This is a genomic window from Paenibacillus sp. FSL H7-0714, assembly GCF_038003765.1.
GTDB lineage: Bacteria > Bacillota > Bacilli > Paenibacillales > Paenibacillaceae > Paenibacillus_AQ.
The window spans coordinates 4,324,725-4,382,395 of record NZ_JBBOPT010000001.1 but is presented as its reverse complement, the minus strand read 5'-3'; the positions used below and the strand labels follow the sequence as shown (position 1 = coordinate 4,382,395).

General features: G+C 42.6%; 43 protein-coding genes (2 of these 43 cut by a window edge). 28 read left to right on the top strand and 15 right to left on the bottom strand.

The genetic code is table 11. The features are described from left to right. The 9 genes from NST34_RS19535 to NST34_RS19495 form a co-directional block, all read left to right on the top strand. Positions 1–1,020 carry the end of a transglutaminase domain-containing protein gene (locus NST34_RS19535; protein ID WP_341128606.1) on the top strand. The gene continues 1,596 nt to the left of window position 1, outside the view, so 1,020 of the gene's 2,616 nt are visible here — the last part of the coding sequence; its start codon lies beyond the left edge, outside the window; the stop codon is at positions 1,018–1,020. A 4-nt stretch (positions 1,021–1,024) separates the two neighbouring features. After that, entirely contained in the window at positions 1,025–2,062 is a 1,038-nt protein-coding gene (locus NST34_RS19530) for a glycoside hydrolase family 18 protein (RefSeq protein WP_076286252.1), read from the top strand. Between the two features lie 179 nt (positions 2,063–2,241). Then, the gene (locus tag NST34_RS19525) at positions 2,242–3,228 is read left to right on the top strand and encodes a glycoside hydrolase family 130 protein (RefSeq protein ID WP_340970775.1); all 987 of its coding nucleotides are present in this window, start codon (positions 2,242–2,244) and stop codon (positions 3,226–3,228) included. A 50-nt stretch (positions 3,229–3,278) separates the two neighbouring features. Next, positions 3,279–4,598, top strand: a complete 1,320-nt coding sequence (locus NST34_RS19520) for a glycoside hydrolase family 125 protein (protein WP_076286250.1) — start codon at positions 3,279–3,281, stop codon at positions 4,596–4,598. Between the two features lie 19 nt (positions 4,599–4,617). Beyond that, entirely contained in the window at positions 4,618–7,356 is a 2,739-nt protein-coding gene (locus NST34_RS19515; RefSeq protein ID WP_340970773.1) for an alpha-mannosidase, read from the top strand. A gap of 24 nt (positions 7,357–7,380) precedes the next feature. Further along, positions 7,381–9,825: a glycoside hydrolase family 38 N-terminal domain-containing protein gene (locus tag NST34_RS19510; RefSeq protein ID WP_341128605.1), complete on the top strand. Its 2,445-nt coding sequence runs from the start codon at positions 7,381–7,383 to the stop codon at positions 9,823–9,825. 27 nt (positions 9,826–9,852) lie between these two features. Beyond that, positions 9,853–12,147 carry a glycoside hydrolase family 3 N-terminal domain-containing protein gene (locus NST34_RS19505; RefSeq protein WP_341128604.1) on the top strand — a complete coding sequence of 765 codons (2,295 nt, stop codon included), beginning with the start codon at positions 9,853–9,855 and terminating at the stop codon, positions 12,145–12,147. A 37-nt stretch (positions 12,148–12,184) separates the two neighbouring features. Beyond that, positions 12,185–15,337, top strand: a complete 3,153-nt coding sequence (locus tag NST34_RS19500) for an alpha-mannosidase (RefSeq protein WP_341128603.1) — start codon at positions 12,185–12,187, stop codon at positions 15,335–15,337. Between the two features lie 132 nt (positions 15,338–15,469). Beyond that, positions 15,470–18,877, top strand: coding sequence for a glycoside hydrolase family 2 protein (locus NST34_RS19495; protein ID WP_341128602.1), 3,408 nt, complete (start codon positions 15,470–15,472; stop codon positions 18,875–18,877). 57 nt (positions 18,878–18,934) lie between these two features. Here NST34_RS19495 and NST34_RS19490 read toward each other — a convergent pair whose 3' ends face one another. From NST34_RS19490 to NST34_RS19475, 4 genes are all read right to left on the bottom strand, one after another. Continuing rightward, on the bottom strand, positions 18,935–19,363 hold the full coding sequence (locus tag NST34_RS19490; protein ID WP_341129574.1) for an ROK family protein: 429 nt from the start codon (positions 19,361–19,363) through the stop codon (positions 18,935–18,937). Positions 19,364–19,392: 29 nt separating this feature from the next. Continuing rightward, positions 19,393–19,632 carry a hypothetical protein gene (locus tag NST34_RS19485; protein ID WP_149646076.1) on the bottom strand — a complete coding sequence of 80 codons (240 nt, stop codon included), beginning with the start codon at positions 19,630–19,632 and terminating at the stop codon, positions 19,393–19,395. Between the two features lie 322 nt (positions 19,633–19,954). Beyond that, positions 19,955–20,503, bottom strand: coding sequence for a hypothetical protein (locus NST34_RS19480; RefSeq protein ID WP_341128601.1), 549 nt, complete (start codon positions 20,501–20,503; stop codon positions 19,955–19,957). A 99-nt stretch (positions 20,504–20,602) separates the two neighbouring features. Beyond that, positions 20,603–21,472: a LysR family transcriptional regulator gene (locus NST34_RS19475; protein ID WP_076286242.1), complete on the bottom strand. Its 870-nt coding sequence runs from the start codon at positions 21,470–21,472 to the stop codon at positions 20,603–20,605. A gap of 151 nt (positions 21,473–21,623) precedes the next feature. Here NST34_RS19475 and NST34_RS19470 point away from each other — a divergent pair, with 151 nt between their 5' ends. The 7 genes from NST34_RS19470 (at position 21,624) to NST34_RS19440 (ending at position 31,816) form a co-directional block, all read left to right on the top strand. Beyond that, positions 21,624–23,360, top strand: coding sequence for an ABC transporter ATP-binding protein (locus NST34_RS19470; protein WP_076300584.1), 1,737 nt, complete (start codon positions 21,624–21,626; stop codon positions 23,358–23,360). Continuing rightward, positions 23,357–25,096 carry an ABC transporter ATP-binding protein gene (locus tag NST34_RS19465; protein WP_076300585.1) on the top strand — a complete coding sequence of 580 codons (1,740 nt, stop codon included), beginning with the start codon at positions 23,357–23,359 and terminating at the stop codon, positions 25,094–25,096. The genes NST34_RS19470 and NST34_RS19465 overlap by 4 nt, the downstream gene beginning before the upstream one ends. Positions 25,097–25,249: 153 nt before the next feature. Next, positions 25,250–26,029, top strand: a complete 780-nt coding sequence (locus tag NST34_RS19460; RefSeq protein ID WP_076286239.1) for a sporulation protein — start codon at positions 25,250–25,252, stop codon at positions 26,027–26,029. Positions 26,030–26,227: 198 nt separating this feature from the next. Then, the gene (locus NST34_RS19455) at positions 26,228–26,941 is read left to right on the top strand and encodes an ABC transporter ATP-binding protein (RefSeq protein ID WP_076300586.1); all 714 of its coding nucleotides are present in this window, start codon (positions 26,228–26,230) and stop codon (positions 26,939–26,941) included. Next, complete coding sequence (locus tag NST34_RS19450; protein WP_076300587.1) at positions 26,934–28,535, top strand: hypothetical protein; 1,602 nt, start codon at positions 26,934–26,936, stop codon at positions 28,533–28,535. The genes NST34_RS19455 and NST34_RS19450 overlap by 8 nt, the downstream gene beginning before the upstream one ends. Before the next feature lie 135 nt (positions 28,536–28,670). After that, positions 28,671–30,278, top strand: coding sequence for an S-layer homology domain-containing protein (locus NST34_RS19445; RefSeq protein WP_341128600.1), 1,608 nt, complete (start codon positions 28,671–28,673; stop codon positions 30,276–30,278). Between the two features lie 245 nt (positions 30,279–30,523). After that, on the top strand, positions 30,524–31,816 hold the full coding sequence (locus tag NST34_RS19440; RefSeq protein WP_341128599.1) for a galactokinase: 1,293 nt from the start codon (positions 30,524–30,526) through the stop codon (positions 31,814–31,816). Positions 31,817–31,909: 93 nt separating this feature from the next. Here NST34_RS19440 and NST34_RS19435 read toward each other — a convergent pair whose 3' ends face one another. From NST34_RS19435 to NST34_RS19420, 4 genes are all read right to left on the bottom strand, one after another. Further along, complete coding sequence (locus NST34_RS19435; protein ID WP_341128598.1) at positions 31,910–32,428, bottom strand: GNAT family N-acetyltransferase; 519 nt, start codon at positions 32,426–32,428, stop codon at positions 31,910–31,912. 25 nt (positions 32,429–32,453) lie between these two features. Next, a complete protein-coding gene (locus NST34_RS19430; RefSeq protein WP_341128597.1) occupies positions 32,454–32,906 on the bottom strand; it encodes a MarR family winged helix-turn-helix transcriptional regulator in 453 nt (150 codons plus the stop codon). A 342-nt stretch (positions 32,907–33,248) separates the two neighbouring features. Further along, entirely contained in the window at positions 33,249–33,965 is a 717-nt protein-coding gene (locus NST34_RS19425; RefSeq protein WP_042189343.1) for a glycosyltransferase, read from the bottom strand. Then, positions 33,962–34,669, bottom strand: coding sequence for a glycosyltransferase (locus NST34_RS19420; protein ID WP_341128596.1), 708 nt, complete (start codon positions 34,667–34,669; stop codon positions 33,962–33,964). Before NST34_RS19420 ends, NST34_RS19425 begins: the two co-directional genes overlap by 4 nt. A gap of 978 nt (positions 34,670–35,647) precedes the next feature. Here NST34_RS19420 and NST34_RS19415 point away from each other — a divergent pair. Then, positions 35,648–37,111: a S8 family serine peptidase gene (locus NST34_RS19415; RefSeq protein ID WP_341128595.1), complete on the top strand. Its 1,464-nt coding sequence runs from the start codon at positions 35,648–35,650 to the stop codon at positions 37,109–37,111. A 254-nt stretch (positions 37,112–37,365) separates the two neighbouring features. Here NST34_RS19415 and NST34_RS19410 read toward each other — a convergent pair whose 3' ends face one another. The 3 genes from NST34_RS19410 to NST34_RS19400 all read right to left on the bottom strand — a co-directional run bounded on the left by NST34_RS19410 (position 37,366) and on the right by NST34_RS19400 (position 38,929). Beyond that, complete coding sequence (locus tag NST34_RS19410; protein WP_341129573.1) at positions 37,366–37,932, bottom strand: IS3 family transposase; 567 nt, start codon at positions 37,930–37,932, stop codon at positions 37,366–37,368. After that, on the bottom strand, positions 37,905–38,123 hold the full coding sequence (locus tag NST34_RS19405; RefSeq protein WP_341128594.1) for an IS3 family transposase: 219 nt from the start codon (positions 38,121–38,123) through the stop codon (positions 37,905–37,907). Before NST34_RS19405 ends, NST34_RS19410 begins: the two co-directional genes overlap by 28 nt. Before the next feature lie 119 nt (positions 38,124–38,242). Next, positions 38,243–38,929, bottom strand: a complete 687-nt coding sequence (locus tag NST34_RS19400; RefSeq protein ID WP_341128593.1) for a helix-turn-helix domain-containing protein — start codon at positions 38,927–38,929, stop codon at positions 38,243–38,245. Positions 38,930–39,258: 329 nt separating this feature from the next. On the opposite strand from NST34_RS19400, the gene NST34_RS19395 reads away from it, so the two are divergent. The 7 genes from NST34_RS19395 (at position 39,259) to NST34_RS19365 (ending at position 44,054) form a co-directional block, all read left to right on the top strand. Continuing rightward, positions 39,259–39,831 (top strand): hypothetical protein, encoded by a 573-nt coding sequence (locus NST34_RS19395; protein ID WP_341128592.1) that lies wholly within the window; start codon positions 39,259–39,261, stop codon positions 39,829–39,831. Positions 39,832–39,899: 68 nt separating this feature from the next. Continuing rightward, positions 39,900–40,568 carry a hypothetical protein gene (locus NST34_RS19390; RefSeq protein ID WP_341128591.1) on the top strand — a complete coding sequence of 223 codons (669 nt, stop codon included), beginning with the start codon at positions 39,900–39,902 and terminating at the stop codon, positions 40,566–40,568. Further along, a complete protein-coding gene (locus NST34_RS19385; protein WP_341128590.1) occupies positions 40,531–41,541 on the top strand; it encodes a hypothetical protein in 1,011 nt (336 codons plus the stop codon). The genes NST34_RS19390 and NST34_RS19385 overlap by 38 nt, the downstream gene beginning before the upstream one ends. A gap of 35 nt (positions 41,542–41,576) precedes the next feature. Then, on the top strand, positions 41,577–42,326 hold the full coding sequence (locus NST34_RS19380; protein WP_149646061.1) for a hypothetical protein: 750 nt from the start codon (positions 41,577–41,579) through the stop codon (positions 42,324–42,326). Positions 42,327–42,363: 37 nt separating this feature from the next. Then, on the top strand, positions 42,364–42,930 hold the full coding sequence (locus NST34_RS19375; RefSeq protein ID WP_076300596.1) for a hypothetical protein: 567 nt from the start codon (positions 42,364–42,366) through the stop codon (positions 42,928–42,930). A 62-nt stretch (positions 42,931–42,992) separates the two neighbouring features. Beyond that, on the top strand, positions 42,993–43,451 hold the full coding sequence (locus NST34_RS19370) for an SMI1/KNR4 family protein (protein WP_340970737.1): 459 nt from the start codon (positions 42,993–42,995) through the stop codon (positions 43,449–43,451). A gap of 21 nt (positions 43,452–43,472) precedes the next feature. After that, the gene (locus NST34_RS19365; protein ID WP_256721748.1) at positions 43,473–44,054 is read left to right on the top strand and encodes a DUF4303 domain-containing protein; all 582 of its coding nucleotides are present in this window, start codon (positions 43,473–43,475) and stop codon (positions 44,052–44,054) included. 98 nt (positions 44,055–44,152) lie between these two features. Here the strand turns inward: NST34_RS19365 and NST34_RS19360 are convergent, their stop codons facing one another. Continuing rightward, positions 44,153–44,728, bottom strand: a complete 576-nt coding sequence (locus tag NST34_RS19360; RefSeq protein ID WP_076286227.1) for a hypothetical protein — start codon at positions 44,726–44,728, stop codon at positions 44,153–44,155. Positions 44,729–45,235: 507 nt separating this feature from the next. Here NST34_RS19360 and NST34_RS19355 point away from each other — a divergent pair. Then, positions 45,236–45,742, top strand: coding sequence for a DL-endopeptidase inhibitor IseA family protein (locus tag NST34_RS19355; protein ID WP_042189324.1), 507 nt, complete (start codon positions 45,236–45,238; stop codon positions 45,740–45,742). 271 nt (positions 45,743–46,013) lie between these two features. On the opposite strand, the gene NST34_RS19350 is transcribed toward NST34_RS19355, so the two are convergent. The 3 genes from NST34_RS19350 to NST34_RS19340 all read right to left on the bottom strand — a co-directional run bounded on the left by NST34_RS19350 (position 46,014) and on the right by NST34_RS19340 (position 49,121). Next, the gene (locus tag NST34_RS19350) at positions 46,014–46,844 is read right to left on the bottom strand and encodes a carbohydrate ABC transporter permease (protein WP_149646055.1); all 831 of its coding nucleotides are present in this window, start codon (positions 46,842–46,844) and stop codon (positions 46,014–46,016) included. A gap of 1 nt (position 46,845) precedes the next feature. Beyond that, positions 46,846–47,733, bottom strand: coding sequence for a carbohydrate ABC transporter permease (locus NST34_RS19345; RefSeq protein ID WP_076286224.1), 888 nt, complete (start codon positions 47,731–47,733; stop codon positions 46,846–46,848). 68 nt (positions 47,734–47,801) lie between these two features. Next, positions 47,802–49,121 carry an ABC transporter substrate-binding protein gene (locus NST34_RS19340; RefSeq protein ID WP_341128589.1) on the bottom strand — a complete coding sequence of 440 codons (1,320 nt, stop codon included), beginning with the start codon at positions 49,119–49,121 and terminating at the stop codon, positions 47,802–47,804. Positions 49,122–49,365: 244 nt separating this feature from the next. Here NST34_RS19340 and NST34_RS19335 point away from each other — a divergent pair, with 244 nt between their 5' ends. The 3 genes from NST34_RS19335 to NST34_RS19325 form a co-directional block, all read left to right on the top strand. Beyond that, positions 49,366–50,937 (top strand): response regulator transcription factor, encoded by a 1,572-nt coding sequence (locus NST34_RS19335; RefSeq protein ID WP_341128588.1) that lies wholly within the window; start codon positions 49,366–49,368, stop codon positions 50,935–50,937. Then, positions 50,934–52,649 (top strand): cache domain-containing sensor histidine kinase, encoded by a 1,716-nt coding sequence (locus NST34_RS19330; protein WP_341128587.1) that lies wholly within the window; start codon positions 50,934–50,936, stop codon positions 52,647–52,649. Before NST34_RS19335 ends, NST34_RS19330 begins: the two co-directional genes overlap by 4 nt. 174 nt (positions 52,650–52,823) lie before the next feature. Continuing rightward, a protein-coding gene (locus NST34_RS19325; RefSeq protein ID WP_341128586.1) for a glycoside hydrolase domain-containing protein crosses the window boundary here: on the top strand, positions 52,824–57,671 show its 5' portion. It continues 597 nt past the right edge of the window; 4,848 of the gene's 5,445 nt are visible here — the first part of the coding sequence; the start codon lies at positions 52,824–52,826; the stop codon falls past the right edge of the window.

The following is a 57,671-nucleotide window of genomic DNA, read 5'->3' as shown; positions in this document are numbered from 1 at the left end:
GACCCAACGAAGCTTGTTCAATTCATCGATGAAGCGTGGGATATATGGAATGATCTACCGAATTTGCAAGGGAAGGGTACTGCTGTTGGAACTTTCGAACTGCGTGTAGGAGATCGTAGCTCTCTCGATATTATGTTCGTATCTATATGTCGTAGCCTAGGCATTCCAGCGCGACTGCATCCCATTGAGGCTAAGCCGCAATTTATGGTGAATGGTCATTTTGTGGATGCCCCATTTACGAAAGGTATAGTTGGAAATGAGGCAGCAGTAGCGAACGGAACTCTAATTATTCTTCGTGATCAGGATGCAGCGTCAGACCAGCCAGCGGCTGCATACTATGAGAATTTTACGATCGCTCGTCTGGAGAACGGTTTTTATAAAACGTTAAGCTACCCGCACGGCGCCAATAACCTGTATGATACGCCCCTTGAGATGGAGCAGGGAGCATATCGTCTGACGACGGGGATTCGCTTGAAGGATGGAACCGTGCTGACCAAGCTCACCTATTTTGAAATGACAGAAGTCGAAGAGACGAAGCTGGTTATGAAGTATCGTCAAGCTACGCAGGACATTCCCGTGTATGGCAAGGTAGATCGATTCGAGAAGCTAGCTACATGGGATGGATCGGAGCAGATCTTCGCTGAGTTTCTGGGCAGTCAAGGCGCCTATGTCGCATGGCTGGAACCGGAACGGGAACCTTCGAAGCATCTGCTTCGCGAGCTGTCGGAGTTGAAGCATGAGTTCGATATGATAGATGCTCCTATCATTCTTGTGGTGGGTGACAAGCAATGGACAACTTCATTTCAACCAGCCGATTATCCGAATCTTCCAGCAAGGACATTATTTGTACGTGATTCAACGTATCATCTATTACCTGAATTGTTTACAGTGGCCCAATCGAGTGAAGCGGGCTTCCCACATCTGATGATTCTAGATCGTGATGATCAGATTCGTTATATGTCTTCGGGATATAAGATTGCAGCCAGTAAGGAAGCGATGCAAATTTTATCGAGGATGTGAAAGGATGGATCAACAAATGATTGTAGCAGGCTACGTGAGTGATTCCAAATTACCTGAGCTAACGCGCGACCACGTGATGAAGCTGACGCATATGAACGTTGCATTCGGTTATGTGTTGGATGATCAGATTACAACGGCACATTTGCAATATACGAACCAGTTGCACGAGATTAAAGCGATGAATCCGAACGTACAGCTGCTGCTCTCTGTTGGCGGATGGGGAAATGGGGGCTTCTCCGAGGCGGCATCTACCGAAGAAGGACGTCAGAAATTCGCAGCTTCGGCTGTACGAGTAGTAACAGAACTTCCATTCGATGGTGTCGATCTGGACTGGGAATATCCCTGCTACAGTGAAGCCAATATTGCCTCGTCACCGGATGATAAACGTCATTTTACGCTGCTGTTGAAGACCATTCGAGAAGCGTTAGATATGAAAGGTGCAGCTGAGGGCAGGCATTACTTGCTTACGATCGCTGCAGGAGCAGATCAATATTATATCGATGGTACAGAGATGGATCAAGTACAACAATATTTAGATTTTGTTCAATTGATGACCTACGATATGCGTGGAGGATTCCAGATTCTAACGGGACATCACACCAATCTGTACAATTCAACGGGAGATTTGTTCCGAATTAGTACAGAAGCATCCGTCAATATGTTCATGCAGGCAGGTGTACCCCGAGAGAAAATCGTCATTGGCGTAGCATTCTATTCCCGGATGTGGAAGCAGGTGCCGAACAGGAATGATGGATTTCTACAAATGGCGGGTACAACAGGAGGTTATGGTCCGGAATATACAGAACTTCTAGCCTATTATATCGACAAGAATGGGTTCACACGTCATTGGGATGATGAGGCCAAAGCGCCACATTTATTTAATGGAGATACGTTTATTTCCTATGATGACGTGGAATCGATCACACATAAATGTGAATATGTCCAACGTGAAAAGCTTGCGGGTGCGATGTTCTGGGAGTACAGCTGCGACAAGACACATACACTGCTGGATGCGATGTATGCAGGCCTATCGAGAGACTGAAATGATGCGCCCCATTCAATTAGTTAACAAACATGATTTCCTAGTCAACAAACGTTAGATTACGAATAAATAGACTTTTAATGCGCTTTATTATCATTTACAGTATGGGGGAAAGGTTGGACTCAATCGTTGAGGACAGGCCGTAGACTACATTCAAAGACGTGGGAGGAGTTTAGGAAATGAGCAAAATTATTGGTGAGGCACTACCAAATATGCCGTGGCAGGATAAGCCGAGTGGCTATAATGCCCCAGTGTGGCGGTATACTCAAAATCCGATTATTCAGCGTGATGCACAAGTGAACTCGAACAGTATTTTTAATTCTGCGGTGATTCCGTTCGAAGGTGGATTTGCAGGGGTGTTCCGCTGTGACTCTAGATCCGTAAGTATGGATATATTCGCTGGCTTTAGTCAGGACGGGCTACATTGGGAAATTAATGAGCAACCGCTCCAATTCGAAGGTGACGAATATATAACGAAGCGGGAATATCGCTACGATCCGCGCGTGTGCAAAATCGAGGATAAATATTATATTTCATGGTGTAACGGGTATCATGGACCAACGATTGGTCTTGCTTATACGTATGATTTCAAAACATTTCATCAATTGGAAAACGCTTTCTTGCCATATAACCGTAATGGAGTGCTCTTCCCACGCTTAATAAATGGCAAGTATGCCATGATAAGCCGTCCAAGTGATACAGGCCATACGCCATTTGGAGATATTTTCTTTAGTGAGAGTCCAGATCTAACGTATTGGGGTAAACATCGTTATGTGATGGGGACGATTAATTCAGATGCATCCGCATGGCAATCGAAGAAAATTGGTCCAGGGCCGGTTCCGATTGAAACCGATCGTGGTTGGTTGTTGATCTATCATGGTGTCATTAATACATGTAACGGGTTCGTATATCGTATGGGCGCGGCATTATTAGATCTACACGAACCATGGAAGGTGCTCGCACGATCACGGAATTACATTCTTGGACCAGAAACATTGTATGAGTGTGTAGGAGATGTACCGAATGTCACTTTCCCTTGTGCCGCATTGTCAGATAGCGAGACAGGTCGCATTGCCATTTACTATGGTTGTGCCGATACCGTAACAGGCGTGGCATTTACAACAGTGGATGAGCTGCTGGACTATATGGATAAGTATCCGCTGTAACGACATCATCAGATGCAATGACAGAATTTCAATTGTAGAGGAGCTTATCAATGGAACAGTTTAGATTACCCAAAATTACGATGCCATCCTTAAACTTGCCACAATCGATTCAAGAAGTTCTACAAGAAGCAGAAGAGAAGCTTGCGCATCGACCGAAGCTACTTCAGCTATTTAAGAACTGCTTCCCGAATACCTTGGAAACGACGACGAAATTAAAAGAGGATGGAACGACTTTTGTCATCACAGGAGATATTCCAGCCTGTTGGTTACGGGATTCGGTAGAGCAGGTCATTCATTATGTACCGTTTGCCAAAGAGGACGAAGATCTTCAACGCATTCTTAAAGGCTTAGTAAAGCGTCATATACAGTACATCCATATTGATCCTTACGCGAATGCATTTAATGAATCTGCGAATGATTGGCATTGGAATACTACGGATATAACAGATATGTCCCCTTGGGTATGGGAGCGTAAATTTGAAATTGACTCCTTATGTTTCTCGATGCGGCTTGCTTATGCGCTATGGAAGGAAACAGGGATTACAGATATATTCGATGCTGGGTTCAAATCGGCTATGCGTATCATGTATAACTTGTTCATCACAGAACAGCGTCACTTTGAAGAATCGCCATATCGCTTCACTCGAAATAACGGTATTCCTGAGGATTCCTTACGAAATAAAGGTCTTGGAATGCCTGTCAACTATACAGGAATGGTGTGGTCAGGCTTCCGCTCAAGCGATGATGTATGCGAATTCCACTACAACATTCCAGGAAATATGTTCGCGGTGGTTACACTTCGCCAAATGCAGGAATTTGCGGAGTGGGTATTCCGTGATATGGAATTTTTGCAAGAGTTGAAGGATTTAGAAGCAGATATCGATCATGGGATCAAAACATACGGTATTTATCGTCATCCGCAATTCGGACCGATTTATGCCTTCGAGACGGATGGTTATGGTAACCACTGTCTCATGGATGATGCGGGAACGCCGGGATTGATTTCGATTCCTTACTTGGGCTACTGCACAACGGAGGATGAAATCTATCAGAACACGAGAAGATTTGTGTTATCCAAGGAAAACCCTTATTACTTTGAAGGTAAAGTAGCAAAAGGTATTGGTAGTCCACATACACCGGCAGGATATGTCTGGCATTTGTCATTATCTATGCAAGGGCTCACAGCAACGACAGCGGAAGAGAAGCTAGCGATGATCGAGTTACTGGAGAAGACGGATGCGGATACAGGCTATATGCATGAAGGCTTCCATTCCGACGATCCAACGATTTTCACAAGAAAATGGTTTGCTTGGTCGAATAGCTTGTTCTCTCAACTCGTGTACAAGGCGATGCAGGAAGGTATCTTGTAGTGAAAGGGGGAGCAATGGCATGACGAAGAAAAGAACGGCACATATCGTTTCCCATTCGCACTGGGATCGTGAATGGTATTTACCCTATGAGAAGCATCATGTTCGTCTCGTTCAATTGGTAGATAGTTTGCTAGATCGGTTGGACGAGGAGTCAGAATTTCGTAGCTTTTTCATGGATGGGCAGACGATCATTCTCGAGGATTATCTTCAAGTTAGACCGGATCAGAAGGAGCGGCTGTTGCGTCATATTCAAAATGGTCGAATCCTTATTGGTCCATGGTATATATTGCAGGATGCGTTCCTCACCAGTAGTGAAGCCAATGTAAGAAATATGCAGATCGGTCATCAAGATGCACTGAAGTATGGGGAAGTATCCAAAATTGGATACTTTCCTGATACCTTCGGGTTGTGTGGACAGACACCACAGCTGATGCAGCAGTCAGGTATTCAGAACGCCTTCTTCGGTCGTGGTGTGAAGCCGACGGGCTTCAACAATGAGGTATCGGATGGAGATTATGAATCGTCTTACTCCGAATTGATCTGGGAAGGCCCAGATGGCTCCAAGGTACTCGGTATTCTATTTGCGAATTGGTACTCGAATGGAAATGAAGTCCCAGTAGATCCGGTAGAAGCCAAGGCATATTGGGATCGAAAGCTAGCGGATGCGGAGAAATATGCATCGACGAGCGAGCTACTGTATATGAACGGCTGTGATCATCAGCCAGCTCAGCTGGACTTGCCGGAAGCCATTCGGACAGCACGCGAGCTCTATCCCGATACGGAGTTTATTCACTCCAATTTTAACGATTATTTGAATGCACTGCATCGTTCACTAGATTGTGAATTATCAACCGTCCAAGGGGAGCTTAGAAGTCAGCGAACAGATGGATGGGGAACATTAGTGAATACGGCTTCCTCCCGTATATATTTGAAGCAAATGAATCAGCAGGGTCAGACTTTGCTTGAGAAAGTTGCTGAGCCGTTATCTGCTTATGCTCATCAGTTGGGACATGCGTATCCACATCACTTATTCACTTATGCATGGAAGACGCTCATGCAGAATCATCCGCATGATAGTATTTGTGGCTGTAGTGTGGATGAGGTACATCGTGAGATGGTAACGCGATTCGACAAGAGCCGTCACGTTACAGAATCTATTGTACAGAACAGTATGGAGACGATCGCAAATCATGTGGATACATCATGCTTCGCCGAATACGGGGATCACGCATGTCCATTCATTGTGTTTAATACGACAGGCCATGACCGCAGTGGGGTAGTTACGGTGGAGCTGGATATTGCTCGTATCTATTTCCGGGAAGGCGAAACGATCGAGAAGATGCGTAATCAGATGACATCGCACGAGATTCATCCTCATCGCGTGATTGATCATGGTGGGCGTCAGCTAGAATATCAGCTAACCGATCTGGGGCTCCACTTCGGTTATGACTTGCCTGATGATAAATTTCGTCAGCCGTATTTCTCACGACGTGTTCGATTAGAGCTTCATGTCGAAGCAGTTCCTGCAAATGGTCATCAAGTTTATGCCTGGATGAAGGATGTAGTAGAGAGACCACATTCTGAAATAAAGGAAAGCTCGCTACTTCATGAACGGACGCTAGAGAATGAGTTTATTGCTGCACGGATTGAAGATAATGGCTCGATCACATTAACGGATAAGGCAAATGGTAAAGTATATCGCGGTCTCGGTATTTATGAGAATAGCGGCGATATCGGAAATGAATACATGTATTGTCAGCCGAAGAATACGAACGTATTGACGACAGAAGCGCTTATAGCTGATATTTCTATCGTATCCGATCAGCCATACGCATGTACGGTACAAATCGTTCATGATTGGGACATTCCAGTAAGTGCGGATGAATTGCTCGCAGCAGAGCAGCAAGGCATCGTGTGGTTCCCGAGTCGTCAGGCTGGACGTTCAGCCGAAACCGTGAAGCTCCATATAACAACGACTGTAACGCTTGAGAAATATAGTAAGGGACTTCAAGTGAAGAGCTCCTTCAATAATCAAGCGAAGGATCATCGCATCAGAATGCTGTTCCCAACGGATCTCGTCAGCGATGTGCATCAGGCGGATTCGATGTTTGAGATCGCAACACGAAGCACAGAACCTTCGAGTGAGTGGACGAACCCAGACAATAGTCAACATCAGCAAGCGTTCGTTAGTGTGAAGGACGACGTGACGGGCTTAACCATCGCTAATAAAGGGTTAAATGAATACGAAGTGTTACGTGATGGACGGAATACGATTGCCGTTACATTGCTACGCTGCACAGGTGAGCTTGGAGATTGGGGCGTCTTCTACACACCAGAAGCACAATGTCTAGGTCCTGCTCAGGCGGAGCTCATGATTATTCCACATGGTTCTGCGGTAGCTGAAGAAGCGTATGCGCTTGCCTATCAATATCAAATACCATGGATGACTGTATCGACAGATATTCATAATGGTAGTCTTCAGCCGAAACATCAATGGTTGCAGGCGAGTGGAAATGACATGCAGCTCTCTTCCGTGAAGGTAGCTGAAGCAACGGGTGATCTTGCGATTCGTTGGTTCAACATGACCACTTCACCAACGACTTTAGCCTTCGAACCTCGTATGAACTATAGTCAGGCGTATAAAAGTAATATACTCGAATCACATGAGGAAGCGCTTACGGCCGATTCAAACGCTGTCATCCAGCTTGAAGTAAAGGCGGCCGAGATCGTAACTGTTGTTCTTAATAAATCGATATGAGCATCAAGTAGAGGAGAATAAAAGATGACTAACACAAAACCTTGGAAAATTTATGCAATTCATCATTCCCATACCGATATCGGCTACACAGAGCGTCAGGAGAAGATCCAACAATATCATGTAGACTTTATCCGGCAGGTGCTTCACATTTTGCGTGAAATTCAATCCGGTCGTCGACCTGAATGGGAGGGGTTTAAGTGGGTATGTGAAACGTTTTGGCCTATCGAAACCTTCCTGAGTCGGGCAACGGAGCAAGAAAAGGAAGAGTTCGTAGCCGGAGTTAAGCGTGGTGATATCGGCTTGTCCGGTACGTACTTGAATATGACGGAATTAATCGGCAAAGATTTGTTCACATCGATGATTGCCCGTGTACGAGATTTTGGATATTCCATTGAAGCTCCAATTACATCAGCGATGACTGCAGACATTAACGGCTTCAGCTGGGGGTATGGTCAGGCATTGTTAGATGCCGGTATTCATAATTTATCTACCTGCATTCATACCCATCACGGAATGTTTCCTTGCTGGAAGAAGCAGCAGCCTTTCTGGTGGGAAATGCCTTCCGGTGATCGCTTGCTGACCTGGAGTGGGGAGCATTATGTATTCGGTAATGATCTGGGGCTTGTACCTGGTATGGGCGGGAAATATACGATCAAAGATGAATTTGATATGAGTCATGGCGCTACATTCGAGATTGCTGAACAGCGTATACTTCGCTACATTGAGCGTTTGCAAGAGGATGGCTATGCCTTTAACTTCTTCCCGGCTATGTTCTCAGGGCTACCAACGGATAACAATCCACCGAATGCGGAAACGATGACCTTCATTCGTCAATGGAATGCGAAGCACGGCGAAAATATTGAGATTCAGATGGCAACTTTAGATGATTTCTTCGATGAAGTTCGTGCTCATGCACAGCAGCATGCGGAAGATATTCCTGTGTATCGTGGAGATTGGCCAGACTGGTGGACGGATGGCGTAGGTTCAACACCGAAGCATGTACAAGTATTCCGTGAAGCACAACGTGTATATCAAAAGGTTAGAAGGCTGGATCCGAACTGTGAAATCGTTACATCGGAGACGATGAAGGAGATGGAATATCAGTTAACGATGTTTGCTGAGCATACATGGGGCTATCATTCATCCATTTCCGAGCCTTGGAATCCGTTCGTTCAGGAATTAGGCTTGCGGAAAGAAGCTTTTGCTGCCAATGCAAGTACGATTGCGCATCGTGCGTTGTATGACATTCTTGAGGCGAAGGGCGATGCATTACTTGCTCCTGGGCGCCCTATGAAGTTTAAAATTCATAATCCATATCATTTCGTACAAGAAGATTATGCGCATCTCATTCTCGAAGGATGGTATCACGATGAGATCAAGAATGGCTTCGAGGTGCGTGATATTACGACGAATGAGGTCATTCCAGCACAGCTTCGTCTGGCATCTCGAGGTGTGATCGTAACGATTCCGGTAACATTGCAGCCAAGTGAAGAGAGAGTACTTCAGATCCTCGCCGTGAAACCAAGTATCGGAACCGCTTTTATGAACGATTATTTAGCATCCGATCGCGTGATGGATCTGGATGTTACGCATGATGTGAAGAATTTCCGCATGACATCTTCCTATGTAGAAACTCCATTTGTACACATCACGTGGAAAAAGGGCGAAGGGATCACCTCGTGGGTCGATAAAACGACAGGAAAAGAGCTACTTCGAGCTGATCGCCAGCACGCAGCTTTTACGCCAGTCTATGATGTTACACCTGCAACGAAGGTTGGAGAAATGACCGAGGTGCGTCGTCTGATGGGCCGTAATCGGAAGGGACCGGATGCGATCGTTTCAACGGGCGAGTTAATTAGTGCGGAGCTCATTACGCAAGGTCCGGTGTATGGCATTATTCAATTGACCTATAAGGTGGATGGCTGTGAGCATTATTCCTTGTTCTTAACAGTATACGCGGATCGTCCACGTGTGGATGTGGCCGTACGTATGCATAAAGAGAGCGTATGGAAGCCTGAAAACTTATATGTTTCACTTCCTTTTGGTGGCTCATTATCAACGGATAAGTATGACTTATGGGTGGATAAGATGGATGCGTTGACACGGATGCGGAAGGATCAACTACCAGGCAGCTTAGCAGATTACACAGCGGTTGGAGAAGGAGCTGTATATGTTTCCGAATCGCAAGGCGTTGTGATCGCGATGCCAGATACGCCATTAATTCAGCTAGGTTCGCTAGAACATGGGTATCGATTGCTTAACGGTGATGAGAAGCTAGAGCAGGATCCAGCTCATTTGTACGCTTGGGTGATGAATAACTATTGGGAAACTAATTTCTCTGCGACATTGGGTGGTTTCTATGAATTTAGATATTTCATCACTTGGGGCGAGAACTATAGCAAACCGGATGCTTCCATGGATGCATGCCGTGGAATGAATGCTGGCATTCTAGCTTGGCGTCAACACTAGCTCAACAAAACTGGAGGTATATATCGAATGAAATATAAAAACCCTTCGTTATCTATTGCTGAGCGTGTTGCAGATTTGTTGGCCCAAATGACGCTGGAGGAGAAGCTTGGACAGCTTCTCCAGCCTTTTGGCTGGAAGACATATGTAAAAGGCGACGGAGATGTTCAGCTCACGGATACATTTAAAGACGCAATTGCGAATGGTGGAGTCGGTTCACTATATGGTGTGCTTCGAGCAGATCCATGGACAGAGGTTACACTTGAAACAGGCTTGTCCCTGCGTGAAGGGGCCGAGGTTACTAATCTTATTCAGCGATATGCAATGGAGCATACGCGACTGGGCATTCCAATTCTATTTGGTGAGGAATGCTCCCATGGACATATGGCCATAGGGAACACGGTGTTCCCTGTACCACTGACCATAGGAAGTAGCTGGAATACAGAGTTGTTCCGACAGGTTTGTCAAGCTGTAGCGGTAGAGACTCGTGCACAAGGGGGAGCAGCTACCTATTCTCCTGTATTGGACGTGACACGTGATCCGCGATGGGGGCGGACAGAGGAATGCTTTGGTGAAGATCCTTATTTGATTAGTGAAATGGCAATAGCTGCGGTGAAAGGGTTGCAAGGGGATTCGTTAAATACGGATCATACCATTCTTGCAACCTTGAAGCATTTTGTAGCTTATGGTAGTCCAGATGGTGGGCGTAATGCGGATACCGTACGTATGGGCATGCGTGAGCTGATGGAGAAGGATTTACTTCCTTTTCAGCGTGCGGTTGCGGCAGGAGCCAAATCCATTATGACGGCCTATAACGAAATTGATGGGGTACCTTGTACGTCTAGTAAAGAGCTGTTGACGCATATTTTACGTGACAAGTGGGGCTTTGACGGCTTCGTCATCACGGATTGTGGAGCGATGAGCCAGCTCAGACATGGTCATCAAATCTGTGAGACGGAAGAGGAAGCGGCCAGCCTAGCATTGAAAGCGGGCGTAGATATGGAGATGTCCGGTGAGACCTTTGGCCAATATCTACAATCTGCTCTTGATCAGCAATTGATCGCGGTGTCAGATCTAGATCTTGCGGTGGAGCGAATCTTGCGCTTGAAATTTGAATTAGGATTATTCGAACGTCCTTATGTGAATCCAGCGTTGGCAGAGCAGGTTATTGGTCAATCCTCTCATCGAGAATTGGCTCGGCAAGCTGCACGCGAAGGCATTGTGTTACTGAAGAATAAGGAACAGGCATTACCGTTATCTCCATCCCGTGGCAAGATCGCCGTGATTGGACCGAACGCGAACAATATGTATAACCAGTTAGGCGATTATACGTCACCGCAGGAGCGGGAGCAGATTGTTACCGTGTTGGATGGCGTTCGCGCGAAGTGTTCAGGCTTTAGTGAGGTTGTGTATGCACCAGGCTGTCGAGTGAAGGACCCATCTCGGGAAGGATTCGAAGCGGCGATCGCAGCTGCGGCTTCAGCAGAGACAATTATTGCTGTTGTAGGCGGATCGAGTGCACGTGATTTTGGAGAAGGTACGATTGATTTGAAGACTGGGGCTGCGGTCATTACCGATACGTTTATGCTAAGTGATATGGATTGTGGAGAAGGCTTTGATCGTGCCCAACTGAATTTATGTGGAGTACAGCTCGAGCTGTTGCAGGAGCTTCACAGTTTAGGCAAGAAGCTGATTGTTGTGTATATCAATGGTCGCCCAATTGTTGAGCCATGGATTGATGAGCATGCTGATGCGATTGTGGAGGCATGGTACCCAGGGCAAGAGGGCGGTCATGCGATTGCGGATATCCTGTTTGGTGACTACAACCCATCAGGAAGATTAACGCTATCCATTCCGAAGCATCTGGGACAATTACCTGTGTACTATAATAAGAAGCGTTCGCGTGGGCATCGATATTTAGAGACGGATTTCCATCCGCAGTATGTATTTGGGTATGGGCTTAGCTACACGAGCTTTCACTATGACAATATACAATTGAATCAACCAAGTATTTCTGTTGATGGTACGTGTACGGTTTCAGTGGATGTGATGAATACGGGTGATATGGCTGGACACGAGGTCGTGCAATTGTACATCAAGGACTGTGTTAGTTCGATATCACGCCCGGATAAGGAGCTGAAGGGCTTTTGTAAAATTTATTTGGAGCCTGGGGAGAAGCGTACCGTTCACTTTACTATTTCATCACAGGAGCTGCAATTTGTCTCAGCAGATTTAACGTGGATCGTCGAGCCGGGTCGATTTGAACTTTATACGGGCTCGAATGTAGAGCAAACATTGTCCATCGATTTACAGGTTGTACAATGAGTGCGATGAAGCGGACGAACGATCAGGGGGATTATTAATGATTAGAATACAACGGTTCATTCGAGAGTTATCTGAACGACAGTGGCTCGAATCGATCCCCATTAAAGACTGGGACGTACAATCAACAGAATATATTTTACCGGGTAAATATTCGGAGGAACGCGCTTTTGTAGGAAGCGAAGCCTTTGATTTATTCCCAAGCAAACAAGGTACAACGTATATGCTGCGTACGACGTTAGCCATTCCGAACGAATGGCCTGAGGATGCAGTAGGGTTATATTTTACCTCTGGATCAGGTGGGGAAGGGCTGCTTCGTATTAACGGACAGTCCTTTCAAGGGTTGGATCGAAATCACCCATTTGTAAAATTACCTGATCGGGTTGGCAAACAAATCGAAGTGGAGATTGAACTGTTTGATGCTGTACCGGAGCCTGTGGATCCCTTAAATCAGCAAGCAACCATTCATGCACCCATTCGCAAGATTCATAGCACGCTAGTCTATGTGAACACAACAGTGCAGTCGTTGATGTATTCTGTGAGCGTCATTATGAATGCTGCGGAATTGCTACCAGCGTCAGATTTTCGTCGTACTCGCGTGATGGAAGCTCTATATACAGCTATGGATGCATTTACTTTGCTATCACAAGAGAAGATTGCAGGCGGTGCCGCAGCTTCAATTGAACACCACCTTGTCGAACAAATAAGACAGATCGGTGGCAATAGCGAAGGTGTCATCCATATGGTAGGACAATCTCATATTGATATTGCATGGCTGTGGCCATGTCGTGAGACAGTGCGTAAGACGAGTCGGACGTTCTCAACTGTAAATGCTTTAATGGATGAATTTCCTGAATATCGGTATGCACAGAGTCAGCCGTTGCTCTTCGAGTATTTGAAGTTGAATGATCCAGTGTTATATGAGCGTGTAAAAGAACGAATTCGTGAAGGCCGCTGGGAGCTTGTCGGTGGCATGTGGGTGGAGCCGGATCTCAATATACCAAGTGGTGAATCATTGATGCGGCAAATGCTCTACGGTCAACGATTTTATCAGCAGGAATTTGGAAAGCGATCCTTTATAGAATGGTTACCGGATACCTTTGGCTACTGTGCATCATTACCGCAAATTTTGAAGCATGGTGGCATGCGTTACTTCATGACGACAAAGCTGAATTGGAATGATACGAACCCATTTCCGTATGACTTGTTTTATTGGGTAGGCATTGATGGAACGTCAATGCTATCGTTTTGCAATCATGGGGTGAACGAGGATACGCAGCCGAAGGATGTTCATGAACATTGGCAATCTTATAAAGAGAAAGCTAAGCATCCGGAACAAATGTTATTGTATGGGCATGGGGATGGCGGTGGTGGTGTCACGCGTGAGATGCTCGAATATATTCATCGCTCGGATCTCATGATCGGTCAGCCCTCATCTCAATTTAGTAGCGCGGAGGCATTCTTCACGGGTATTTCCGAAGCAAATCCAAATTTACCGAGCTGGTACGGTGACCTGTATCTTGAATTACATCGAGGTACGTATACGACACATGGGCGTAACAAACGTAATAATCGGAAGGCTGAGGTTCTGTATCGTGAAGCAGAGTTATGGTCTACGTTGGCCCGATCATCGCTGAGCTCAGAACAAGCAAAGACGTTACAGCATGATTTACATGAGGGATGGAAGTTGATTTTATTAAATCAGTTCCACGACATTATTCCGGGTTCTGCCATTACAGAAACGTATGAGACATCGATGAGAGAGTATGAGGAAGTATTCCAGCGCGGGAAGACAAGCTTAGAGATCGGGATGGCAGCCATTGCATCTCATGTTCAGATCGAAGGGACGATGGAAGGAACACCGTTCCTTGTATTAAATAGTATGGGCTGGAGCCGTGATTGTGTATTAGAGCTGACTACCCAGGATCTTATCGATCAAGGTGTTACGAATATTGAATGGAATCGCTTAACGATCGTGACTACGGATGGTGAATCATTGGATTATGAAGTTAGTAGCCATGGAACGACCAAGATCCTTCGAATTCGCGTACCGAATGTTCCAGCAATGGGCTACAATACGATTCTAGTACGTGAAAATGAAGTAGCTGCAGTGCCAGAATCGCCGAAAGTATTACCAAAGCTGCTTGATGAGTGGGAGACAGCCTACTATCGTATACGCTTCAATGAACAAGGAGAAATCATAAGCTTATACGATAAACAAGCGAATCGTGAAATCGTGAAGGCGGGAGAGCGGGCGAATCAGTTCCATTTCTTCCATGATCGTCCGACGCTATGGGATGCGTGGGACATTGATCCGCGCTATGAGCAACAGTCTGCTGGAGAGGCATTTCTGTTAGAGAAGAAGCTAATCAGCTCAGGAGCTGTTGCTGATGTTATAGGCTTCCGTTGGCGTATAGGACAATCCACGATTGAGCAGGAGATGGTTCTATATCATCATCATGCTCGCATTGAGTTTAGAACAAAGGTGGATTGGCAGGAAGCTCATAAGCTGCTGAAGGTGGGCTTCCCACTCGATGTTGTAACAAGTCGAGCCACTTATGAAATACCGTTCGGTGCTTTAGAGCGGAATACACATCGCAATACAAGCTGGGATCAAGCGCAATATGAAGTATGTGGTCATCGCTTCGCTGATGTGTCTGAGCATAGCTATGGTGTCAGTGTGCTGAATGATTGTAAGTATGGTTATGATACTCAAGGAAGTACGATTCGTCTTTCCTTGCTACGTGCGCCAAGATGGCCGGATATATCGGCAGATCAGGGATATCATGAGTTCACCTATGCACTGTATCCACATGCCGGCGATTGGCGCCAAGGACACACACTTCGAGCAGCAGCAGAGCTGAATCATCCACCTGCTTATATTGCAGCATCCACCGTAGATGCTACAGAGCTACAGAGCACGAATGTATGGGATCGATGTTGTTCATTGCTTCCTTTTACAAGTGAGCATGTTGTCTTGGAGACGGTCAAATGGGCTGAGGATGACGATGGCATCATTCTTCGTATGTACGAATCCGCTGGAGGTCGTGAGACGATCGAGCTGAAGTGGCCGTATCCACATCAAGCGGTGTATGTATCGAATGCCTTGGAAGAAGAAGTCCTGTTAATGGACAGCTGGCAGCTGACCTTTACGCCTTATGAAATAAAAACGATCAAAATTAAGATTGGATAGACGTCAAAATTGGACGAATCCTGCATCTGAAAGACATAGGAAGACGACTGCGGTTCGTTCTCTTCCTATGTCCAATTTGGAATGATATTGACGCTAGGCATCCATCAATCTATGCTCGGAGGTTGAATTAGCATGATCATGGCAACATCAGTACTAAACAATTCGACAGCATGGAAAAGACCTACAATAATTACGAAGCCTACCTATACTTCGGGCACGAAAGATCCGGTGATATGTCTCAATACATGTCTTGAGAATCAATGGTATTTCAGTATGAATCCACTCTCAACTGAACATATTGAGGCACAAAACCTCGATTCTTATGATTGGCATGAAATCATTGTTCCTGGTGAAGTTGCTATGCAAGGCTATAATATCGAAAATGACACACCATACTACTACACAACTTCTTTTATGATTCCAGAAGATTATGATGGAAAGCTTGTAATCCTAAGGTTCCATGGTATATATTCCAAAGCTAAGGTATGGATAAACGGTTTGTATAACCGTGATCATCAGGGTGGATTTACGACATGGGATTGTGATATTACGGATCAGATCCGCGCTGGGCAAGCTACTACTATCGTCGTTGAATTCATCGATGACATATGGGACCCTTCAATTGGTAGCAAATACGCTCATCATAATATTGGTGGGATTCTAAGATCGATAGAGCTTATTGCAGTACCTAAGACGCATCTTACTAGATTTCATTATGACATTGAATTTGACACCGCTTACAATAACGCGTTTTTGCATGTATCATTAGGTGCCGAACTGAATCAAGCTAATGCTGCTTATGTTCAATTGGAGCTAACAGACCAACAACAATCCCTCGTAACACTTGAAGAGCACTCTATCTTTTTTGAGCCTGAGCAACAACACCTCGATATATCCTTCAACATTCAACACCCAAAGAAATGGAATGCTGAGCAGCCCTATCTATACACCCTACATGCCAAGTTATTTGACGATGAGCATCAATTGATCGAGCAAGCTGAAGTACAGGTTGGATTCCGACAAATCTGCTTCGCAGGAAAGAACGGGACAGATCCGAAAGAAATCTACATTAATGGAGAACGAATTAAATTAAGAGGCACATGCCGCCATAGTATCCATCCAAAGCTCGGTAGAACAACAACACCAGAAATGGATATACAGGATGTCATATTGCTACGAGAGCAAAATGTTAACTACGTACGAACCTCCCACTATCCACCATCGGAGGAGTTTCTTGCGGCGTGCGATGAGCTTGGCATGTATGTAGAGGAAGAAACAGCCGTTAACTTCCAGTATGCAAATGGACCTGGACCATGGCGGGATGACGAACCATGGTATATGAATCAATTAGCAGAAATGATAGAACGTGATCGTTCTCATCCTAGCGTCATAATATGGTCATTAGCTAATGAGAGTGGCTGGCGCGCTAATGAGGAAGGGGATAAATTCAGAAGACAACTGCAGTACGTTCAGCAAGAGGAGACGACTCGGCCAACTAAATTCAGTTATCCGTTCTTAGTTGAGGATGGCAGTACAACCGATATTTACAGCGCACATTATATTGATTATACAAATGATATGGATTATCACTTAGTCACTTATGGGGTGTCTGAGAAAGATATCGTAATTAACTATTCTTCCCCTGTTATTCATGATGAATATGCACATATCGCTTGTTATAACATCGAGGAACTTGAACGAGACAATAACGTACGCAACTTCTGGGGTGAGAGTGTATATAAGATGTGGGATAAAATTGTAAATACGCATGGTGCGCTTGGTGGTGCATTGTGGGCTAATATTGATGATATATTCTTCCTGCCAGAAGGTGTCCCCGAACGACATCAACAGCATTCAATTGGTACTGCCGCAGGTTACGGAGAATGGGGGAATATGAGTGATGTCTGGCGCAGACAAAAGCCTGAATATTGGATGACTAAGAAAGCCTACTCCCCAATTCGGATTATGGAAGGCACCGTAGGGAATCCAGGATATGCCCCACTCGTCATCTCAATTAGTAACTGGTTCAATCACACTAACCTGAATGAAGTGAACATTTGCTACAGCATTCACGTGGATGGGCAAATTATTGCTCAACCGTCTTTCTATGGACCTGATATTAAGCCATACTCAAGTGGGCAACTCGAACTTCCAGCACGAGATTGGAGCGATCGAGAGAGCATACATTTACAGTTTCAAACATCGGATGGCATTGTCGTAGATGAATATCTGCTCCCAATTGCAACAAGACAGTTCATATTCTGTGATGCCCAGTATGAAGCATTAAAGGTCGAAGAAACGGATGAGCAATATCTCATTCGTAACAACATGGTTTCTTTCACATATTGCAAAGAATCAGCGATGCTCTCTCAAGTAACTTTCCAAAACCGAGTCATACTTACAGGTGGCCCGCATTTGAATTTGACTGGTGTCGAGCTTGGTAATTGGATTCCAGGTTCCATTCATGTAGAAACTTGCGAGAATGACCAGCAGATTGTAGTCACAACTACTGGTCATTACACACTAGGCATAAAAGTTTTATTTGTTCAGAAGCTGTTCGCAAGTGGTAAATTTGAAATTCGCTATACGGTGGACAATGTTGAACTTGAGCTTGAGATACAAGAACTTGGTGTAGCAATCGATATGCCTGAGCACATCGATTATGTGGAATGGCAGAAATCAGGACGATTCAGTGTTTATCCTGAGAATCATATAGGGAGACTTACCGGCCGTGCCAACCGGGTTCGTAAAGCTAGTGATGAACAACCAGATGTTTACGGAGAGCAACCTGCGTGGGAATGGAAAGACGATATGCGCAACTATTATTTGGAACGTAAAGACGATTCTACTAAAGGAATAGTTACTAATGATTTCCAAACGATGCGAGAGTATATTCACTTCTATGCTGTTGGCCTAGCAGATACGGACGCCACTCTACGCGTAGAATCCAACGGAAACGAGGCTGCTCGAATAGCTTATATGTATCAACCGCCTACATTAGTTAGTTATGCGGATACCGATTCATTAACCTATAAGGGCGAATGGCAGCACCTACAAGATTCAAAAGCTATCATAGGTACGGTGTGGCATTCGAATACTCCGGGATCTACCATTGAATTCTCATTTTACGGTACAGGCGTTCAGTTCATGTATAAGAAACATAAAACTGGTGGAACGATGCATGTTCACGTAGATGATCAGCCCAAGCATATCATTGGTACACATAGTGATATTGGTATGCCACTGTACCAACAACGATTTACTTGCAGAGAACTTCCACTCGCGTACCATAAGATTACCATTGAAGTCCCCGTCGATTACGAGGGAGCGGAAGTTGTCATCGAGGCATTCGAAATTCTGAATGATACCATTCCTGCAAAAATCAAAGCACAGCTTATTATCAATCAAGGCTGGTACTACCCAGCGTTAGGCTGGGGGAATTATTGCGGAGAACCGATCCGTATTGAATCAGGTTATTCGCAAATGACTACGATCAGAATGACTAATAATCCTCAAATGATTATAGAGTACGGTAAATAGCGTATGGAGGTGTGAAAGGTCGGCTACTCAAATAATGGGTAGCCGACCTTCTGTCTTTTATGAGAATAATTGATCAATACCTTTGAACGTATTCTCTATAACATGCTCAGATGTATAAATAGATAGATGATGTGGTAGTAGTCCCTGTTCGAGCGCAGGTCCAAATACATCAAAACTTTTCGCGATTTGTCCGCCAAGCACGAGTCGCTGTGCTCCAAAGCTCACGATATAGGGATCAAGCATCTCAGCTAGACACGAACCAAATTCTTCGAATACTTGTTGATAGGCGAGGTTTCCCTGTCTTGCCAGATCAGCGAGCTCCTTCACATCCATGCCTTCTATCCAAAATCCACGTTCCTGTGCGGCATGTAGAATACCAGGACGGGAGAACACTTCATCGATCATTGTATGGCGATAAGGCTTATCATAGAGCTCTCCATTACCAGGAACTCCCTCACCCTCAATTCGGATTTTTCCTTGATCAATGAAAGCAGAGCCCAGCCCTGTGCCGAGTGTTAAAGAGATAAAACGTTCTTGTGGAACACTGCAGCAGATAAATCGTTCGATAATGTTGTTCCAAACATATATTGGTATTGCATGATCGTCATGAATTGCTGGAGCGTAGTGCTGGCATCCTCACTTGCAAGCGAAGGGACTTGGAATTGAGAAGCTTGAATGGAGCAGCCATTCATGACGAGACTGGACTTGATAAAGGTCCCGCCAACGTCGAGTGCGATAACGAATTTAGTCTTCAAGGAAGCTCACATCCCAAGATTTGGATACCCCAGTTTTTATGAGCGTACAAGGCTGGCTCCCTAAATTCTCAACTCGATAGGCACCGAATGCAGCAGGCAGGATATAGGACTCCGCATACCGGAATTCGACTGAGACGGATTCATTGTCGAAGGATATAATTCTCACCTTCTACGAGATTGAACATGACCATTTGGTGATCCGTATGATCTTCCCATTTATCAGTTAAATGTAATCGGTGTACATAGAAAAGTAGATCCTCTCGTTGACCAAGTTCCACCATTTCGTTGCGACCTTGGGATTGTAATAGTACGGGCTTAGCGATTAAATTCTCCTGCACCCACGCTGTTTTCTTATAGAAATCAATATTCGGAAAGGCGTGATCAATATTAATCGGACGAGGTTTACCATCCATTCCTTTGCGCAAGAAATCATAGATTTTAAACGTAAACCACCATGTTGTTGATGAAATCTCGAGGACAAGATTTTTTTTCCTGATGCATGCATTGTACCTGTTGGAATGAGGAATAGGTCACCTTTTTCAGCTTCAAACTCGTTTACATAGTCTTTTAATGGGATAGGAATAGCCGTTTTCTGCGCTGTCTTCACCGCTTGATAGAAATTTTCTTCGGTGCAAGTATCCGTTAATCCCAAATAGACATGGGATGTTCCTTTCTTCTCCATAATGTAATAGGATTCTTGCTGCTCCATAAATTCATTAAATTCACTTCGAATATACGATTGCTTAGGATGGACTTGGCAAGATAAATTGTCTCCCTCTATCGTATCCAAGTAGTCGAAGCGAATCGGGAAGTAATCTCCGAATAATTGAACGTTGCGTTCGCCGAGAATGGCAAGATACTCATAATGCATCACAGTAAGGAAGGGGATTTCGATGTACTCACCTTGATATTCCAGAATAATAGAGTTCTTCGGTGCGATCGCTACATATATAGTAACATGCCTGTTGGTTTAACCATTCTTAAAGCTTTCAATAAACTTGGAAGCTAGTGATGATAAGTATTTATCTTTGATCCAGACGGCGGCGACCCGCGTGCGAAGCGACTCACTACTGATTTCTTTATAGATCAAATTACGATTGCTCGTTAATTCGAAAGCGGATTTGGGGATAATTCCGATGCCGAGACCAGCATTTGCCCAGAGCAGTGTTGTTCGCGCATCATCATTCATACAGAAAATTAGCGGATCAAAACCATTCTCAAGACAGGTTTCCCGGATAAGCTGCTCAAAACGGCGGTAGATAATGAGCGGCTTATCTTTTAACTCACCGATCTCAACGAAGTTTTCATCTGTTTTCCAGTCATACTCTGGAGTCATTACGGCAATCATAGGCTCAGCTTGTGTGTAAAGACATTCTAAATTTGTAGCATTAAAGGGTGTCCGGACAATGCCAATCTCGACAATGCCCTTGTTCAAAAGGTCGATGATTCTGAAGGTATTCCCTTCATGGATTTCAAATTTAACGCCTTGATACGTTTTGTGAAACTCACATAGTCGATCTTGGAGCAGGGTCGCTCCTGAGGAAGAGACAGTGCCAATGGCAAGAGTTCCTTTTAAGCCTTTGACAAAATCATTGAGCTCCCGGGCAGTGGAATCAGCCAGCTCCAGAATTTGTTGAGCCCGGTCACGCAAAATGGCTCCTGCTTCGGTAAGTTGTACACTGCGCGGACCTCGATCTACAAGCTTGACGCCTAGTTCTTCCTCAAGCAGCTTAAGCTGCTGACTGAGCGGAGGCTGAGCCATTTGCAGCTTTCTGGCTGCAGAAGTAATCTGCCCTTCCTCAGCGATAGCCATAAAATATTTAAGCTGTCTAATATCCATAAAAAGAATCCTCCGAACTTGAGATATGTTAATCGTATGGGAGCGATACGAATCAAATATTATTAATATGTGAGTAGATATGCCATAATCATAACTGTTATTATACATATTTCAAGTGCTTAAATACTTCTTATGTTGGGTGTGGATGACGTTGTTTAAAATTGCAGTCTATTTAAAACCGTACAAAAAAGAAGCCATCATCGGTCCAATCTTCAAGCTGATGGAAGCGATTCTGGAACTGATTTTGCCTACCATTGTCGCGTTAATCATCAATAACGGGGTAGGAAATCATGACAGTGCTTATGTATACCGTATGGGTGGCCTGATGGTGCTGATGTCTCTGCTTGGCTTCGGTTGCTCCATGGTGTGCCAATACTATGCAGCACGAGCATCTCAGGGATTCGGCACGACGCTTCGTAATAAAATGTTCAAACATATTACATCTTTATCGTACGCTGAGCTGGATACGTTCGGTACGCCTACGCTGATTAACAGAATTACCAATGACGTAAACCAGCTGCAGATTGCAGTGGCTATGCTGATTCGCCTGGTTATTCGTGCGCCGTTTATCTGCATCGGGGCTATCATAATGTCCATGATTTTGGATTTTAGATTATCGCTGATTTTAATAGCGGCAACGCCGATTTTTGGCATTATATTATATTTTATTATCACTCGAAGTGCACCTTTGTATCGAAAATACCAGCAGAAGCTGGATGCCCTTGCGCTCGTTCTTAGTGAGAATTTGTCGGGGATACGAGTCATTCGTGCTTTTGCGAAGAGACGTACGGAAAAAGAACGTTTTGATGCCTCATCTGAGGATTTAACCACTACAGCGATCCGGGTCTCGCGGATTTCCGCTTTACTTGGACCTATGACGACACTTGTAGTAAACGCGGCGATCATAGCTATTTTATGGGTAGGTGGAATTCACATTGATGGGGGGCGATTGTCTCAAGGTGAGATCATTGCCTTTATCAATTACGTCACTCAAATCTTGCTGGCACTTATAGTGGTCTCCAACTTGGTCATTATTTTTACAAAAGCCTCATCTTCTGCCAATCGTGTGAATGAAGTGCTGAGTGTCAAAGCATCCGTGTCCGAGGACGGGAATGTTGTGATGACTGAACCTGATCATACCGCTCCTGCCATATCATTCGATCATGTATCGTTTGGTTATAATACAACAGGAGAATTGGCATTAGAGGATATTTCGGTAGTCATTAACCGCGGAGAAACTGTGGGGCTGATTGGCAGTACGGGTTCTGGTAAATCTACTTTCGTGAACTTAATTCCACGTTTTTATGATGCAGTGCAAGGTGAAGTTAAAGTGGATGGAGTGAATGTCAGAGATTATAAGCTACATCAGCTTCGTGAGAAAATAGGGATTGTGCCGCAAAAAGCAGTGTTGTTTACTGGAACAATCGCTGAGAATATTCGTTGGGGTAAGGAAGACGCAAACGAGGAAGAAATCATGCAAGCAGCCTCTGTTGCTCAGGCGGAAGAGTTTATTCGTAAATTGCCAGAAGGATTGAATACTCAGGTATCACGTGGCGGACTTAATTTATCCGGGGGGCAAAAGCAGCGCTTGACCATAGCTCGTGCAGTGGTAGGTAAGCCGTCGATTCTAATTCTGGATGACTCCTCCAGTGCGCTAGATTTCGCTACTGATGCGGCTCTACGTAAAGCGCTCAAAGAGAGCAGCCAGCAAATGACCGTACTCGTTGTCTCGCAGAGGGTGAGCACTGTAAGGCAAGCGGATAAAATTATGGTATTTGAGGAAGGGCGGATCGCCGGTATCGGAACCCATGAGGAGCTGATGCGTGGTTGTGAAGTGTACAAAGAAATCTGCCTGTCCCAGCTATCGAGTGAGGAGTCGGGCCAATGAACAAAAACAACATTTGGAAAAGACTAATTGTATATACAGGACATTATAGAAAAATAGCTATTGGGGCAGTTATATGCGCGTTACTCAGTGTGATCGCCAGTCTAATCGGACCACTACTTATCGGTAAAGCCATTGATTTTATGATCGGACCGGGAGAGGTGGATTTTGACGCCGTACTTAGACTGCTTTTGATTCTGGCAGCGGTATATATTGTCGGCAGCTTTTTTGGATGGCTCCTTACCTATCTGACGAATCGAATCGCCTACCGGACTGTATATGACTTACGGCGGGAGCTTTTTGATAAATTAAATGTTTTGCCTTTAAAATTTCACGACAACCACCCGCAAGGAGACAGTATCAGCCGGTTTGTTAACGATATGGATGCCGTCTCTGATGGACTGCTGCAAGGTTTCTCCACACTGCTTACAGGGATCATCACCATTGTAGGGGCAATTGTGCTTATGTTGTACATCAGTCCTCTGATGACCTTAGTAGTTCTTCTGTCAGCACCCGCCACCTTTTTTGTGGCCAGATTTATTACGATGCGATCTCAAAAGATGTTTAAAGAGCAGGCGAAGATTCTCGGTGGTCTCAATGGCTATGTGGAGGAAATGATCGGTGGGCAAAAAGTAGTCACCGCTTATCATTATGAAGAACGTGCAATGTCTCAGTTTGAAGAACAAAACGAGACATTATATCAGACCGGTGTGAAGTCACAATTTTATGGCTCCTTATCCAATCCGACAACGCGGCTAGTAAATAACGTTACGTTCTCAGTTATAGCTATGATCGGTAGTGTTATGGTAATTCGGGGTCATTTCACGGTAGGGGATCTGTCCAGTTTCTTGATCTTCTCCAACTTGTTCGCTAAGCCGTTTAATGAAATAACAGGTGTGATTACACAGCTTCAATCGGCAACTGCCTCTGCGCAGCGGATCTTCGCCATTCTCGATCTAACACCAGAACCCGCTGATTCTAAGGGCGCCAAAATCATGAGTACAAGTCAAGGAACCATTACCTTCGAAAAAGTATCCTTTGCTTATAATCCAGAACGTCCCTTGATTAACGATTTCAGTCTAGAAGTGAAGCCCGGTACCCGAGTTGCGATTGTAGGTCAGACTGGAGCAGGGAAGACGACGCTAGTAAACCTGCTCATGCGTTTCTACGATGTGGACCGTGGGTCCATCAAGATTGATGGTGTGGATATTAAGACCATTACGCGTGACAGTCTGCGACGTAATTTTGGGATGGTGTTGCAGGATACTTGGCTCTTTGGGGGCACGATCAGAGATAATATTGCTTACGGAAAACCTGGGGCTACAGAGGAGGAAGTCATCGCTGCTGCTAAAGCTGCTAATGCTCATAGCTTCATTAAACGTCTGCCTGAAGGGTATGATACGAAGATCAGTGGCTCAGGGGATAATCTCTCCCAAGGACAGAAGCAGCTGCTTACCATTGCACGAGTAATGCTTGTAGATCCGCCTATGCTCATCTTAGACGAGGCTACAAGCAGTATTGATACATTAACTGAGGTACGGATTCAAAAAGCTTTTCTGACTATGATCGCTGGTCGGACCAGCTTTGTGATTGCCCACCGATTGTCAACGATTCGGGAGTCGGATCTCATTCTTTTCATGAAGGATGGAGACATTGTGGAGAGTGGTACGCATGATCAACTCCTAGCCAGCGGTGGATATTACGCCAGATTATATAACAGTCAGTTCGCCTCAGCGTAGACTTTGTGAATAAAAAGAAGTATTCGACCCTATTTTGGGTGAGGATGCTTCTTTTTTGTCAGTAGCATGGCATTTACTGTCCCGTAAATGAAACCTCAGATGGTTCCCTTCGTATCCTTAAATATGCAAATATTAGGGAGGGAATTCATTACAATGTCAATGTTTAAACGAATGCTCGCGAGTGCCGGAATTGGAGCGGCAAAAGTAGATCTCATGCTCCATCAAGATTTCGTGAACGCAGGTGATACGATCAGTGGTTCCGTTCGAATTCAAGGTGGCCGAGTGGATCAGGAGGTCGATGACGTCTACGCATTCGTTAAGACGCGTTACTTGAAAGAGCTGAACGATAAGAAGATGGAAGTGGAAGCGACGGTATCCAAATTCCTGTTAGCAAGTAAATTTAAAGTAGTGGCGGAGCAGGTCTATGAATTTCCTGTCTCATTCCAGCTTCCGGCGATAACGCCAGTGACGTTAGGTAGATCGCCGGTTTGGATTCAAACCGGACTTGATATTAAAGAGGCAATTGATCCGAAGGATCAGGATTATCTTCAAGTAGGCCCTCATCCATATTGTGCTATTATTTTGGATGCGATGAATCAGCTCGGGTTCCAAATTCGTGAAGTGACTTGTGAATATGCACCGCGTTACGGCAGGATCAATGGGTTAGATTTTGTTCAAGAATTTGAATTCGTTCCCCCCTCACAGTTCCGGAATCAACTAGACGAATTAGAAATCGTTTTCTTTCCAAATGAGGATGGAATTGAGTTGCTCCTACAGATTGATCGCAAGGCACGTGGTTTAGCTGGTTTGTTCGCCGATGCGCTTGATACAGATGAGAGCTTTGTGAAAATACGCTTTGATCACAATCAACTTGCTTACGGAGTTGACTATGTAGCTGATCAACTGCTCGCAACGATCCATAAATACGTATAAACAGGATTATAAAAGAGAGGGGAGAGCCCCTCTCTTTTTTCGTTTTTATAAAGAAAAATTTATTTATATGAAGGAATGAACTAAATGGACAGGATAAACGTACTATAGTAAAACTATCCTAACAATGTATGAAACGGTAGGCATTGATTGCATGATGAAAGTTACTAATACGAATACGAACGGAGAGGGAGTGCCAAGATGTTGACAATAAAGCATTTTACCAAGAGCTATAAGGGCGGTAAGAAGGCAGTGAATGACTTGAACTTAGTGGTCGAGAAAGGCGATATTTATGGCTTTATCGGTCATAACGGCGCGGGGAAAACAACGACGATTCGGGCAGTAGTAGGTGTTCTTGATTTTGAAGAGGGGGAGATCGAAATAGGTGGATATTCCATCAAAAAAGATCCTTTAGCCTGCAAAGCGATCACTGCGTATATTCCAGATAATCCAGATCTATACGATCATCTGACCGGCATTCAATACTTGAATTTTATTGGTGATCTTTTTAGTGTATCGAAAGCAGATCGGGAGTTGTTGATTAAGAAATATGGCGATGAATTTGAGATTACATCTCATTTGGGGGATTTAATCTCCTCGTATTCTCATGGTATGAAGCAGAAGCTCGCGATCATCTCAGCACTGATACATAAACCGAAGCTGTTAGTGCTGGATGAGCCCTTTGTGGGACTTGATCCAAAAGCGGCACACACGCTTAAAAAAATCATGACGGAGATTTGCAGTCAGGGCAGTGCGATCTTTTTTTCAACGCATGTACTGGATGTAGCGGAGAAGCTCTGTAATAAGATTGCCATTATCAAAGCGGGAGAATTGATTACGCATGGGAAAACAGAAGAGGTGAAGGGTGACAGCAGCCTTGAAGATGTATTTTTGGAGTTGATTAAGCATGATTAATATCTGGAGATTGACGAAGATTCAGCTGATCTCTTCCTTTGGGTTAAATAAAGCTTTGCACACACGTGATGTGAAAGAAAGACAAAAAATGCTGTGGCTGACCATCGGGATCCTAATTGGAATTGTTATGATGGCTGTGGTTTCATTTGGTTATAGCTATATGATAGCAGAGACCCTTGAACAGATTGGCCGGCCAGAGCTGCTGCTTGCGATAATGATGGCAGTTACTTGCTTAATCGGATTTTTTACAACGATCTATAAGGCTAGTGGTGTATTATTTGGCTCCAAAGACTACGATCTCGTAATGTCGCTGCCAATCAAAACGAGTCATATTGTAGCAAGTCGGGTGGCTCAGCTTTATGTGTTAAACCTATTCTTCTCTTTGATGGTGATGGTACCTGCAGGCATAGTTTATGCTATAAAGGTGAATCCCGGCGTACTATATTATTTGTATTTTTTGATGACACTGTTATTTATCCCATTAGTGCCGATCATAGCTGCAACGATTATTGGTGCTCTGATCAGCTGGGTTTCCTCAAGATTTAAAGGAAGTCGTATAATAACGCTCATCCTAACTTTTGTTGTAATTATTGCTATAATTGTTGGTTCAGGTCAAATAAATGGTAACAATCCACAATTACTTGCGGATATGAGCGCTCAAATTGCTGATCAAATATACAACTTGTATCCTTTGACGCTTATGTATGTAAATGCGGTTTGCTCGTTTCAGTTTGATTCCTTAGTATTGTTTATTGGGTTTTCGCTGATTTCTTTTATGCTGTTTACCATCGTGCTTGGTAGCAAATATAAAGCGATCCACACAGGTCTTACGACTTCTTTTTCAAAAAATAAATATCAAATGAAATCACTTGCAGTATCCTCACCGCTTTATACATTGTATAAAAAAGAGCTGCGTCGCTATTTTAGTTCTTCTATCTATGTACTTAACACGAGTATAGGCATGGTAATGTTACTTGTATTGGCGATCACCTTACTGTTCGTTAGTGCAGAGCAACTAGGACAACTCGTTGAGATACCAGAGCTTTCAAATTATCTGAATCGACTGGCTCCACTGTTTGTTTCCGTTTTTGTAACTTTAAGCTGTACGACATCCAGTTCTATATCGCTCGAAGGTAATAATATTTGGATCTTAAAAAGCGCACCTGTGCCGACATTAACGATATTGCTAAGTAAAATTGCAGTGAATCTTACGATTACCGTGCCGATTGCGGTTGTAAGTAGTGTGCTCCTTATGATATCCCTAGGTACGGGATGGGTGGAAAGTTTGCTATTATTGGTTATTCCGGTCCTTTATGCTTGTCTTACTGCAATGACTGGTGTACTCGTTAATTTGAAGTTACCTAAACTGGAGTGGACAAATGAAGTATCGGTAGTCAAACAAAGCGCATCCGTCTTAGTGGCGATGTTGATAGGGTTTATAAGTTTACTGATTCCTTTTGGTATGAGTCTGCTGCTATCTGATCTGAATGGCAATCTCGTATTGTTAGGGATTGGATTACTAATAATAGTGGTTTGTGGTGCGATGTATCGATATATTCAATCCAAAGGGGAGCTTTTATTTCGGGCTCTTTAAATCATAGGGGGATCCTAAAAGTCGTAACGGCTAGTGGGATGCCCTATTTTTTTTGCGCTCTACCAATATTTTAGCAGTGTTTATAGCTTCTATCCTTGGTATAATTCGAAGATTATATCCGAGGAGGATCATCTCGTGAACAATAGATTTGGTAGATTTGTAATTACGATACTTGTAGTAGTGCTTGTAGCTGGAGTATTTATTCAACATATATCGGCTGATGATGAGGCGCCTTTTAAGGATATAGATACTAGTTATGCTAAAAATGAAATTATAGATTTGTATCACCGCAACATATTAACCGGCACAACGGCGACAAGCTTCTCACCTACTAAATCGATTACTAGAGCGGAATTCATTACGGTTCTTGACCGTCTGCTAAAGCTTGATCCGGCAGTCAGTCCAGTATCTCCTTATACAGATGTAGCTAAAAAAGCTTGGTATTACGGCTGGATACAGGCAGCTGTTCAGCTTGAGCTGGCTAACGGCACATCGGCAACTACTTTCACGCCAGCAAAAGCAGTTACCAGGCAGGAAGCGGCTGTATGGATGGCCAAAGCTTTAAAGCAAACAAACCATACTCATGCTCTAACTTCGTTCAATGATCGAAATAAGATTGCTAGCTGGGCAAGATCAGCTGTTGCTACTGTAAATGATCTAGGTTTGATGAAGGGGGATAATCGCAAGAATTTCCGCCCCTCTGATCCTATAACTAGACAGGAAACGGCCGTCCTCATTGACCGAGTGCTGCAAAATGAGAGTTGGGCAGCAGAACTCGATGATGAGCCGGAGGATCGAATCGTTATAGGCTGGCAATATGGGCAGACGACGGCACAATATGAGAATACGGTTCTGAAATCCAACGTTAACACCTTATCACCACGGTGGTATTATGTAGGAAAAACAGGTGCAGTAACGGATTCAACGGATACTTCGCTGATCACATGGGCAAAGAAGAATAATAAGAAAATATGGGCGATGGTAGGCAATCGATCGGATCAAGAAGCGACCCATCAAATGTTGTCGAGTGTAACCACAAGGAATACTGCAGTAAATCAATTAGTAGCTTTAGTGAGTAAATATAGATTAGATGGACTAAACATTGATTTTGAAAATGTAGCGCCTGACGATCGTGAGTATTTGACCTCGTTCATTACATTATTAGCTGAGAAAATGCATGCTCTTAACGCGACGCTGTCGATAGACGTCTCTCCTGATCTTGGAACAGATTGGACAGATGCTTTTGACTACGCTGCACTAGGTAAGCAAGTGAACTATATGGTGATGATGGGTTATGACGAACATTATGACGGGAGTAAGCTTCCAGGGCCCAATGCTTCTATTCCTTTTGATCAACATGCAGTGGATACTGTACTAAAGGACGTACCCAGCCATAAGGTTATATTGGCACTGCCTTTATATAATCGGGACTGGACATTGAATCAGAATGGTACGGTTTCATCTTCAAAGTATATCTCGCTTCCGGAGCAAAATCAGATTATTAGTAGCTATGGAATGAAGCCCGTATGGAATGAGACTTTAGGACAATATGTTGCCAACTATTCAAAGCAGTCCATAAAGCACACGATCTGGATTGAGGATGGCCGTTCATTAATAGCAAAATACGATTTAAGCGTTAAGAACAATCTAGCCGGAATTGCTTATTGGTATATAGGTGGGGAAAGCGCAGATATATGGTCTAGCGTAAGTAATGCAGAGAAATTTTACGATTATACCTTTTAAAAAGAAAGACTGGATGCATATAGCTATCTTGCTATGGCATTCAGTCTTTTTATTTAGTTATCACAGCGCAACGACCGCGCGTTACGGTGAAAGCTCTTGGCACGCAACATATACACTAAATATATATATTTGAGGAATTATAAGTCATAATCATCCATATAAAAGTTACATTTTTCACTAGTATGAAATAATTAATAAATGCTATATTCTTCTTGATCAATTATACATATGGAGGAATTCAAAGGATGCCATCAATTACAGAAACAATTCAACTGATCGAATCAAAAGAATTTCAAAGAACACTAGAAAGTCTGTATGGTGATGTTCCATCTATCATTAACGATCAAAAGCAAAGATATAAAACCTTGGTTCAGGAATATGTAAAAAAATTTGCAGAGGGCGAAGTGTTTCTCTTTAGCTCACCAGGGCGCAGTGAAATTAGTGGCAATCATACAGATCATAATCTAGGTAAAGTAATTGCTGCCAGTATAAACATGGATTGTATTGGAGCGGCTGCGAAAAATGATCAAAATATTATTCGTATAAAAAGCATTACCTATAACGAAGACTTCATTATTGATTTAAATTCGAGTGGGAATAGCCTTAACCTTTCAGGAACATATACCTTAGTTAAAGGGATTTTGGACGGTTTTGAACGTTACGGTTATAAATTAGGCGGTTTTGATGTTTGTATCACAAGTGATGTCATAAGTGCAGCAGGTGTAAGCTCATCAGCTTCTTTTGAGATGTTGATATGTTCTATTATTAATTTCTTCTACAACAATAACGAGATGGATGTCGTTACCTGTGCCAAGATAGGCCAATATGCAGAGAATTCAGAGTGGAACAAACAATCGGGTTTGCTCGACCAAATTGCTTGTGGATATGGGGGACTAATTTCGATTGATTTTAAAAACATCGAGGCTCCGCTGATCACTACATTAAATTTTTCATCCATTGACAAAGGTTATGAGTTATTTATTGTCCCCACAGGTGCAAACCATGCAGATTTAAGTGAAGAATACTCCTCAATTCCAACAGAAATGAAGGCTGTTGCCCGAGAACTTGGGAAAAATGTGCTTCGTGATTTAGAAAAGCAAGATATATTGGACAACCTGGACAAACTTAGAGAGAGTGTTGGAGATAGAGCTGTATTGAGAGCACTGCATTTCTATGAGGAAAACATTCGAGTTGATCAACAAGTAGAAGCTTTGACAGGCGATAATGCAAACAGCTTCATAAGACTCGTAAATGAATCTGGAAACTCATCCTGGAAATGGCTGCAAAATTGCTATTCTAACTCTACTCCTTCTGAACAGGGTGTGACACTATATTTGGCATTAACTGAGCTGTTTATCAAGGAGAAGGGGGCAGGAGCCTGCAGGGTACATGGAGGCGGTTTTGCAGGAGTTATAATGGCTTTATTGCCAAAAGAATACACGGATTCCTATAAAGCATATATGCACTCATTTGGTGTTGAGCAGATTTATCCTGTCCGCATTCGTAAGCATGGTGCTATTAATTTAAATCTATTATAGGCGTTTATCAGTCGGCACCTAGTTAGCGTATATCTATATACTTGGTGCCGATTTTTTTTCTGATGATGTTCTAGTTTACGAAATATGAGAATATTAACTGAGTGTTTTAGTCATTATAAAATCTATTTGTTCTTCATTACCCATATAGAAAGAGTGAGTCCCTGTTTGAACGAAATTCATTTTTTCATAGAATTTAATTGCATTCTCATTTTTTTCCCAAACGCCTAACCAAATCTTCTCTTTATTCTGATTTTTTGCTATGTCTAAAGCCTTATTCATCAGGTATTTACCTAGTCCCCGTTTATGAAATTTCCCCCTGATATAAATCCTCTCGATTTCAAGCGAATCATTACCCATTTTTTCTGATTGGGCATCATTAAAGTTTAGCTTTAAATACCCAGCAACTTCCTTATTCAAAAAAATAAAATAGAATTCCGAACAATTATTTAATAATTCTTTTCCTAATTGTTTCAAATTAAAAGCACGATCTAAGTAAGCTTTCATAATTGCAGGTGAGTTTTGATTCTGAAATGTATCGTTAAATGTTTCAACACTGATTTCTTGGAGCAACCCTAAATCTTCAAACGTACACTTTTTTATATTTATGGTCATTTTTATTTGTCCTCCGTTTACTAAGTCAATAATCTCTTTTGTTTCCTTTTTTGACTAACTCCCAGTCTTTTTCTACATTTTTTCTAACTCTCTGCAGCATGGTGGAAATATGTTCTACTTCACTCTCGGAGAATCCAGAAAATGCGACCATATTGGAATAATCGTTTTCCCTTTTTATGTATGGGTACAAAGTAACCCCTTTCTCTGTAGGAAATAGTTTTTTTATTTTTTTATTTTGATTGTCTTCTTTCTTTTCAATAAATCCATTAATTTCTAATTTCTTAATTGCACGTGAAGCTGTTGTTCGATCTACTTTTATCATCTCAGCTAACTTTTCTTGAATTATTCCTGGGTTTTCACATATTCGAACAAGGTACAAATATTGCCCTTTTGTAAGGTCATGTTCTGCAAATTCTATATTGCTTATTGAATCTAATGCCCTAGCTATCATTCCAATTTCACGTAGGATTTCCTTCATAAATAACTCCTTAGCGCGTATTTTGTTGTAAATGCAATAAATAATATATATTAACTTATCTCATAATTGTTGCATTTGCAATAAAAAATAAATAAATAAAATAGCGAGGTGAGTAAAGTGAAGCGTGACTTCTATGTATTAGAAATTTATAAAACTAACTCTTGGTATTTCACGATTTGAAGCCCTTATAAAAAGACTGGATAGCAAGATGGTTATGTTGCCATCCAGTCTTTTTATTGGGTTATTACCGCACAAATGGTAGTCTCTCGTTATTGAACAGTGTCCGGTAACATTAGCAAATAACTCGATCTGGCCAAAGTCTGCATTTCGTATTTCATTAATTCAGTTTCGAGTGACGTATTTTTTGAAGTTTTTTACTTTAATAACTTTAACACTTTTTGATAAAAGCTTCTTGTCGCTGACGATCCAGGTGTGATCTTTGGAGTTTTTTCTACGAATTGCAGCGAAGTTATACTTATTACCTGCGTAAATCTTAAAGCCATGAGCTGCGCAATCAGCACAAAATTTAACGCATTCACCTCTGTTCCGATTTGGAAAAGAAATCTGATCGAACACCTTGCGTTTAATGAGTAGGGTCGCACCTTGAACATTGGTTACATATTTATTCTCCATTCGGAGGTAACGAAGCAAAAGTAACTTCTTATCATTCAAATACATATAGTGAGCCCGTTTTCCAACGATATCTGCTTTAGTCTTATGGAGTATTTGCATGCTATCAGTTAAATAGTTGGAAGCGTAATAATCGTCATCATCAAATTTTGCAATATAACTATAATTCGCTAATTGCACACCAAAATTCAAACAATAACCGAGAGAATGATGTTCCGGTACTTTAAAAACCCACACATTCTTATGTTTTTTTGCAGCAGCTGTATAGTCATCTATCTTCAAACTATCATTATTTATGATTACGATAAGTTCTTTAAGATTAAAATTTTGTCGTCGATAGTTATCAAACAGTGTATTTATACAGTCAGCTCGTTTCGTACAGGTCAGAATAGATACAGCAGATATAGTGGAATCTGTAGCCCGTTTCATAATTTGATCTTTGGACTGCGTACAACAAATGCTTTGTAATTTTTAATATTACGGATGATCTTATGGTTTGCTATTAAAGTGCTATCACTGATGATCCATGTGTGCTTTGAAGAGTTTTTTCTACGGATGGCTACGAAGTTATTCTTACTCGCAGAATAAACCTTATAACCTTTCTTTCTGCTTCTGCTGCAAAAAAGATCATCTTCACCCACGTTTTTATTAGGGAATTTCACATGATCGAATACTTTACGTTTGAAGACGAGTGTAGCGCCTGGGAGATGGGAAACTGTTCGATGTTCGTCATGTGCAAAACGAAGGATTAAAGTCTTTGAACCACTTAAATACATATAGTGAGCCCGCTTTCCAAGAATATCAGCATTTGTTCTATTTAATGTCTGAATACTTTCTGTCAAATAATGAGGGGCATAATAATCGTCGTCATCGAATTTGGCGATGGTATGATATTTGCATTTTGTGACGGCATAGTTTAAGCATGAACCTAGAGTTTGATGTTCTGGTTTACGAAATATCTTTATGTTTTTGTGATTTTTAGCTAACTGTTGGTAGGGGGAAAGTGGAATTGCATTGTTATTGATAATTATGATGAGTTCTTTTTGGGCATATCGTTGTCTGTTGTAATTTTGGAGTAGGTTGTTTAAATAATTTTGACGATTTGTACAGGTAATAATAGAAACACCTTTCATCTAACCAACCCCTCAGATGCTTTTTTTGGAAAAAGTCTCATAATACGATATGTCCAAGTTAGAATAGAGTAACGGCATATTAACCTCAGGGATGCAAATATGGATTTTTATAAAGAACATAAAACCCACAGTCTTGGTAGTGCTCGTATTACCTTAGAAGCCATCTGCATATTATACGATTACGGGGTGATTAACTAACTCACTCACTCACAGGAGAGTATGAACTTATTGCCGAATTACAATTAAAGAAGTTATCGATATTTAGTAGTGATTGGAGGGAATATGAAAAAAAAAGATTGGATTAAAGTACTTTTGCATCCAAAGTAAAGAAGCTTATAGCGGAGTCGAAGAATCAAGATTCATAAAGACAAAGAAACAGATCCGGATATTTTGATTCTGGATTAACCGACGAATGGACTCGATCCTGTGGGGATCGAAGAAACGCGGGGATTTTTATTGGAGATTAATCGCGAACGGAATACTACAATCGTGCTTTCAATATGTTCAAAGGTTGATCACACACTTAGTATTTTAAGTGTTGATATTGAAGCGGAATAGGGGGCACCAACGTCACCTCCCCGAACAGTCTAATCTTCATGTGGTGACGGATTATGGCTCTACACGTTCACCCCTCGCCGTATTGAACTACCGTCCTAATTGTTGAAGGCACCTAAATTTTTTTCGCCCTACTTATGGTACGGAGAACCGTATCATAAGTAAGCACAAAGTCGTTGTTTATAGAAGCGTCAAAGAACAATTCAATGTCCTTGACGCTTTTTTCGTCTGGATTATTTCCAAGGTTAACAGTGATTTTGTATATGATAGAGTGAAGCAAGTCTTTTTGTTAGGCCAGCGACTTGAAAATAAAATGTAAGCGCTAACGTTAAAGACCAATATTCCAAAATATAGTACAATATACTAAGTTTATATCGAATGTAAGAACCGGTTTTATAGATACTTAGAAGGGATGAGGATTCATTGCAACAGAAATTACATGAGCCGACATGGTCACGACTTGGCTTTTCTTACCCACCTGAAGAGGATGCAGGTAAAGATATTGGTATTGTAATAATTGATACGATAAGACCTCATAATACAATTCGTCATTTGGGTTCACGCATTAAATATATCTCAGTACATAATGATTTATCAGTAGAGTGTCGAGAAATTGCCTTTGAAGAGCCTAATGATTCGGATGGTGACAAAGGTGAGCATGGACTAATGGCTGTACTTGCATTATCCCATGAGCCTTTTGAATTTAAAGGAATAAAATATACAGGTTTATCACCTGGATCAAATTTTATAGTTCTCAATCATCTAGCTTTTAAAGAGGGTGAAGGAGAACGCTTAAAACGTGGTATAGATTATATTCTTGAACGAAGTCAAGAATGGAACATAAAAATAATTCTAAGTATGGGTTGGAACGCATTGGATAATTCAGTTTTGTTAAAAAACACAAGTGAGAACTCTACAGTTCAGGCACTGGCTTCAGCTGTTAAGAGTGGAATCCTTGTAATTTGTGCTAACGGTAATACAAGGTTAGAAAACATAATGCCCCCCATAGAATACTTAGCAGTTGGTGGCTATAATGATCATGGATCTGCAAAAATAGATGTTCATTCTACTTATCCAGATGAGCCTTGGGGAAGAAATGGCGATGGACATATTAGACCAGATGTTTTAGCGCCAAGAGTTTACTTGCCAATTCCTTATTGTGAAACACTGGAGAAACCTAATGAATTATCGTATTTTTGGGGGACTTCTGGGGCATCTACGCTTGTAACAGGGGTATGCGCATATTTACTTTCTAAATACCCGAATCTCCAGATAGACACATTACGAAATGCGTTAGTTGATTTTGGAATCCCTTTTGTTGGCTATGATAACCTAGCACCAAGGGTTAATGTTTCGAATGTAATTGAAGCACTTAACGATGGCTACCAAAAAAGCGGTGTTCCACACCATCCTTCCCCAATAGATGTTCAAAATCCTTCCATGTCAATTATTTCGAATGATCCCATAGAGAGAGGACTAGCCTTCTCAATATTGGTTAAACAAGAACGATGTAGTCGTGAAGAGTTATGGAGATTTGCACATGATGATTCACCTGTGGTAAGAAAAATCGCTATTTGGGCTTTGCAAAAACCCAAAGATGCTAATGAGCGTAAGATATATTGGGAAAATTTAAGTAAAGAGAAAGAAGGTGGGGTGCGTGGTTGGTATGCGTATGGATTATTACAAGATGCAACGAAAAATGAGATAGACCTCTGGATTCCATGGACTACAGATTTAAATTGGACTGTTCGTTGGTGTATTAATGGATATTTAGATAAGTTTCCAGAATTTCCTGAATTAGAAAAAACCCATGACCCAGATTCAATTCTTGACAAGGCGTTGCCGATTTATGAATGGTATGAAAAATATAAAATGGATATTGAATAGCAAGGTTAAATAAGAAATCACTCCATTATTAGGAGTGGTTTTGTCTTTAAATACATATGTATACCCTACGATAAATGATACTTTGTGCTTAGATACTATACGGTGAACCGTATCATAAGTGACGGCGAAAAATTGTGTTGAGGAAAATTGGAGAGTATTGTAGGGATTGTGGAATAGTTCGACAGAGGTTGTCCCAAAGTCATAAAATGTGAACTGCACCCCGTCAAGTAGACAACACAATAAATAAAAGTAGTTTAAGCGGCCTTAGTCCTAAATTCAATGGGACTGAGGCCGTTTAGTTTTGCCTGTAACCGTTCGTTATTGTAAAAGTGAATGTAGGTATCAATATCCGTTTGGAGTTCTTCAAAGGTCTGGTAGGTATGTAAGTAGTACTTCTCACATTTCAATGTTCCCCAGAAGGATTCCATCGGCCCATTGTCAATGCAGCAGCCTACTCGGGACATGCTTTGCTTCAGTTGTGCATCGTCCAGCATCTTCTTAAAATGCAGAGAGGTATACTGGAAACCACGGTCGCTATGGAGTAAGGATCGGCTCTCCGGCGCTGCCTGCAAAGCAAATTCCAGCGTGTTAAAAACTAGCGAATTATTATTGGAATGTCCCAGAACGTAAGCAACAATGGACTTGTCATACAGATCTTTTATTGCACTTAAATACGCCTTCTTGCCGTTGCTATATTTGAATTCTGTTACATCCGTTACCCATTTTTGGTTTGGAGCTTCCGCCTTAAAATTACGGTTCAGCACATTCTCTGCGACCTGCTGAGGCGTTGAGCCTACATACTTCTTTCTCTTTCTGCGGATGACAGACTGGATGCCTTGGCGTTCATGAGCCGGTACACTCGCTTTGCGTTAATAGATTTGTTCATTTGTCTGCGCAAATGCAGGGTCAATTGACGATACCCAAAGATTCGTTCCACCTTCTCATACAAGAGGAGCATTGCCTCTGTCAGTTTCTCGTTGTCATCCTCTCGGGAACTGGGTTTGCGATTCAACCATTTGTAGTAACTTGATCGTGAAATCCCTCCGATGTCACACAAAAGCCGAATGGAGCAAGACTGCTCCTGCTGAACGGCCTGAATAGCCAGGTAGATGTTCTCCTGGCGAATGTTTCTTAACGTCTCCTCCTTTCGAGTTCCTCTAACTTTTTTAGAAAAGCATTCTCCGCACGCAGGCGTGCATTCTCGTATTCCAGCTTTTGCATCGCGAGTTTGTGGCGATCTGCTTCCGTAAGTTTTTCAGGCGCTTTAGTGCGTCCTCTGCCGTTTCGTAACGCCTCTTCACCGCCTGCTTTGTACTTCTTTACCCAGCTATATACTTGTTGGTAAGACACGTGAAAATGGCTTGCCGCCTTCGTGTAGTCTTCTCCGTTCGAAAGGCAGTGCAGCACGATATCTATCCGTTCCTGCCAAGTGGTTACGCGTCCTTTGGTCATAGCTTTAGATCCTCCTGAATGAGCTGTTAAGCTGTTGCTATGACCATTATACTTCCTAATCCAGTTGGCAAGTTGGGTTGAACTTGCAATCTTATACTTGCAGATGATTTGGTTTTGTGACAATCCTCCCTCGAGATAATCCTTAACGGCATGGAGTTTAAGTTCTGCGGAATACGTACGGTTGTAGCTTCGAACTTCTAGCCCTTCGTACCCATACAATTGATAACGTTGCCGCCACTTCACTGCAGAGGTTTTGGATGATCCATACTTTCTGGCCGCAGCTTTCAAACCAATGTCGCCCCGTTCAATTTCTTGGAGAATCGTTAATTTTTCGACTGCCGTATACTTCTTTTTCTTTTGATTCATAAAAATGCTCCCCATACAGCGACAGGTTTTTTATTATTTCGCCTGACTACTATATGGGGATCATATCACTGTCATAAAATGAAGGAGGGACAACCTCTGTCTTATATTAATGTTGGAGCGGAGCACGCAGAGAAGGAACTGGAGATTGTGCTGAACGGACAAGGTTATATCTCTCTCTTGTAAAGGTCATTTTCAAAATTCAGGTGAAAAGTAGGAAGACTCAGGACAAATGATCACTATAATGGAAATAAGAGACATACTTAGATACAATCTATAGGATATAAATAAGAATTAGTCTGAATAAGAAAGCGATTAGAGGAGGCCATCTCGTGGGAAGATCATTCGCAAATTTGCATATCAAGTCGAACAACCTTGAGAAGACTGTCGAAGCATTAAGAGAGCTAAGCGAAGGGCATGCCACAGTATTAGGCAAGCCAAATACTGAGGCTCAAGAGTTCAATGTTGTCATGTACGTAAGCAAAAGCAACGAGTACTGGATCAGCGTGCTCCATGATTATTTTGTATGGGGTACGGTGAAGAAGATCGGCAAAACGCTGTCTCGGCTTATCGAGGAGCCAGTGATGACCGCCGGATATATAAATGAGGAAATATTCGAGTTGTCGTTGTTCGAGAATGGAGATATTGAGGCCGAAAGAATCTTTTGTGAACAGTGGACGAGGGATGAATATGAACAACTTAAAGAAGAGCGTCTTAACGATGACTATTTGCAGAAAGCGTTGGATATCCGCAATGAGGATTTTGACGACTTCATTAGCATTACGAGTCCGGCACAAGCCGTAGATAAGCTGTCAGAACTCGTAAGAATGTCATTATGGAGCGATTGGGAGTGGATCCCGCACGAAGAAACTCTCAAGGAACGATTTGCGAAATATGAATTTTGAAAATACATGAGCAAATGGCTAAGGTCATCTGAGATGACACTTTAGAACATGGCGGTGAGAGAAAAGAAATGGATAGATTAAAGAACAGCGGATTTTATAAACTTAGATTCTTCATAAGGCCGGAAGAGTTTGAAAGCGTTTTGAAGCTTTTTGAACATAAGCAAGCGCAATTTTATCTAACCAATTATGCCCAGACAGAGCATGACCAGAATCAGGTGTATGAGGCGTATCAGTCATTTTATCATTATTTTACGGCAGAGGAAAAAAGGAATGATGGTCACCCATTCTTTGTTTATTCCATTTCTGTTGCGTCTGATAATGAAGGCTCCGGATTTTTTGCGAGAAATGAAGGTGTCCATTTTCCCTATTACGGACAATGGGCAGAGGATGAATTGCCGTGTATCTTGCTTTCATTTCCTAAAGGCTTTCAAATGGATTTGGAAGATGAAAACGGGAAGTATTATATCTATGAGGATATCAGGGATCATAAGCCGTTAACATATAAGTTTTTCGATGAAATAAAAGACTCTATTAATAAAATGACAAAGCCGCTTCGCTTCTCGGCGCATGACGCAGATGCTATGAAGGAGCAAAAGCCTTCTGTGCGTATAAGCCATGATGCGATTCACGAATTGAGCAAATCGTGGATTTTCAGTAAATACGGGCTTGTGATCAATGGCAAAAAAGGAGGATTAATGGATGCGGAAAATATGGAAAAAAAGAATTTTGATCAATAATCCTGCCCTGCTGGACCGGGATCTGATCGAGCGGGATTTGCACGACGGTAACCAAGTGATTATTCAATTTTCTCACCCGGATTTTTATGGCTCCATATTGGAAGAAGTGGATGAGCTTTGCGCGCGCTGGAATGAGGATTTCGGAGTACGTTTCTACGCCCACTATTCGCTGTCTTTTGATTGTCATACTCTCTTGCGGATTCCTCATGTGAAAATGCTGCACCTCGATAGTCTCACCCAGGCACATAACACTGAAGCATTGGCGAAGCTGGATCACCTGCGCAGTTTGAGCATAGGCATATACGAGCTGGAGAATTCGGAAATTCTGGGGATTGATACGTTGCACTCTCTAAATAAATTAAACATTATCTCGGATAAAAAGACCCTCAACCTGCAATATTTTAGAGAGTTCTCTGATCTGGAGGAATTGCATGTAGGGGGTAAGGTTAAAAACCTTGATGCTATAGGTTATCTGGAGAACTTGAATTATCTCGCGCTGCATTCGATCAGCAAACTGCCGTTACATTGTATTAACCGGCTGAGGAAGCTGGAGCACCTTCGCATTTTGCTTGGAGGCCGGGAGCACATTCATGAAATTGAAGAGAATACAATCGAGAACCTGGAGATTACTAGAGTCCGCGGCTTCCATGACCTGACCAATATTACAGCCTTTCAAGCGCTGAAGAGACTTGTTATTGAGGATCAAATCCAACTGAAGGAAATCAGCTTTAACCAGGAAATGAAGGCACTGGAGGAACTTTCTATTAGGAATTGTAAAGGCTTAACCCGTTTGACGGGAATGGAGCAACTACCTTTGCTGCACACGCTTCGTATTCTCAAGACGGCAATCGATTTTGATTCCTTTATCCATCAGAAACTTCCGAATTCTTTATCTTCAGTGGAGTTTGCAACTTTCAAAAGTAAAGCAGACCGGGAAATACAACAAACTTTAGCAAAATTGGGTTTTCAATAAAAGGTAGGATCGTTCAGTTAACAGGAGGAGTATTTATGTACATCGTATCTCAGCCAAAACCGCTATCTGACGGCCAAAACCAAGCACTTGCGAAGGAAGACGTTACTGTTTATCCACAGGGCTACCTCCGGTTTTTGCGGCGATTCGGTGAAGGGACTTACAGAGGGTGGTTGAATGTTCAGCTTCCCGATGCGGAGGTGCTTAAACCTTTTGCCGAGTACGGATTATGGGAGCATGACGAAAACAGCCCCATTAGTGAGCAACAGATCGGCGAGTGTATCGTTATAGGTACAACGGTGGACGGTGATTTTCTGGCAGTACATCCCCAGACAGCTAGGCTGCTCTGGCTACCTCGGCATGCGGAGCACGTAAAGGCGATTTCCCTGCAGGCACGGGAGCAGGAAGACGAAGGGATGTACGCCTTGGTGCTGGATGAAATATATCGTCAGGTGTATGGCATCAGCCAAGGGGAGAGCATCTACTATGAACCGTGGACGGGCACTCGGAGCCATCTCTTTTTGCGTTTGCCACAAGGACAGGATCAGCTTACGCTGCCTGAACTGGCCGACTTATGCCAAAACGAATTTCCGCCGGATTTGTCCATTGAGAATGCCTATGCTTGTTTCCTGTTCTACCGGCAGCTGGGCGGCTATGTACGATTGAATTATGCCTACCAGCAAGAGGTGGCTGTCTTCTATGAACAGGATGCGGGGCAGGCGTTTGAAGTTATGGAGCAGTGGCTCTTGTCGAAAGGCTGCGAAGCGATCTCAGAAAATAACAGATGATCCGGATACTCCTTAAGTGTGGGAGAGGGAGGTATGTATGAAACTAGTTTTTACTTTGGATACACATGGAACGTGTGTGGGTCAATTGAGAGATGAGCTGCTGCCCTTAGAGGAATTAGCAAATACATGGAAGTTTCCCTATGATATCTTTTTTGTATTGCGTGTTTTACCTGAAAGTTATGGTCGAACAACATCCAGACGTTTTGATAGCAGGGATCATACCCTCGAATTAGATATCAGCATAAGTTATGAACAGTACCAACGGATGTCCAAGCATGAGCAACGTGAGGTATTAGGCAGTCACCTTTGTAACTATTTGTCAGAGTCAGTCGCTAAATATAATAAGCATGCAGATAAGGAAACTCAAAATCAACTACTGGATCTCGTGAAAAAATGGATGCTTGAAAACAATTGGCTAAATGGAAAGCTAAATCAAGCACGGAAACTACTTTCGCAAGACATGGGTCTTTATGAAGTCAGCCAAAAATTGCAGATGCCATTAGAAGAGATTGAGTATATCCTTCTCCGTATGAATGACTATGAGCCAACTGACGTTCATCCTGATAACATTGTAGCAGGAAAAGCGCCGCCATATCATTTGTAGAAGATTGGATAGATATCCAAAACTTACAATAAACCCATGTATAAGGAGAGGGGATCGAACTTATGTATGAGCGTTTGGCAGAAAAACTGAAAACGACCTCCGCTTTAAAATGGTTTCCTGGCCATGGTGCGGAAGAAAGCTGGATAGCAGAAGCTGAAGAGGAATTAGGATTCTGCCTGCCGCCATCTTATCGCTGGTGGCTGGTTCATTACGGTAATGCCCGGTTGGGAGACGGCAATATTCTAGCGATCGCAGCTCCGGAACATAGAGAGTATTACGACGGCGACCTTCTTTACATACATAGACTGAATAAAGCCGAGAAATGGTGGGTAGGTCGGTTTCCCCACAGACTGGACTTGTTCGTGCCGGATAGCGACGAGCTTTATTTTTTTGATACGTCTACTAGAGATAAACAGGGGGAATTTCCGATCATGTGTTATGATCTCATGAATGATTTGATCGACAAGTATGCTTCAACGTTTGCGGAATTTCTAGAACGGCTGATTGACGAGCGTTCTTAAATAACCTGAGCTGATCGACTAATGGAAAGGAGGACCATTATCATGAAGCCGATGCAAGAAATAGAGACGCTGGCGATAGAAATCGCCGCTGCTGCCAGAAAGTCATTTCGTGCTCTTTTTGAAAATGGCGAACATTATTATTACTGTACGCTACATACTACTGGCGAGGGACATGCGCCTAGCATCTCTGCCTGGTCGTGGGAAGCTTTGGAGATGGAATCGACCAGACAAGGAGACGAAAGTGACACACCGGGATCGACGATTGCTGAACTCATCAAATGGTCCTATGCCGATTCACCCTATTGTTGTTTCGGGGATGAGAACTTCGATCACGTTAAACAACGATTCATCGAGCGTCCTTTCATTGCGGATCTTGAGAATGACGAAGGGAATCGCGAGTTTGATTTGAGGCTGAAGGCCATGGAGCTGGCAATGAAAATGCTTGATGATGAAGGCATGTTTGCCATGAATCAGCTGCGAGAGTCAGTATGTGTCCTTGTCGAAGTCATGCCGCCGGATGAGATCAATACCGAAATCGCCCTACGTTTGAATCGGGCGGAATCACCGGTTATGCAAGCATGGTTGACGGAAGCGGCGGAGTAGAAACGTTAGTCTCCCGTACTTAGGAATCTTGCCACTTTAGTCGCGAGTAGTTCAATCAGTTGCTGCCACCAGTGAAAGCCGGCAGTCTTCACAACTATCTAGCCCACTCCTAGTAAGGTGTAATTAGTATATATTTTGCGACTGATCGGAAATCTAAAGCTGATTCTGAAGCCTGAATCTTGTGCTCTGATAGTTAGTAAAAAACGGGAGCGTATTAATCCGCGAATTAAATTGTTCAGTCTTGTCGTATTACCTGAATTAATTGCGGCAGTGACACGTGTTGCAAATGGAATATCAGTCGCCAACCTGAGGTATAAGGGAAGAATAGCTTGTACTACTACGAGATGTTCTCCCACTTTATACTTACTTTGAGCGGGGTCAAGAAAAAAACCGTTGACGTATAGTCGATCCCGCATAGGTGTACGAAAGCCGAAACTGTACCCTGATCCCAATTCTGCAATTGGGGCATGGCTTACCTTTTGAAACAGTCTTTCCATCTGCACAAAATCAATCGTATTCACCGCTTGTACCCATGCAGCTGAGTATGCTGGATTGCGCACGATTTCGCGATAGAAGGGCAGCACATTTCGTATCGTTCGTCTTAAAATTGCAGGTGTTATAAATTCGTTTTGCTGTTTGCGAACGGGGAGTTGACGTTTTCTTTTCTTATTCAATATGCTTCCCTCCTTGAAAATTCACTTATCTGCAACATATGCTTTACCGGAAAGGTACGTTTGGACATTTCATCGAAAAAGCACTCCAGGCTTTCGGGATTTAGATTTACTGCTAGAACGATAAGAAAATTACTTAGCAAGAAATGACGCGGCTGCCGGTAGGAACGGTTTAGTCGCGTTTTTTTGTGTGCTGCAGCTTGCATGGAAATGATCGATATTCTCTCCCGAAATGTAGGTATACAAGGATGAAATCTGTTTTATTTTTCAATGCTCGGATATCCGCTATCATCTTCATTTGCTCCTTGACAACGAAGATTGTAATGCGTGAAGTGCGAGCAGTAATCGTTCCTTGCTACAAGTTGCTGTCTCAAAAATAAGGTTTTTACTTATGAGCCGGCAAACATCATGAAATGAAAAATCATGAAATACGAGGATCCATTCTTGCCGTGCCTTCCATAAGGTAACATACATAGAATGCAATGGAAGAGCGATAAGGAGGGGGACGGCATGGTTTCGAGAAAACGACTTATGGCATTTATTCAGAATGCGGAAAAGGCATGGGAGAAAGTAGTCTTTTCGTATGATCTAAACAGTCCACCGATTCGAATCGGTGATTTTGATTACTACAGACTTCCCTTGCGATTCTCGACCCGAATCAAAATTTTTCGGTATTATCGCCAATTTTGGAACAATGTGTACGCAAATCGCATGATCTGCTCCGCAGGTTTTAAAAACATTCGAGGACGTCTTTACTCTCCTGATGCAGATACGGGGGGATTGCCTAGCAGAGTGTTGGGTTTAAAAATTATAAAACAGACAAGCACAAATATAATAGTTGATGCTATTCTAGGTATTCCAGGCGACTCAATCGCTGATGGGGAAACTATTCGTTATTTCATCTTGCGCAACCCATCCACCCAAGTACTTACGATCAATTTACGCAGAAGCCGATATGCCGATTACCGTTACGATCCATGCAAAAAAAAGAGTAGGATACTAAGAAGGAAAAAATGAAATAGCGCCTGTTATATAGGGAGATAAATTATTCATTGAAAAAACTGATTGCAGAAAGAAGAGCTAGAGCTTTTATATTGAGATGGATAGTAGCCAAATCGGTAAAATGAATTATTGAACTAACAGAAAACGTTACTTCAATAAAACAGCGACAGCCTAGGACTTTTTTCTCGTCCTGTGCTATCGCTGTTTTAATTTCTAGGTTCAGTGTAATATTTTACTTTCTGCTGACAACTGTATGATTCAGTGTGAACCCCTTGTCATTAACTCCCTATCCCTTTAGCGAGCCGGACGTGATGCCGTTAATGATATATTTTTGCATGAAAATGTAGAACAGAATGAGTGGTGCGACCGCTAGGAGCATCATCGGGAAGAAATTCGTCCAGTCGGTCGAGAATTGCCCAATATTGCGGAACACTTCTAAGAGTAATACACCCTTTGAACGGGATTGCAAGAACAAGAGCGGTGTCATGAAATCATTCCAGACTCCCAGCGTATTCACGATCGCTACAGTGGCAATCACCGGCATAAGCAGCGGGAACACAATCTGCAAGAAAGTTCTCCACACCCCACAGCCGTCTACTTTTGCTGCTTCTTCCAGTTCAAATGGAACGGTAGAACCGATAAAGCTTTTAATTAAAAAGATAGAGAGCGGGAGGCTGTAACAAATTTCTATAAGAATAACACCCGTGTGGGAATTCATAAGTCCAAGCTGGGATACTTGTTTATAAAGTGCCAAGATCCCCATTTGGTACGGTACCATCATTCCAACCATGAATAAAAGGAACACGAGGCGATTGAAGCGGTTCGTATGTCGTACCAAGCTGTAAGCAGCCATCGCAGAAAACATAACAATACCCGCGACGGAGGAAATCGTAATGAGAAGGTTATTTCCTAACACATGGAAGTAGTTCATTGCTTTAAAGGCGCGAACGTAGTTGTCGAATGTGATATTAATTGGAAGGCCCATCGGACTAGAGACTGCATCAGCTGGGGTTTTAAAAGTCGTGATAATCAAATAGTAAATAGGGATCAAAAAAATCGCGGCTATGACGATCAAGAGAATTTCAGTAACGGCAGACCCTTTAGTATATCGATTCATATTACCGCCGCTCCCACATTTTGATTAGTGTAAAGTGAAGAAAGGTGATGAAGCCAACGAGGATCACGAAGACGATTCCGAATGCGGCTCCGTAGCTATAGAAACCTTCACTGAGCCCTTTTTTGATCATGAGTGATACGATCGTTTCAGTAGAATACCCCGGGCCACCTCCAGTCAAGGCATAAACAATATCAAATACCTTCATACCGTTTATCATCCCCATAACCGTATTGAAGGTGATCGCTGGAAGCAGTAGAGGAAGCGTGATATAACGGAACAATTGCCACCCGTTCGCTCTGTCGATCTTCGCCGCTTCATAATAATCTGTTGAGATGCTCTGTAAGTTGGCCAAATAAATAACCATTGTGTAACCCACCCACTGCCATACGGAGGCGATAATGACTGAGTAGAGCGCAAGACGCGGATCTCCGAGAAAATTGATGCGTTCGAAGCCAAGAGCAACTACTAGTTGATTAATCAAGCCGAAGTCGGAAGGTGAGTACATAAAATTCCAGAGAAAACCGATAACCAATACGCTGAACACCGCAGGAAGGAAGAACGCAGCCCGCAGCAGATTTTTTGTTTTTAATTTTTTATTGAGAAATACCGCTAATGGAATGGCTAGCAAATTCTGTCCGAGCATCGCGAGTACTGCATAGATTAATGTGTTGCTAATCCCTGTTAAATAGAGGGAATCTTTAAATAGAGCGATATAATTGTTTAATCCAACATACTTGACAACAACGGGATGTACGTCTGACCAGTTCGTAAAGCTGTATACAGCGGTCTTTAACGTCGGATATATGAAAAAGGTACAATAAATAAGTAAGGCAGGAAGCAGAAGCAGAACATAATTGATTTCTCGTTTGAAAATGTTTGGTTTGTTCATATGCAACAACCTTTAGCTTATAGGATGTACAAGGAGCAAATCGCTTTGCCCCTTGTAATTTATACGACCTATTTAGATTTCTCCAACAGTTCAACTGCTTTTTTGTCTACCGCTTCTAGCACTTGTCGAGGCGTTTTAGTACCTGCTATGATTTCTTGAATACCTTTTCCTAGATCTGAGAAAGCAGGGCCAGCAACGCCCCAATTATTAACAGGGTACATGACATTGCCCGCCTTGAAAGCTTCTTGAGCACCGTTGTACTCTGCTGGCATTTCAAAAGTAACCCCTTTCAAAAAAGAGGAACCTCCTTTATTATCGACCCAGTAAGCATTCTGACCTTCTGGTGTAGATAACAGGTCAAGCACCTTGTACGCTGCATCCTTGACTTTGGACTTCGCATTCAAACCAAACGATACCCCTGGACCACCGACCATCCAACCCGGGCCACCTTTTGTACCCAGGTTCGGGAACATATCAATCTTCATGTCAGGCGCCTTTTGCTTAAAGGTTTCCATATACCAAGGTCCTGCTTGGAACATAGCTGCCTTGCCACTTGTAAACTCATCAATCGCTTGTTCTTCTTCAAGCCCAAGCATATCTTTGGTGAAGACACCACGTTTCAAGTATTCGGTCCATGTCGTCAAAGCAGGCTCCAGGGCATCGACCATTTTTGAGTTTCCTTTACCAAAATCATCGTTCCATTTTTTTCCTTCGGTTGTGCCGATAAATTCATTAAGTGCTAAACCAAGGAAGGACTGGCCTGCTACGTTAGGATTTTTTAGACCGATTGCTTGCGGTTTAATTCCATTTTTCTTAAGTACTTCAGCTACTTGGAAATACTCATCAAGCGTTGTTGGTACTTTTAGGTCATATTTGGCAAATAGATCAACATTATAGTAAACCCCGTTAAACCAACTAGCTTGCGGCAATCCGTACAGTTTATTATCAAATGTCGCGGTGGACGTGCCGGTTTCATAATACTTGTTAGCATAACGTTCTGTTAAATCTTCGAAATATCCTGTCTTGACGGTATTTGCGTCGATTACTCCACCGATAATGTCAGGACCTTCGCCTGCTGCAAGCTGGGTCTTGATGACATCTACGTAAGTCTTGTTATCGATGAACTGATACTCCACATCTATATCGGGAAGTTTATCTTTGAATAATTGCAGAAGTGCCTTTACACTGTCTTCTTTGTTCCAATATGATAATCTAACCTTCACTTTTTTTACCGGTTCGGGAGCCTTTGATTCTTTCGGCGCCGCCGTATCATTTGGTGTTGCACTTTCCTTTGTGCTGCTGTTGTTCGTACTGTTGGAACTGCAGCCTGTTATGAGGATTGACAAGGCGAGTAAAGCAGTAGTGGGAATTAACCACGTTCTCTTCATACAAAGACCTCCCAAATTTAAAATTTGTTTTGCGGTATAGATTTCATTGTAATGTAAATACCATTTCCATCGAAATAACAGATTTTTGCGAAATCTAACAGAATCCATCTGACAATAGAAACCAAATCATGTGGTTAATGTAACATGGTATGAATTGGAATGCCTAGTGTGCTATGCTTTGGTTTGTAGTGAGTATCCTCTGGAAGCGAGTAAATACCGCCCGATGAACGGTTAGGAGGAAAATATGTATCATATTCTAGTAGTCGATGATCAACAAGCCGAAATCGATGCTATTGAATGGCTTATTCAGAAGCATGCTCTACCCTTTTCTGTTGCTCAGGCCAACGATGGGGAAGTAGCGCTGGAATATATTAGGGGCCATCATGTAGATCTGTTATTCACGGATATTCGCATGCCATTCATGGACGGTTTAGAGTTAATCAAGCAGGCAAAGATAGTCATTCCGGACCTTAAGGTGCTTATTTACAGTGCTTATGGGGAATTTGAATATGCACAAAAAGCGATTCAACTTGGAACGGTTAGTTATATGTTGAAGCCAATCGATGTGAAGGAATTCCTCAAAGTATTCCAATCCATAATCGCTATACTAGAGGACGAACGACTTCAGAGAGAGAAGGACGAGTTGCTGATCAAAGGTTTTCATAAAGGAGTGGCGTATGAGAAACAAAAGCTCCTGTTTGATCTCATTCAAGGTCGGGAAAGTGACGTCCATTACGAGGAACGGGCAGCTTTTGCTGGACTAAATCATCTGGAAAATAAGCGGATGTATATGATTATGATTGGATTGCAAAATCACTTTTTTGATCAACATCATACAGAAGCGTTTGAATTTCTTCAATCGACTAGTAAACATGAGATGCTTTTATTACATATCAATGAATACCAAAGCATCATGCTCGTCGTAATTGATCCCGCTTCAAAGAACAGCGATAACGGGCAAGAGCTTATGACTTATGGAGAAAAGGTTAAAGAATGGCTGGAGACTCGCTTCGACCGGCGATGTTTAATTATTGTCGGTAGTCCAGTAGATAAGCTAGAGGGACTTCATGACGAGTTCACCCAAATGGAAGAGTTAATGAATTTTCGGTTTTTTATGGATAGAAGTGTCGTTTGTTCCAAAGATGCCGAAAGCATTCATGACCATATAGACGACGAATCGTTAGAGCTTATGCTTAAGGAGATTTATACTTCCATTGCACGAAATGAATATCGTACACTCGAGCATCAAGTAGAGTATCTCATTGCGAGTATGCGAAATAGTAAGCGCTTTAGTTCTATGTATGCCAAACTTTTATTTACAGAAATATTGAAAAAAGTAGTAGAGCTTCAAGGCAAAAAAAGCAGCAGTTTACTAAAGGAAGGTTTGGAGCGAATCGCACTTTGCAATTCAATTGCTGAGTTGAGGCAAGTCATTTTATCCGTTTTTCAGGAACATTTGCTGCAAATTAAAACGAATACAGATGATCAATGCCGCAAAGTAATTGAAGATGTACAGATACTCATCCAGATGGAGTACGGAAATGATATTGGGGTTGACTATTTAGCTAATCGTGTCTTTTTATCGCCAAGTTATTTAAGTTTCCTCTTTAAAAAAAGTACAGGTCAAAGCCTAATCAAATATATTACAGCTGTACGTATGGAGCGAGCGAAGGAGCTACTGCGAGATTCAACGATTAAAGTTGTTGATATTGCCAGTACAGTTGGATTTGCGAATACTTCCTATTTTAATTTAATGTTTAAGCAGCATAACGGCATGACTCCTATTCAATATCGGGAGGGTGGCGGAAGAAGATGAGTCTGCTCAAATTTATTCGTAATATCCGCCTGCGCCAGAAATTATTGCTTTCATATGTGATTGTTATCTTCCTGCCAACGATTGTACTGGGCTTGTATGCCTATCAAAGTTCCAAAGCTTCATTGAAAAGCCAGGTTCAGCAAAGCGCGGATAACGAGGCGAGGAAGCTGGCGTTAGAAATTAGTTACCGTCTTCTGAGACAGGATGTATCCATGAAATCGATTGTATTTCATCCTGCGCTTCTTGATTTGATGAGTAATCCAGATCAGGATTTGTACGCTCAATTTAAGACGTTGAATGATAAAATTGAACCTATTTTTTTTAATTTAATGTATATGGTTGGGGATATGACTGAGATTATGTTGTATTCTGAGAATCGGCAATCCGAATTAGGAAACTTCATTACGCCTTCTTCAGCAGTTAAGGATAAGGATTGGTATGAAGCGACAAAGAGCAGCGAGTCAACGAAGTGGTGGTTCGAGGATGGAGAATTGTTTGCCACTCGAGTGATTCGCGATATCGATCTTCAAATCGTGAGCGCTGAACTTTACGTCCGGTTTGATTACAATAAAATCTTCGGTGATTTCATTGGCAAGATGAATGAAGGTAGGGGCATCATTATTACCGATCAAAAGAATCAGCCGGTGTTAACAGAGCATGCCCCGCAGATGGATGATGTTCAGCTTCAATCCCTTTCAAGGAGTGGTACTTCAAAAGCAAGCTTAGGTGGCGAATCCTACCTAGTTATAAACAAAGATATTCCGCAAACCGATTGGGTCCTGCATTATTTGGTTTCCGATGATCAATACAATACAGGCATTCGCAATATTTTAAGCGCCACGGGTATCATTGTACTCATCTGTATGGTTTTCCTCAGTATTATTATCTTCTTGTTCTCTGAGACGCTGTTAAGAGGAATCGAGAAATTAAACACCAAAATGAAGATGGTGGAAGATGGTGATCTTACAGTTGTTGTTTCCACGAATTCCAAAGATGAAATCGGGCAGCTTACCGATCGATTCGGTTCTATGCTTAAACAAATAAATCAACTCATTTCGGAAGTATATCAAACAAAGGTCACGCAAAAGTCGGCCGAACTCAAAGCGCTGCAAGCTCAGATCAATCCTCACTTTCTATATAATTCTTTATCTTTAATTAATTCCAAAGCGCTGCGAATCGATGCTCAAGAAATTAGTGACTTGGTAAATAACCTTTCTAGTTATTACAGAACGACTTTAAATAAAGGGAAGCAAATTATTGCGATTCAAGATGAATGGACTAACGTTCAAGCATACATACATATTCAATTAGCTATGCACAATTCAAGATTTGACGTAGAATTCGATGCCGACGACAAGGTATTTCAATTTGAAATGATTCATTTGATTTTACAGCCGATTGTTGAAAATGCGATTATGCATGGCATCGATCTGAAGCGGGAGGGGCGAGGTAAACTCATCCTGCGGGCAAGTCTTGACGGTGAGGATATTGTTTTTGTCGTGGAGGATAATGGCGTCGGTATGGAACCGTATATGATCGCACGTATTCTTGAACATGAAAGTTCCGGCTATGGGATTAAAAATGTGCAAGAAAGATTACAGCTCTTATTTGGATCCCAGTACGGGATCAATATTCATAGTCAACCTGGGATTGGCACTTCCGTTATCGTACGCATACCGCAGTATCGTCACATCAGAGAAGAAGATTCATGATCACATAAGGGCCAATGCTCATAAAAGCATGGCCCTTTTTTTGTTTACAATCGAAATCTGTTAGATTTCAAAAAATACTCTTATTTAGCAAGACTTCAATTGAGATTATAATGCATAATGTGAGCGCTTTAAATGTGTTCTAAAATTAAATGAATATGAAAGGATGGTTGATCTATGTTCAAACGGACAATGTATACAATGATCTGTTTCATGATTCTAGTAAGTACATTTTTCCAGGGCAATGCGCCTAGTGTCCATGCTGAAAGTAACAACCTGGACGTGTGGGTGGAAAATGCATTGAAAGCCGTATATAGGACCAGCACGATTCCCGCAAATGCTGGAAACAGCATTGATCTTGTTTCAGCCAAAAACGAATACGAAAGTGAGCAAATTGCTGTAAGAGGCACAAGCGATTTTAAGATTACAGAAATTGAATTTTCCGATCTTGTATCTCCTGGAAATACGATCTCAAACAGCAACTTAAGCTATCATTTTGAAGAATACATGCTTGAGGATACCGTGCAGCCCAATCAATATCGACCGGATTTGGTAGGCACGCAAATCTACCCCTTATCCGAAATTCCCGACCCGCTTTCGAATGATACCTCTATAAATGTAGCAGCAAATTCAACTCAGCCCATCTTAATTACGAATTATGTCCCTGCCGATGCTGTTCCTGGCCTCTATTTCGGTATAGTTACGGTGAAATCAACTTTGGGCGATTATCAAGTACCTATTAACGTTGAAGTTGCTAACGCTGCAATCCCTCCAACCTATGAGGCTAATTTCGTTAATTATCAATGGTCGATGACGAATGGTTTTATGATTGGAGGTAATCCACCTGAGATTGTAGATGATCCTTTAACTCAGTCTAGTTATGACGTTGGCGAGAACTATTATGGAGTGGAGACGTATAGCGATGAGTGGTTTGAGCTTATGGATAATTTCGCCAAGACCATGACCGACTATCGCCAGAACATGATTTGGGTTCGTACAGACTTATTATTAAATGAAAAGGGTACAAAAATGGTGTCTTTTAAAGACGGGATACCGGAGAATATCGACTGGTCTTTGTTCGATCGATATGTTCAAACCTTTATGGATCGAGGAATTACTCATTTTGCGAACATACACTTGATCCATGCGTTAGAACAAATGCCACAAAGTGAGAGACCAAACAATAATAATCCACAAGATCCGTGGAAAACGTCGGTACCTGAATTCGATTCACTACCTGTTACAGACGCTTATCTTACGAACTACTTGACAGCATTGCACGATCATTTAGAGGAAAAAGGTTGGCTTAATGGTATTACTTGGTATCAGCATACTAAGGACGAACCTAACGGTTCGAGCATTACAAACTATATGACCTATATCGCTAGAAAAATAAAAGAGGTCGTTCCGGATTTCAAGACTTTGGATGCTGATGCGGCCGGTACTCTAATGAACGATACAATCAAACCTTATGTGGATGTGTGGGTCCCGTTAACCCCAGTTTTCGAGGACAAGAAAAGTCTCTATAAAGCGGAGCAGGCGGCAGGCAAAGACTTATGGGTGTATACTTGCGATGCGAATCCGGCTCCGTGGTTGAACAGATTCTGGACGCAGCCCATATTGACTGGCAGACTGTTATTCTGGAATCTTAGTCAAGAAGGTGTACAAGGACACTTACATTGGGGATGGAACGTATGGTATGTCCCTCATTATGGAGATTCTACGATCGTATATCCAGACAAGGAACATATGACGGTTAAGAGCTCACTGCGTTACGAGGCCCAAAGAGACGGACTTGAGGAATACGAACTGATGCACCAACTCAAGCAAACCAATCCTGGGCTTGCAAAACGTATAGTAGATAGCGCTGTTAACCCGTCTGATCCGAGAAAATATACCCTGGATAATGAATATATCAGCAAGCTTCATGATTATCTGGTTAAAGCGGCGGCCGGAGAAACATTGGGTGAAATTCCTGTGCCAACTAGTCCCTACGATGGGCAGGCTGTACCTATGACTTACATGACCGATAACGCGACCGGTGAGATCACTTTTGATGGTGAATGGTTTGCAAAAAGCCGGAAATACGCTTATATGGGAGGCGTTCAAGGCACGTTAAAAGCGGATGATGAATTGACCTATACTTTTACAGGGGCTGGCATCGATCTTATCGCGGAGAAAAATGAAGGCTCTGGTAAAATTTCCGTATCCATCGACGATTCCGCGCCAGTAATTATAGACCTATATGAAAAAGTTCAACTCGATTCGATATCGGTATACAGCAATCATAACTTGTCAGCAGGCAAGCATACGATCAAGGTAGTGAATCTGGAGAACAAAAACCTATTCGTTGACGGCTTCAGAGTAAGCATGTATGAAGGACAGGAGCTCTATGACGGAACGCTGCAAAGTTTGGAAATGACTAACATGCCGTCGGTTATTTTTAATAAAAACAATATCAATTACCAGGCCATTATTCCGAGCGATGTAGATGTGATCACGATTACGCCAACACTTACGGATGCAAATGGCACCCTGGAAATCAACGGGTTACCTTACCGCAGCGGTGAGAGGCTTACATTCAACATCCCTACTGGCAAAAGTAAGATCCTTATTCGCTCTACCGCAAGTGATGGGGAAACCTCGAGAATGTATACTTTAAACTTTCTCAAAGGCAATGTAAATCAACCGACCACCAATATTGCGAGAAGTTATTCAGCGATTACAGCAACAGCTGATAGGGGAGGCAGCAGTGGCTATGGTGTGGCTAATATGGTTGATGGAAGTTACGGTTCCATGTTTGCTAGTATAAGCGGGTATACGAGCATTGTGCCATTCCCACATGAGATCAATCTGACTTGGACTCAACAAAAGACCTTTAATACGATGGTCATGGCCACGCCATCAGGCTTATTACAGGGGATAACGGATATTGATATTGAGGCTACATCAGATGGAACGAATTGGACCACCTTTGCAAAGAGGGTACCGATTCAATGGTTTAGCAGCACAGACGACAACAAGATGGAATACGCATATGCGAATATCCCTACAGTTAATGACGCACTGAAGCTGAGAATACGGGTCAATGACGCTAACAATACGTATTGGGGCATATACGCGCTATATGAGCTTGAGCTTTATAATCTTCCAGACAACGGAGAGATTTCCCCTACAGCAGACGGAACGCTTAGTAATTTAACAATCCCTAATGTTCCTACTTTTACATTTGACAATAGTACGATGACCTACTCAGTAATGATCCCGAATGATCTAAACTCCATCGAGATAACGCCAACACTTTCGGACGGAGCGGGTACCTTGCAGGTCAACGGAAAGACTGTCGCCAATAACACAGCGCAGACTTTTGACATTCCATTTGGAAAAAGCGTAATTCATATCAGGTCCACTGCAAGCGACGGGACAACTACAAAGCTCTACACGTTAAATTTTCTCAAAGGAAATGAGGATGGGCTAGGTACCAATATTGCCAGAAGCTATTCTGAGATTACAGCAACGGCAGAACGTGAAGGCGAGGACTATAGTGCCAAAAAAATGGTTGACGGTATTATTTATACCATGTTCGCGAGTTCGCGAGGCTACAATACCGAACATCCGTTTCCGCATGAGATTAATCTTACTTGGGAACAACCGCAAACCTTTAACACCATCGTCATGGCTACGACATCTGGTTTAATTCAGGGTATTTCCAATATCGATGTTCAGGCTTCTACAGACGGAATAAACTTTGAAACCATAGCACAGGGGGTACCCATCCAATGGAAAAGCAGCAAAGATGACGGCGTTATGGAGCATACCTTTGCCAATATTCCTGAAGTACGAGATGCGCTTAAGCTCAGAATAAAGATCAACGATGCGAACTATACGACATGGGGTATGTACGCTATGTATGAGCTTGAGCTCTATAATCTCGCGGAGAACGGAGAAATTGGCGAGAGCAGTAATACGATTACGGCGAGCGCGGGGGACAACGGAACGATCAGTCCAAACGGCGCCGTTGTAGTCAATGAGGGTGATGATCAAACCTTTACCTTCAATCCGAACAATGGATACGAAGTCGACGAGGTATTGTTAGACGGTACCGCCGTGTCGGTGACCGGAAGCGTGTATACGGTTACTAACATAACCGCCGACCATACGATCAATGTTACGTTTAAGCAAAAAGAGACAGGTGGCGAGAACAGTAAGACGATCACGGCGAGTGCGGGGGAAAATGGAACGATCAGTCCGAACGGCGCCGTTGTAGTCAATGAGGGTAATGATCAAACCTTTACATTTAATCCGAATAATGGATACGAAGTCGACGAGGTACTGTTAGACGGTACCGCCGTGTCGGTGACCGAAAACGTGTATACGGTTACTAACATAACTGCCGATCATATGATCAATGTTACATTTAAGCAAAAGGTGACAGGTGGCGAAAATAGTAATCCTCCGACGAGTGGTGAGAAAAGTAGTATTCCTTCTACCGGTGGTACAGTCAATGGGAATACCGATGCTCATACACTTGTAGTGAAATCGGAGGACCTTACCACTCCAGCCTCCAACGGAGTCGTGACGATTGTTGCCAAAGATAAAGAGAAAATTGTACTTCCTGCCAATGCAGCCGAACTGCTTGGACTACATCCATTAGTCATTCAAACGGGTTCATTCACATTGGAGGTCCCTGCTGAATTACTTAAACAGTTGACGGATAAATACTCCGCAGAAGCTAAACGAGACAGTACGATAGAGTTAATCATGACTCTCTTATCCAAATCTGATGCTAACAACCTTCTAGCGATAAGGCAGTCTTCCACGCATGCAAATATTAAAATTTCCGGCAATGTGATCAATTTTAGCTTATCGATTGTCGGAAAAGATGGTAAAGTGACAAGCTTGAACAGCTTCGATAAACCGATGACGATTCGATTTAAAGCGGATCCTTCCTTAAATCCGAATCTGACTGGCATTTACTATTTGGCAGACAACGGTACGCTGGAATATGTGCGAGGCACGTTTATA

Bases quoted from the DNA above. Each gene is read 5' to 3' on its own strand.
- NST34_RS19530 (WP_076286252.1), top strand. From the start codon at position 1,025: ATGGATCAACAAATGATTGTAGCAGGCTACGTGAGTGATTCCAAATTA.
- NST34_RS19525 (WP_340970775.1), top strand. From the start codon at position 2,242: ATGAGCAAAATTATTGGTGAGGCACTACCAAATATGCCGTGGCAGGAT.
- NST34_RS19520 (WP_076286250.1), top strand. From the start codon at position 3,279: ATGGAACAGTTTAGATTACCCAAAATTACGATGCCATCCTTAAACTTG.
- NST34_RS19515 (WP_340970773.1), top strand. From the start codon at position 4,618: ATGACGAAGAAAAGAACGGCACATATCGTTTCCCATTCGCACTGGGAT.
- NST34_RS19510 (WP_341128605.1), top strand. From the start codon at position 7,381: ATGACTAACACAAAACCTTGGAAAATTTATGCAATTCATCATTCCCAT.
- NST34_RS19505 (WP_341128604.1), top strand. From the start codon at position 9,853: ATGAAATATAAAAACCCTTCGTTATCTATTGCTGAGCGTGTTGCAGAT.
- NST34_RS19500 (WP_341128603.1), top strand. From the start codon at position 12,185: ATGATTAGAATACAACGGTTCATTCGAGAGTTATCTGAACGACAGTGG.
- NST34_RS19495 (WP_341128602.1), top strand. From the start codon at position 15,470: ATGATCATGGCAACATCAGTACTAAACAATTCGACAGCATGGAAAAGA.
- NST34_RS19480 (WP_341128601.1), bottom strand. From the start codon at position 20,503: ATGCATTATGAGTATCTTGCCATTCTCGGCGAACGCAACGTTCAATTA.
- NST34_RS19475 (WP_076286242.1), bottom strand. From the start codon at position 21,472: ATGGATATTAGACAGCTTAAATATTTTATGGCTATCGCTGAGGAAGGG.
- NST34_RS19465 (WP_076300585.1), top strand. From the start codon at position 23,357: ATGAACAAAAACAACATTTGGAAAAGACTAATTGTATATACAGGACAT.
- NST34_RS19460 (WP_076286239.1), top strand. From the start codon at position 25,250: ATGTCAATGTTTAAACGAATGCTCGCGAGTGCCGGAATTGGAGCGGCA.
- NST34_RS19455 (WP_076300586.1), top strand. From the start codon at position 26,228: ATGTTGACAATAAAGCATTTTACCAAGAGCTATAAGGGCGGTAAGAAG.
- NST34_RS19450 (WP_076300587.1), top strand. From the start codon at position 26,934: ATGATTAATATCTGGAGATTGACGAAGATTCAGCTGATCTCTTCCTTT.
- NST34_RS19440 (WP_341128599.1), top strand. From the start codon at position 30,524: ATGCCATCAATTACAGAAACAATTCAACTGATCGAATCAAAAGAATTT.
- NST34_RS19435 (WP_341128598.1), bottom strand. From the start codon at position 32,428: ATGACCATAAATATAAAAAAGTGTACGTTTGAAGATTTAGGGTTGCTC.
- NST34_RS19430 (WP_341128597.1), bottom strand. From the start codon at position 32,906: ATGAAGGAAATCCTACGTGAAATTGGAATGATAGCTAGGGCATTAGAT.
- NST34_RS19425 (WP_042189343.1), bottom strand. From the start codon at position 33,965: ATGAAACGGGCTACAGATTCCACTATATCTGCTGTATCTATTCTGACC.
- NST34_RS19420 (WP_341128596.1), bottom strand. From the start codon at position 34,669: ATGAAAGGTGTTTCTATTATTACCTGTACAAATCGTCAAAATTATTTA.
- NST34_RS19400 (WP_341128593.1), bottom strand. From the start codon at position 38,929: ATGAATCAAAAGAAAAAGAAGTATACGGCAGTCGAAAAATTAACGATT.
- NST34_RS19390 (WP_341128591.1), top strand. From the start codon at position 39,900: ATGGATAGATTAAAGAACAGCGGATTTTATAAACTTAGATTCTTCATA.
- NST34_RS19385 (WP_341128590.1), top strand. From the start codon at position 40,531: ATGCGGAAAATATGGAAAAAAAGAATTTTGATCAATAATCCTGCCCTG.
- NST34_RS19380 (WP_149646061.1), top strand. From the start codon at position 41,577: ATGTACATCGTATCTCAGCCAAAACCGCTATCTGACGGCCAAAACCAA.
- NST34_RS19375 (WP_076300596.1), top strand. From the start codon at position 42,364: ATGAAACTAGTTTTTACTTTGGATACACATGGAACGTGTGTGGGTCAA.
- NST34_RS19370 (WP_340970737.1), top strand. From the start codon at position 42,993: ATGTATGAGCGTTTGGCAGAAAAACTGAAAACGACCTCCGCTTTAAAA.
- NST34_RS19365 (WP_256721748.1), top strand. From the start codon at position 43,473: ATGGAAAGGAGGACCATTATCATGAAGCCGATGCAAGAAATAGAGACG.
- NST34_RS19355 (WP_042189324.1), top strand. From the start codon at position 45,236: ATGGTTTCGAGAAAACGACTTATGGCATTTATTCAGAATGCGGAAAAG.
- NST34_RS19350 (WP_149646055.1), bottom strand. From the start codon at position 46,844: ATGAATCGATATACTAAAGGGTCTGCCGTTACTGAAATTCTCTTGATC.
- NST34_RS19345 (WP_076286224.1), bottom strand. From the start codon at position 47,733: ATGAACAAACCAAACATTTTCAAACGAGAAATCAATTATGTTCTGCTT.
- NST34_RS19340 (WP_341128589.1), bottom strand. From the start codon at position 49,121: ATGAAGAGAACGTGGTTAATTCCCACTACTGCTTTACTCGCCTTGTCA.
- NST34_RS19335 (WP_341128588.1), top strand. From the start codon at position 49,366: ATGTATCATATTCTAGTAGTCGATGATCAACAAGCCGAAATCGATGCT.
- NST34_RS19330 (WP_341128587.1), top strand. From the start codon at position 50,934: ATGAGTCTGCTCAAATTTATTCGTAATATCCGCCTGCGCCAGAAATTA.